General features: G+C 73.0%; 54 protein-coding genes and 9 tRNA genes (2 of these 63 only partly in view). 23 read left to right on the top strand and 40 right to left on the bottom strand.

Translation table 11 applies throughout. The features are described 5' to 3' along the window. The 5 genes from egtD to J2S44_RS37050 all read right to left on the bottom strand — a co-directional run. A protein-coding gene (egtD, locus tag J2S44_RS37070) for an L-histidine N(alpha)-methyltransferase (protein ID WP_310424165.1) crosses the window boundary here: on the bottom strand, window positions 1–938 show its 5' portion. Its footprint begins 25 nt before the window's first position; only the first 938 of its 963 coding nucleotides appear in the window; its start codon is at window positions 936–938; its stop codon lies beyond the left edge, outside the window. Beyond that, window positions 935–1,684: an ergothioneine biosynthesis protein EgtC gene (gene egtC, locus J2S44_RS37065; protein ID WP_310424162.1), complete on the bottom strand. Its 750-nt coding sequence runs from the start codon at window positions 1,682–1,684 to the stop codon at window positions 935–937. The genes egtD and egtC overlap by 4 nt, the downstream gene beginning before the upstream one ends. Then, entirely contained in the window at window positions 1,684–2,982 is a 1,299-nt protein-coding gene (gene egtB / locus J2S44_RS37060) for an ergothioneine biosynthesis protein EgtB (protein WP_310424157.1), read from the bottom strand. The genes egtC and egtB overlap by 1 nt, the downstream gene beginning before the upstream one ends. Then, window positions 2,979–4,175 carry an ergothioneine biosynthesis glutamate--cysteine ligase EgtA gene (gene egtA / locus J2S44_RS37055; protein WP_310424153.1) on the bottom strand — a complete coding sequence of 399 codons (1,197 nt, stop codon included), beginning with the start codon at window positions 4,173–4,175 and terminating at the stop codon, window positions 2,979–2,981. Before egtA ends, egtB begins: the two co-directional genes overlap by 4 nt. Window positions 4,176–4,243: 68 nt before the next feature. After that, entirely contained in the window at window positions 4,244–4,918 is a 675-nt protein-coding gene (locus J2S44_RS37050; RefSeq protein ID WP_310424150.1) for a GbsR/MarR family transcriptional regulator, read from the bottom strand. A 183-nt stretch (window positions 4,919–5,101) separates the two neighbouring features. Between J2S44_RS37050 and J2S44_RS37045 the strand changes: the two genes are divergently transcribed. Both J2S44_RS37045 and J2S44_RS37040 read left to right on the top strand, forming a co-directional pair. Continuing rightward, window positions 5,102–6,289 carry a cytochrome P450 gene (locus J2S44_RS37045; RefSeq protein WP_310424146.1) on the top strand — a complete coding sequence of 396 codons (1,188 nt, stop codon included), beginning with the start codon at window positions 5,102–5,104 and terminating at the stop codon, window positions 6,287–6,289. A gap of 89 nt (window positions 6,290–6,378) precedes the next feature. Beyond that, window positions 6,379–7,791: a nitronate monooxygenase gene (locus J2S44_RS37040; RefSeq protein WP_310430103.1), complete on the top strand. Its 1,413-nt coding sequence runs from the start codon at window positions 6,379–6,381 to the stop codon at window positions 7,789–7,791. A gap of 39 nt (window positions 7,792–7,830) precedes the next feature. Here the strand turns inward: J2S44_RS37040 and J2S44_RS37035 are convergent, their stop codons facing one another. Next, window positions 7,831–10,467, bottom strand: coding sequence for a putative bifunctional diguanylate cyclase/phosphodiesterase (locus J2S44_RS37035; RefSeq protein ID WP_310424144.1), 2,637 nt, complete (start codon window positions 10,465–10,467; stop codon window positions 7,831–7,833). Window positions 10,468–10,805: 338 nt separating this feature from the next. Between J2S44_RS37035 and J2S44_RS37030 the strand changes: the two genes are divergently transcribed. Further along, a complete protein-coding gene (locus J2S44_RS37030; RefSeq protein ID WP_310424140.1) occupies window positions 10,806–11,918 on the top strand; it encodes a DUF3500 domain-containing protein in 1,113 nt (370 codons plus the stop codon). Beyond that, window positions 11,918–13,384, top strand: a complete 1,467-nt coding sequence (locus J2S44_RS37025; protein WP_310424138.1) for a nickel/cobalt transporter — start codon at window positions 11,918–11,920, stop codon at window positions 13,382–13,384. Before J2S44_RS37030 ends, J2S44_RS37025 begins: the two co-directional genes overlap by 1 nt. 36 nt (window positions 13,385–13,420) lie before the next feature. Here J2S44_RS37025 and J2S44_RS37020 read toward each other — a convergent pair whose 3' ends face one another. After that, window positions 13,421–14,131, bottom strand: a complete 711-nt coding sequence (locus tag J2S44_RS37020; RefSeq protein ID WP_310424135.1) for a trimeric intracellular cation channel family protein — start codon at window positions 14,129–14,131, stop codon at window positions 13,421–13,423. A 251-nt stretch (window positions 14,132–14,382) separates the two neighbouring features. Here J2S44_RS37020 and J2S44_RS37015 point away from each other — a divergent pair, with 251 nt between their 5' ends. From J2S44_RS37015 to J2S44_RS37005, 3 genes are all read left to right on the top strand, one after another. Next, window positions 14,383–14,880 carry an SRPBCC family protein gene (locus J2S44_RS37015; RefSeq protein WP_310424132.1) on the top strand — a complete coding sequence of 166 codons (498 nt, stop codon included), beginning with the start codon at window positions 14,383–14,385 and terminating at the stop codon, window positions 14,878–14,880. After that, a complete protein-coding gene (locus J2S44_RS37010; RefSeq protein ID WP_310424129.1) occupies window positions 14,877–15,725 on the top strand; it encodes an MmyB family transcriptional regulator in 849 nt (282 codons plus the stop codon). The genes J2S44_RS37015 and J2S44_RS37010 overlap by 4 nt, the downstream gene beginning before the upstream one ends. Window positions 15,726–15,787: 62 nt before the next feature. Beyond that, window positions 15,788–16,699, top strand: coding sequence for an AraC family transcriptional regulator (locus tag J2S44_RS37005; RefSeq protein WP_310424126.1), 912 nt, complete (start codon window positions 15,788–15,790; stop codon window positions 16,697–16,699). Here J2S44_RS37005 and J2S44_RS37000 read toward each other — a convergent pair. From J2S44_RS37000 to J2S44_RS36985, 4 genes are all read right to left on the bottom strand, one after another. After that, window positions 16,696–17,661 carry a phosphotriesterase family protein gene (locus tag J2S44_RS37000; protein ID WP_310424123.1) on the bottom strand — a complete coding sequence of 322 codons (966 nt, stop codon included), beginning with the start codon at window positions 17,659–17,661 and terminating at the stop codon, window positions 16,696–16,698. The two genes, J2S44_RS37005 and J2S44_RS37000, sit on opposite strands and share 4 nt — an antisense overlap. Next, window positions 17,658–19,397, bottom strand: a complete 1,740-nt coding sequence (locus J2S44_RS36995; RefSeq protein WP_310424120.1) for a LuxR C-terminal-related transcriptional regulator — start codon at window positions 19,395–19,397, stop codon at window positions 17,658–17,660. The genes J2S44_RS37000 and J2S44_RS36995 overlap by 4 nt, the downstream gene beginning before the upstream one ends. Before the next feature lie 173 nt (window positions 19,398–19,570). Beyond that, window positions 19,571–20,395, bottom strand: a complete 825-nt coding sequence (locus J2S44_RS36990; protein ID WP_310424117.1) for a helix-turn-helix transcriptional regulator — start codon at window positions 20,393–20,395, stop codon at window positions 19,571–19,573. Between the two features lie 279 nt (window positions 20,396–20,674). After that, complete coding sequence (locus tag J2S44_RS36985; RefSeq protein WP_310424115.1) at window positions 20,675–21,193, bottom strand: SRPBCC family protein; 519 nt, start codon at window positions 21,191–21,193, stop codon at window positions 20,675–20,677. Between the two features lie 180 nt (window positions 21,194–21,373). On the opposite strand from J2S44_RS36985, the gene J2S44_RS36980 reads away from it, so the two are divergent. Then, on the top strand, window positions 21,374–21,802 hold the full coding sequence (locus tag J2S44_RS36980; RefSeq protein ID WP_310424112.1) for a nuclear transport factor 2 family protein: 429 nt from the start codon (window positions 21,374–21,376) through the stop codon (window positions 21,800–21,802). 196 nt (window positions 21,803–21,998) lie between these two features. After that, complete coding sequence (locus J2S44_RS36975; protein WP_310424109.1) at window positions 21,999–23,120, top strand: FAD-dependent oxidoreductase; 1,122 nt, start codon at window positions 21,999–22,001, stop codon at window positions 23,118–23,120. Window positions 23,121–23,164: 44 nt separating this feature from the next. On the opposite strand, the gene J2S44_RS36970 is transcribed toward J2S44_RS36975, so the two are convergent. The 7 genes from J2S44_RS36970 to J2S44_RS36940 form a co-directional block, all read right to left on the bottom strand. Continuing rightward, window positions 23,165–23,686, bottom strand: a complete 522-nt coding sequence (locus J2S44_RS36970) for a (R)-mandelonitrile lyase (RefSeq protein ID WP_310424105.1) — start codon at window positions 23,684–23,686, stop codon at window positions 23,165–23,167. A gap of 26 nt (window positions 23,687–23,712) precedes the next feature. Further along, window positions 23,713–24,831 carry an alpha/beta hydrolase gene (locus J2S44_RS36965; RefSeq protein WP_310424102.1) on the bottom strand — a complete coding sequence of 373 codons (1,119 nt, stop codon included), beginning with the start codon at window positions 24,829–24,831 and terminating at the stop codon, window positions 23,713–23,715. Window positions 24,832–24,999: 168 nt separating this feature from the next. After that, window positions 25,000–26,022 (bottom strand): zinc-dependent alcohol dehydrogenase family protein, encoded by a 1,023-nt coding sequence (locus J2S44_RS36960; protein ID WP_310424100.1) that lies wholly within the window; start codon window positions 26,020–26,022, stop codon window positions 25,000–25,002. A 417-nt stretch (window positions 26,023–26,439) separates the two neighbouring features. Beyond that, on the bottom strand, window positions 26,440–26,922 hold the full coding sequence (locus J2S44_RS36955) for a DUF6644 family protein (protein ID WP_310424098.1): 483 nt from the start codon (window positions 26,920–26,922) through the stop codon (window positions 26,440–26,442). Next, window positions 26,919–27,641 (bottom strand): DUF6152 family protein, encoded by a 723-nt coding sequence (locus tag J2S44_RS36950; protein WP_310424095.1) that lies wholly within the window; start codon window positions 27,639–27,641, stop codon window positions 26,919–26,921. The genes J2S44_RS36955 and J2S44_RS36950 overlap by 4 nt, the downstream gene beginning before the upstream one ends. A gap of 360 nt (window positions 27,642–28,001) precedes the next feature. After that, window positions 28,002–28,211, bottom strand: a complete 210-nt coding sequence (locus J2S44_RS36945; protein WP_310424091.1) for a hypothetical protein — start codon at window positions 28,209–28,211, stop codon at window positions 28,002–28,004. Between the two features lie 768 nt (window positions 28,212–28,979). Continuing rightward, window positions 28,980–29,657, bottom strand: a complete 678-nt coding sequence (locus tag J2S44_RS36940) for an alpha/beta fold hydrolase (protein WP_310430101.1) — start codon at window positions 29,655–29,657, stop codon at window positions 28,980–28,982. Between J2S44_RS36940 and J2S44_RS36935 the strand changes: the two genes are divergently transcribed. Next, window positions 29,564–29,875, top strand: coding sequence for a winged helix-turn-helix transcriptional regulator (locus J2S44_RS36935; protein WP_310424088.1), 312 nt, complete (start codon window positions 29,564–29,566; stop codon window positions 29,873–29,875). The genes J2S44_RS36940 and J2S44_RS36935 overlap by 94 nt on opposite strands. 40 nt (window positions 29,876–29,915) lie before the next feature. On the opposite strand, the gene J2S44_RS36930 is transcribed toward J2S44_RS36935, so the two are convergent. After that, window positions 29,916–30,188: a TM2 domain-containing protein gene (locus J2S44_RS36930; RefSeq protein ID WP_310424085.1), complete on the bottom strand. Its 273-nt coding sequence runs from the start codon at window positions 30,186–30,188 to the stop codon at window positions 29,916–29,918. 235 nt (window positions 30,189–30,423) lie between these two features. Continuing rightward, on the bottom strand, window positions 30,424–31,248 hold the full coding sequence (locus J2S44_RS36925) for a helix-turn-helix domain-containing protein (RefSeq protein ID WP_310424082.1): 825 nt from the start codon (window positions 31,246–31,248) through the stop codon (window positions 30,424–30,426). Between the two features lie 137 nt (window positions 31,249–31,385). Here J2S44_RS36925 and J2S44_RS36920 point away from each other — a divergent pair, with 137 nt between their 5' ends. After that, complete coding sequence (locus J2S44_RS36920; RefSeq protein WP_310424079.1) at window positions 31,386–32,270, top strand: helix-turn-helix domain-containing protein; 885 nt, start codon at window positions 31,386–31,388, stop codon at window positions 32,268–32,270. A gap of 179 nt (window positions 32,271–32,449) precedes the next feature. Further along, on the top strand, window positions 32,450–34,015 hold the full coding sequence (locus J2S44_RS36915; protein WP_310424076.1) for a GMC family oxidoreductase: 1,566 nt from the start codon (window positions 32,450–32,452) through the stop codon (window positions 34,013–34,015). Between the two features lie 302 nt (window positions 34,016–34,317). Here J2S44_RS36915 and J2S44_RS36910 read toward each other — a convergent pair. The 10 genes from J2S44_RS36910 to J2S44_RS36865 form a co-directional block, all read right to left on the bottom strand. After that, window positions 34,318–34,419: transfer RNA gene (locus tag J2S44_RS36910), tRNA-OTHER, on the bottom strand. Between the two features lies 1 nt (window position 34,420). Then, window positions 34,421–34,492, bottom strand: a tRNA-Val gene (locus J2S44_RS36905). A 13-nt stretch (window positions 34,493–34,505) separates the two neighbouring features. Next, window positions 34,506–34,578: transfer RNA gene (locus J2S44_RS36900), tRNA-Val, on the bottom strand. Window positions 34,579–34,692: 114 nt separating this feature from the next. Continuing rightward, window positions 34,693–34,766: transfer RNA gene (locus tag J2S44_RS36895), tRNA-Pro, on the bottom strand. 10 nt (window positions 34,767–34,776) lie between these two features. Then, window positions 34,777–34,848: transfer RNA gene (locus J2S44_RS36890), tRNA-Arg, on the bottom strand. A 1-nt stretch (window position 34,849) separates the two neighbouring features. After that, window positions 34,850–34,944 (bottom strand) — tRNA-Ser (locus tag J2S44_RS36885). Window positions 34,945–35,035: 91 nt separating this feature from the next. Continuing rightward, a tRNA-Gln gene (locus J2S44_RS36880) sits at window positions 35,036–35,107 on the bottom strand. A gap of 44 nt (window positions 35,108–35,151) precedes the next feature. Then, on the bottom strand, window positions 35,152–35,589 hold the full coding sequence (locus tag J2S44_RS36875) for an HNH endonuclease (RefSeq protein ID WP_310424073.1): 438 nt from the start codon (window positions 35,587–35,589) through the stop codon (window positions 35,152–35,154). A gap of 51 nt (window positions 35,590–35,640) precedes the next feature. Then, window positions 35,641–35,711: transfer RNA gene (locus J2S44_RS36870), tRNA-Gly, on the bottom strand. 66 nt (window positions 35,712–35,777) lie between these two features. After that, window positions 35,778–35,850 (bottom strand) — tRNA-Trp (locus J2S44_RS36865). A gap of 344 nt (window positions 35,851–36,194) precedes the next feature. On the opposite strand from J2S44_RS36865, the gene J2S44_RS36860 reads away from it, so the two are divergent. After that, window positions 36,195–36,830: a hypothetical protein gene (locus tag J2S44_RS36860; protein WP_310424070.1), complete on the top strand. Its 636-nt coding sequence runs from the start codon at window positions 36,195–36,197 to the stop codon at window positions 36,828–36,830. 111 nt (window positions 36,831–36,941) lie between these two features. Here J2S44_RS36860 and J2S44_RS36855 read toward each other — a convergent pair whose 3' ends face one another. Beyond that, window positions 36,942–37,481, bottom strand: a complete 540-nt coding sequence (locus J2S44_RS36855; protein WP_310424067.1) for a DUF4240 domain-containing protein — start codon at window positions 37,479–37,481, stop codon at window positions 36,942–36,944. A gap of 130 nt (window positions 37,482–37,611) precedes the next feature. Between J2S44_RS36855 and J2S44_RS36850 the strand changes: the two genes are divergently transcribed. After that, complete coding sequence (locus J2S44_RS36850; protein WP_310424065.1) at window positions 37,612–38,541, top strand: ADP-ribosylglycohydrolase family protein; 930 nt, start codon at window positions 37,612–37,614, stop codon at window positions 38,539–38,541. A 360-nt stretch (window positions 38,542–38,901) separates the two neighbouring features. Here J2S44_RS36850 and J2S44_RS36845 read toward each other — a convergent pair whose 3' ends face one another. From J2S44_RS36845 to J2S44_RS36825, 5 genes are all read right to left on the bottom strand, one after another. After that, a complete protein-coding gene (locus J2S44_RS36845; RefSeq protein WP_310424062.1) occupies window positions 38,902–39,375 on the bottom strand; it encodes a hypothetical protein in 474 nt (157 codons plus the stop codon). A 162-nt stretch (window positions 39,376–39,537) separates the two neighbouring features. Continuing rightward, on the bottom strand, window positions 39,538–40,860 hold the full coding sequence (locus J2S44_RS36840) for a serine hydrolase domain-containing protein (RefSeq protein ID WP_310424059.1): 1,323 nt from the start codon (window positions 40,858–40,860) through the stop codon (window positions 39,538–39,540). A 402-nt stretch (window positions 40,861–41,262) separates the two neighbouring features. Further along, entirely contained in the window at window positions 41,263–41,772 is a 510-nt protein-coding gene (locus tag J2S44_RS36835) for an LURP-one-related/scramblase family protein (RefSeq protein WP_488193089.1), read from the bottom strand. Between the two features lie 162 nt (window positions 41,773–41,934). Next, a complete protein-coding gene (locus tag J2S44_RS36830; protein WP_310424056.1) occupies window positions 41,935–43,140 on the bottom strand; it encodes a pyridoxal phosphate-dependent aminotransferase in 1,206 nt (401 codons plus the stop codon). Window positions 43,141–43,187: 47 nt separating this feature from the next. Then, the gene (locus tag J2S44_RS36825) at window positions 43,188–43,487 is read right to left on the bottom strand and encodes an MTH1187 family thiamine-binding protein (RefSeq protein ID WP_310424054.1); all 300 of its coding nucleotides are present in this window, start codon (window positions 43,485–43,487) and stop codon (window positions 43,188–43,190) included. Between the two features lie 56 nt (window positions 43,488–43,543). Between J2S44_RS36825 and J2S44_RS36820 the strand changes: the two genes are divergently transcribed. Further along, the gene (locus J2S44_RS36820; protein WP_310424051.1) at window positions 43,544–43,897 is read left to right on the top strand and encodes a DUF6204 family protein; all 354 of its coding nucleotides are present in this window, start codon (window positions 43,544–43,546) and stop codon (window positions 43,895–43,897) included. Window positions 43,898–44,007: 110 nt separating this feature from the next. Further along, entirely contained in the window at window positions 44,008–44,841 is an 834-nt protein-coding gene (locus tag J2S44_RS36815) for an SCO6745 family protein (protein ID WP_445343963.1), read from the top strand. Between the two features lie 47 nt (window positions 44,842–44,888). Here the strand turns inward: J2S44_RS36815 and J2S44_RS36810 are convergent, their stop codons facing one another. Then, window positions 44,889–45,989: a MerR family transcriptional regulator gene (locus J2S44_RS36810; protein ID WP_310424048.1), complete on the bottom strand. Its 1,101-nt coding sequence runs from the start codon at window positions 45,987–45,989 to the stop codon at window positions 44,889–44,891. Between the two features lie 102 nt (window positions 45,990–46,091). On the opposite strand from J2S44_RS36810, the gene J2S44_RS36805 reads away from it, so the two are divergent. From J2S44_RS36805 to J2S44_RS36785, 5 genes are all read left to right on the top strand, one after another. Beyond that, entirely contained in the window at window positions 46,092–46,556 is a 465-nt protein-coding gene (locus J2S44_RS36805) for a DUF427 domain-containing protein (RefSeq protein WP_310424045.1), read from the top strand. Window positions 46,557–46,645: 89 nt separating this feature from the next. Beyond that, window positions 46,646–47,035 carry a hypothetical protein gene (locus J2S44_RS36800; protein ID WP_310424043.1) on the top strand — a complete coding sequence of 130 codons (390 nt, stop codon included), beginning with the start codon at window positions 46,646–46,648 and terminating at the stop codon, window positions 47,033–47,035. Then, on the top strand, window positions 47,035–48,159 hold the full coding sequence (locus J2S44_RS36795) for a caspase family protein (protein WP_310424040.1): 1,125 nt from the start codon (window positions 47,035–47,037) through the stop codon (window positions 48,157–48,159). Before J2S44_RS36800 ends, J2S44_RS36795 begins: the two co-directional genes overlap by 1 nt. A gap of 164 nt (window positions 48,160–48,323) precedes the next feature. Continuing rightward, window positions 48,324–48,923, top strand: a complete 600-nt coding sequence (locus tag J2S44_RS36790) for an HD domain-containing protein (protein ID WP_310424037.1) — start codon at window positions 48,324–48,326, stop codon at window positions 48,921–48,923. 59 nt (window positions 48,924–48,982) lie between these two features. After that, on the top strand, window positions 48,983–49,426 hold the full coding sequence (locus tag J2S44_RS36785) for a DUF4383 domain-containing protein (RefSeq protein ID WP_310424034.1): 444 nt from the start codon (window positions 48,983–48,985) through the stop codon (window positions 49,424–49,426). 128 nt (window positions 49,427–49,554) lie between these two features. Here J2S44_RS36785 and J2S44_RS36780 read toward each other — a convergent pair whose 3' ends face one another. Together J2S44_RS36780 and J2S44_RS36775 are read right to left on the bottom strand one after the other, a co-directional pair. Further along, window positions 49,555–51,387 (bottom strand): right-handed parallel beta-helix repeat-containing protein, encoded by a 1,833-nt coding sequence (locus J2S44_RS36780; RefSeq protein WP_310424030.1) that lies wholly within the window; start codon window positions 51,385–51,387, stop codon window positions 49,555–49,557. Window positions 51,388–51,997: 610 nt separating this feature from the next. Beyond that, on the bottom strand, window positions 51,998–53,005 hold the full coding sequence (locus J2S44_RS36775; RefSeq protein ID WP_310424027.1) for an SMP-30/gluconolactonase/LRE family protein: 1,008 nt from the start codon (window positions 53,003–53,005) through the stop codon (window positions 51,998–52,000). 419 nt (window positions 53,006–53,424) lie between these two features. Here J2S44_RS36775 and J2S44_RS36770 point away from each other — a divergent pair, with 419 nt between their 5' ends. Further along, window positions 53,425–54,489 carry an SGNH/GDSL hydrolase family protein gene (locus tag J2S44_RS36770; protein ID WP_310424024.1) on the top strand — a complete coding sequence of 355 codons (1,065 nt, stop codon included), beginning with the start codon at window positions 53,425–53,427 and terminating at the stop codon, window positions 54,487–54,489. A gap of 220 nt (window positions 54,490–54,709) precedes the next feature. Next, a complete protein-coding gene (locus J2S44_RS36765; RefSeq protein ID WP_310424021.1) occupies window positions 54,710–55,165 on the top strand; it encodes a cupin domain-containing protein in 456 nt (151 codons plus the stop codon). Window position 55,166: 1 nt separating this feature from the next. Here J2S44_RS36765 and J2S44_RS36760 read toward each other — a convergent pair whose 3' ends face one another. After that, a protein-coding gene (locus J2S44_RS36760) for a GNAT family N-acetyltransferase (RefSeq protein ID WP_310424018.1) crosses the window boundary here: on the bottom strand, window positions 55,167–55,340 show its 3' end. Its footprint extends 591 nt past the window's final position; 174 of the gene's 765 nt are visible here — the last part of the coding sequence; its start codon lies off the right edge, out of view; the stop codon is at window positions 55,167–55,169.

Raw genomic sequence — 55,340 nt, 5'->3', positions numbered from 1 at the left:
GTGAACAGCCCGTCGTCGTCGGTCCAGCGGTGGCGCAGCCGGAACCCGGCCGTCTCGAGCTCGGCGCGCAGCCGCTCCGGCCGGAACTTCGCGGAGATCTCGGTGCGCAGCAGCTCACCGCGCGCGAAGTCGACGACCAGACCGAGATCCCGCACCGGTACGCGCATGGGCTCCCGCGCCCGCAGCCGCATCTCGATCCATTCGTTGTCGGCGTCCCAGACCGCGACGTGGTCGAAGAGTTCCGGCGCGAACCCGGCGTCGAGGTGATGGTTGATCACGCGGAGCACGTTGCGGTTGAAGTCCGCGGTGACGCCGGCCGTGTCGTCGTAGGCCGGCAGCAGCGTCCGCACGTCCTTGACCAGGTCCGCGCCGAGCAGCAGCCACTCCCCCGCGTCCAGCACGCCGCGGACGTCACCGAGGAAGCCGGCGCGGTCCGCGGGCGGCAGGTTGCCGATCGTCCCGCCGAGGAAGGCGATCATCCGGCTCCCGCCGTCCGGCAGGTGGTGCAGGTGCCGGGTGTAGTCGCCGACGATGCCCCGCACGGACAGCGCCGGGTAGGCCGCGTCCAGCCGGCCGACCGCGTCGGCGAGCGCGGCCGCGGACACGTCCAGCGGCACGAACGCGCCGAGGGTGCCGTGCGCGAGCAGCGCGTCGAGCAGCAGCCGGGTCTTCTCCGACGATCCGGAGCCGAGCTCGACCAGCGTCTTCGCCTCGGTGATCCGGGCGATCTCGGCGGCCCGCGCGGCGAGGATCGCGCGTTCGGCGCGGGTCGGGTAGTACTCCGGCAGCCGGGTGATCTCGTCGAACAGTTCGCTGCCGCGCGCGTCGTAGAACCACTTCGGCGGCAGCCACTTCGGGCTGGCGGTCAGGCCGGTGCGCACGTCGGCGCGTAACGCCTCGGCGATGTCCCGTTCGTCGAGATGGGTCTCCAGGTTCACGCTGCCTCCAGCGGCGTCAGGTCCAGTGTGGATCGGGTGGCGACGAGCAGATGCCGGGGCGGCATCTCCGTCCAGGCGGGGTCGTCGGTGAGCGGTTCCGAGCTGACGGTCAGCGAGCCGGGTCCGTCGAGAAGGGACAGTGCGTGGCCCCACGTCGTCGCGGCGACGCGCTCGCCGTCCGTCAGCAGCAGGTTGAGCCGGGACTCAGGGGCGGTGGCGTGCACGGCGCGGACCGTCCCGGCGAGCGCGTCGCCCGGGTCCGCGCCGGTCCGCAGCCGGTCGCGGACCAGCGCCCAGAGCAGCGCGGAGTCGGTCGGCGCGTCCAGCGTGAGCAGGTCGCGCACCGGCAGCCGTTCCGCGAGCTTCGCCACCGAGTCCGGCCAGCCGGTCACCTTCCCGTTGTGGCTGAACAGCCAGCGGCCCGCCGCGAACGGCGCGGCCGCCCCCTCGGTCACCGGCATGCCGACGGTCGCGGACCGCACGGCCGCGAGGATCGCGCCGGACGCCGTCGCCGCGGCCAGCGCCAGAAGCGACGGGTCCGACCAGATCGGCGTGGCGCGCCGGTACCGCACCGGCTCACCGCCGGCGCCGGGGTACCAGCCGACGCCGAAACCGTCCACGTTGACCGTTCCGCCGCCGCGCATGTCGCGGGGCGCCCACGCCTGACGGCACAACGCGTGCGGCGGATCGAAGAGCAGACCGCTCAGCGGTACGGGTGGCCCGAGGTACGCCAGGTGGCGGCACATCAGGCGAGTTCCTCCGGGCGGGCGTCCCGCGCGCACCGGAAGCCGCTGAAGATCTGCCGCCGGATCGGGTAGTCCCAGTTGCGGAACGTGCCCCGGCAGGCGGCCGCGTCCGTGCCGAACGACCCGCCGCGCAGCACTCGGTGGTCCGGCCCGAAGAAGACCTCCGAGTACTCGCGGTACGGGAACGCGCGGAACCCGGGGTAGCCGCGGAAGTCCGAGGACGTCCACTCCCACACGTCACCGATCAGCTGGTGCACGCCGAGCGGCGAGGCGCCGTCCGGGTACGCGCCGACCGGGGCCGGGTGCAGGTGCCGCTGGCCGAGGTTCGCGTGCCGGGCCTCCGGCGGGTCGTCGCCCCACGGGAAGCGGCGCGAGCGGCCGGTCGCCGGGTCGAACCGGGCCGCCTTCTCCCACTCCGCCTCGGTCGGCAGTCGCCGGCCGGCCCACCGGGCGTAGGCGCGCGCCTCGTACCAGCAGACGTGCACGACCGGCTCGTCCGGCACGATCCGCTCGGTGCGGCCGAACCGGGTGTACGTCTCGCCGTCCGGGTTCCAGTGCGCGGGCCCGGTCAGGCCGGCCGAGGTGCGGTGCGCCCAGCCGTCCGTGTCCCACCAGCGCGGGTCGTCGTACCCACCGGCCTGGATGAATTCGCGGTAGCGGGCGTTGGTGACCGGCGCGGCGTCGATGACGAACGCCGGCACGTCCACGGCGTGCGCCGGGCGCTCGTTGTCCAGCGCCCAGGGCTCCACGTCCGTACCCATGGTGAACGGCCCGCCGGGGATCAGCACCTCGTCCGCCACCGGGACGGTGGCGGCCGGGGGCGGGTCCGCGGCCAGGACCGGCGCACCGGCCCGCAGCTGGTGGGTGGCGAGCATGGTCTCGTCGTGCTGCTGCTCGTGCTGGACGATCATCCCGAACGCGAAGCCGTCCGCCACCAGCGGGCGGCCGTCCATCCGTACCGTGTCCAGGATGTCCATGGCCTTGGTGCGGACCTGCCGGACGTAGGCGCGGGCCTCGGCCGGGTTGAGCAGCGGCAGTGCCGGACGGTCCCGGCGCGGGTGCTTGAACGCGTCGTAGAGCTCGTCGATGTCGCGGCGGACCGGCTCGCGGCCGCCGACGTCCCGGACCAGCCACAGCTCCTCCTGGTTGCCGACGTGCGCCAGGTCCCAGACCAGCGGCGACATCAGCGGGGAGTGCTGGCGGATCAGGTCGGCGTCGTCGACGGCCTCGGTCAGCGTCTCGGTGCGGGCGCGGGCCCGTTCCAGCTCCGCGGCGACGGAGAGACGAAGGTCGGTCATGTCTGCGGCTCCTTGCGGGATCGAGCGGCCAGCCGCCGCCCGGCGATGTCGGCGACCCGGTCGCGCAGGTGCGCGGGGAGGCCGGTGCGGTCGAGGTTGCGGCAGGCCAGGTCCAGCAGGCCGGTCGCGGCGGCGCCGATCGCGGGGCAGGCCAGGCCCTCGCGGGCCGCCTCCTGCCAGCGGTCGCGGGCCGGGGCGGCCAGGTCGCGGGCCCGGTCGAGGACGGCGTCGTCGAGCAGCACGGTCAGGATCGCGGCCGGTGCGATCCACTCGTCGCCGGGCTGCGCGTCCAGGTAACGGATCTCGAGGTAGCCGCGCGGGCGTACCGGTGGGAACAGCGTGCCGAGGTGGTACTCCAGGTCCTCGACCGTGGGCGGGCGGGGCAGCCGGCCGCGGATCCAGCCGGCGAAGGTGAGGCCGGGCGGTGCGGTCCAGTCGCCGTCGTCGCGGCGCAGGCACAGCAGTGGCGCGTCGAGTGCGTACCGGGCCCAGGTCTGTGCCGGGTCGGCGCCGGTGCCGACCGGGCGGGTGAGGCCGGGCTCCATGCCGTACCAGACCGCCATCCGCCCGCATGCCCAGCCGGTGTCCCGGCCGGCCCGGAAGCGGGAGGTGGCGAACGCGGCCAGCAGCGGCGGGCCGATCTCGTGCACCGCGGCCCATCGCCGGGCCACGTCCCGCGGCCGGCCCGCGTCCAGGCAGACCTGCAGTCCGGCGGTGCTGCACATCATGATCCGCCCGTGGTCGCCGCGCCGGTCGAACAGGCGCTGCATCGCGCCGTACCGGGGCGTGTGCAGCAGCCGGCGCGGTGGACGGTGGGGATCGAGGCCGGTGCCGCCGAGGGCGAGTCCGGCGCGGGCGAGGCGTTCGCCGAGGGCGGCACGGCCCGCTTCGACCGCGGCGTGCAGCGCGGTGAGCGAGTCGGCCGGGGCGGAGGAGAGCTCGATCTGGCCGCCCGGTTCGACCGTGACGGTGCCGCCGCCCGGGAGCGTCTCCGGTGCGGGGTTGCCGAGCGTGCCGGGCGCGTACGGCCCGAGTGCGTGCCGCAGGTCCGCGGTGGTGAGCGGCGACGACGGTGCCGCCGCGTGGTGCACTGTCCATTCCAGTTCGACGCCGATCCGGCGTGGTGGCCCGGTCTTGAAGCAGATGCCGCTCACGTGCTCCGCGGCATCGGAGATCGCGGATAGTTCCAGCATGATCCCGACGATACCCATGACCTTCCGTGGGCACACCACTACGCGGCGAGGTTGGTCGATGTTGAGTGTCACATCAGGAGCGGGCGCCAGCGCGCGGCCGACTCCAGGCCGTCCTCCATCACCCGCTCCAGGAACATGCCCACCTTGGACAGCCGCTCCCCCACCGGACTGCCGGGGCCGAGCGCGTCCGCCGCGGCCAGGGCGGCCCGGGCGGCGCCGAGCGTCTGCGTCGAGCTGATCACGAGGGAGTGGTACCAGGCGTCGTCGTCGACCACGTAGACGTCGCGGCGCAACTCGGGGTCGCGCTCACGCCGGACGTACCCGTTGTCGATCAGGAAGTTGACCGCGCCGGAGACGGACGCGGCGCTGACGCCGAGCCGCCGGGTCAGCTCGGCCGCGGTGCGCCGGCCGTCCTCGGCCATCAGCAGGTCGACGTGCACGCGCGCGGTGATCCTGGGCAGGCCGGACCGCACCGCCATCTCGACGATCCCGTCCGCCGCCGCGTCGCCGGCGACCGTGGCCGCGGACGGGGGCACCGGGACGCCACGCCGCGCGCGCCGGGCCGTCGCCCGCTGCGCCCACTGCGGCCGGTAGCCGCCGGGGCCGCCGTTGCGGGCGACCTCGCGGCTGATCGTCGAGGTCGGCCGGCCGAGCCGGCGGGCGATCTCCGCGTAGCTGAGCCGGTCCGCGAGGCCGGACGCGATACGCCGGCGTTCCTGCTGGGTCAACCGTCCTCCTGGCATGTCCACAGTGTTGCCTTCGACGTCAACCATTGCAACGAGACATTGCGTTCGACACCTGCGTCATTGCACCGATTTACGGCCTACCAGCTGGTGTTACGCGCGGGGTGGCATTGACGGTGTGTCCGGGCGCGCCATAGCGTTTTGTGATACGCGAACGCGTACTATCGCGACAGGGGGATCGTCATGGGGGAAATCGTCATGGGGGAATCCGTGCACACGGTTGCCGGGACGCCGAAGGCCCGCCGGCCCGGTTGTCCGTTCGACCCGCCGGCCGAGCTGGCCGAGGCACGCCGGCACGGGCCGATCAGCCGGTTCACGCACGACTACGGCCGGCCCGGCTGGCTGGTCACCGGCTTCGACCTGGTCCGGTCGGTGCTGGCCGACCCACGGTTCAGTGCGCGGAAGGACCTGCTCGCCATCGGCGACTTCACCGTGCCGGCCGCGCCACCCGGCGAGTTCCTGCTGACCGACGAGCCGGAGCACGGGCGCTATCGCAAGCGGCTGCAGGGCCGGTTCACGGTCCGGCGCATGCGGCTGCTGACCGCGCGGATCGAGGAGATCACCACCGGCTGCCTGGACGAGATGGAGCGGACCGGGCCGCCGGCGGACCTGGTGACCGCGTTCGCGAAGCCGATCCCGACGATCGTGATCTGCGAGCTGCTCGGCGTGCCGTACGCCGACCGGGGCCGCTTCCAGGAACAGGTGGACGCGTTCATGGGCGGTGCGGCCACCGACGAGGAGGTGTTCGCGGCCTACACCGCGACCCAGCACTACCTGGACGAGCTGGTGGCCGCGAAGCGCGCGCACCCGACCGACGACATCCTCAGCGAGCTCACCACCGGCGACCTGACCGACGAGGAACTGCGCGGCATGAGCCTGCTGCTGCTCGCGGCCGGGCTGGACACCACCGCGAACATGCTGTCGCTGGGCACGTACGCGTTGCTGGAGCACCCGGCGCAGCTGGCCGCGCTGCGCGCCGACCCGGAGCGGGGCGTCGAGGAGCTGCTGCGGTACCTGACCGTGGCGAAGACGTTCATGCGGACCGCGCTGGAGGACGTCGAGCTCGGCGGGCAGATGATCGAGGCCGGCACCACGGTCGCGCTGTCGTACCACATGGCCGACCACGACCCGGAGCGCTTTCACGCGCCGGGCACACTGGACGTGGCCCGGCGGGACGGCGGGCACCTCGCGTTCGGCCACGGCGTCCACCAGTGCCTTGGTCAGCAGCTGGCCCGGGTCGAGATGCGGGTCGCGTTCACCGCGCTGTTCGACCGCTTCCCCACGCTGCGCGTGGCCGGCCCGGCCGGGCTGCGGCCGGAGACCGCCGACGTCTACGGCATGACGAGCCTGCCGGTGGCCTGGACGCCCTGATCTCCACGGGAGCGGGCCCGTCGGAGCCACGGACCGGGACCTCCGGCCCTGGCCGCACCGGCCCGCGGCCCGGCACGCTACCGGGCGTGATGACGACAGAGGTCCCGTCGGTGATCCAGGGTGGAATGGGTGTCGGCGTCTCCGGCTGGCGGCTGGCCCGGGCCGTGGCGCGCGCCGGGCAGCTCGGCGTGGTCTCCGGCGTCGCGCTCGACGCCCAGCTCGCGCGGCGGCTGCAGCGCGGCGACGAGGGCGGGCACCTGCGGCGCGCGCTGGCGCGGTTCCCGGTGCCGGCACTGGCCGCGACCGTGCTCGACCGCTACTTCGTGCCGGGCGGGGTGCCGGACGGCCGGCCGATGCGCCCGGTGCCGAAACTCGGGTTGCGGCCCCGGATCCAGGCGCAGCTGCTGACCGTGGTCGCGAACTTCGCCGAGGTTCTCCTGGCCAAGGAGGGGCACGACGGCCCGGTCGGCGTGAACTACCTGGAGAAGATCCAGACCGCCACCCCGGCCGCGGTGTACGGCGCGATGCTGGCCGGCGTCGACTACGTGCTGATGGGCGCGGGCCTGCCCACCGAGATCCCGCGGCTGCTGGACACGCTCGCGGCCGGGCGGCCCGCGACGCTGCCGGTCACCGTGCACGGCGCGCTGCCGGGCGAGAGCCACCACGTCACGCTCGACCCGGCCGAGGTGCTCGGCGCGGCCGCCGGGCCGCTGCGCCGGCCGCGGTTCCTCGCGATCGTCTCGTCCGCCACGCTCGCCGGCTACCTCGCCCGGGACGCGGCGACCCGGCCGGACGGCTTCGTGCTGGAGGGACCGGTGGCCGGCGGGCACAGCGCGCGGCCACGGGGCCGGCTGGTGCTCGACGCCGGCGGCGAGCCGGTGTACGGCGCCCGGGACCACATCGACGTACCCTCGATCGCCGCTCTCGGTCTGCCGTTCTGGCTGGCCGGAGGCCAGTGCGGGCCGGAGCACCTGGCCGCGGCCCGGCGGGCGGGGGCGGCCGGGATCCAGGTCGGCACCGCGTTCGCGCTGTGCCGGGAGTCCGCGCTCGACGACGGACTGAAGCGGCGGCTGCGCGGCGACGCGGCCGCCGGCACGCTGACCGTGCGCAACGACGTGCGGGCGTCCCCGACCGGGTTCCCGTTCAAGACCGCGTCGATGGCCGGGACCGCGTCCGACGAGCGGGTCTACGCGGCCCGGCCCCGGCTGTGCGACCTCGGCTACCTGCGCACGCCGTACCGGCGGGAGAACGGCGCGGTCGGCTACCGCTGCCCCGCGGAGCCGGTCGACGAGTACGTGCGCAAGGGCGGCCCCGCCGTGGACACCGAGGGCAGCCGCTGTCTGTGCAACGGCCTGATGTCCACGGCCGGCCTCGGTCAGGCCCGGCCCGGCGGATATCTCGAACCGCCGCTGGTGACGCTCGGCCAGGACCTCGCGTTCCTGTCCCGGCTGACCGGCGACTACGCCGCGGCCGACGTCATCCGGTTCCTGCTGCGGACCTGACGGCCGGGCGCCGCGAGCGGTCACCGACGCACCGGTCCGTCACGGCGCGGTCAGCTCCGCGGCCGTGATCGTGCCCGGGACCGCCTCCGGTGGGACCGGCTTCGAGAACAGGTAGCCCTGACCGTACGGGCAGCCCATGCCGTTGAGCGTGGCGCGCTGGCCGGCGTCCTCGATGCCCTCGGCGACCACGGTCAGGCCGAGGTCGCGGGCCAGCGTGACGATCGCGGTGACCAGCGCGGCCTGCCGGTCGCTGGTCACGATGTCGTCGATGAACGATTTGTCGATCTTGAGGACGTCCACCGGGAGGTGCCGCAGATAGCTCAGCGACGAGTAGCCGGTGCCGAAGTCGTCGATCGCGATCCGCACGCCGAGCGCCCGCAGCGCGCGCAGGTCCGCGAGCACCTGCTCGGTGTCGTGCAGCACCAGGCTCTCGGTGATCTCCAGCAGCAGCGCGCCCGGCGCGGCCCCGGTGCCGTCCAGCGCGGCGCGGACCTGACCGACGAAGTCCGGGCGGCGGAACTGCCGGGCGGACACGTTCACGCTCACGTACGCCGGCGCGGCTGCCGGGTGGTCCCGCTGCCAGCGGACGAACCGGTGCAGCGCCTCGCGCAGCGCCCAGCCGCCGATGCCGACGATCGCGCCGCTCTCCTCCGCGAGCTCGATGAAGTGGTACGGCCCGAGCAGCCCCCGCTCCGGGTGCTGCCAGCGCACCAGCGCCTCCAGCCCGACCACCGCGCCGGTCGGCATGTCCACGATCGGCTGGTAGTGCAGCACGAACTGCTCGCGCTCGACCGCCTCGTGCAGCGCCTGCCGCAGCGCGGACCGTTCGATCATCGCGGTCTGCAGGTCCGGCCGGTACCGCTTCCAGTCGCCCTTCCCGGCGCCCTTGGCCAGGTAGAGCGCCAGATCCGCGTGCCGCAGCAACTCGGTCGGCGTGCTCGCGTCCGCGCTGGTGGCCAGGCCGATGCTGGCCGCGCCGCTGGCCGCGAACCGGCCGCCGAGACCGTCGCTGACCTCGACCGGCGCCCGCAGCGCGGCGATCACCCGCGCGGCCACGTCCTCCGCGCCGCCGGGCCCGTCCGCGTGGGCGACCAGGATCGCGAACTCGTCGCCGCCCATCCGCGCCGCGGTGTCGTCCGGCCCGACCGAGCGGGAGATCCGCTCGGCCACGCTGACCAGCACCTGGTCGCCGACCGCGTGCCCGAGCGTGTCGTTGACCTCCTTGAAGTCGTCCAGGTCGACGAAGAGCACGCCGATGCCGGCCCCGGCCAGCTCGGCCCGCGCGTAGGACTGGTCGAGCCGGTCCCGGAACAGCACCCGGTTCGCCAGCCCGGTCAGGCTGTCGTGGAACGCCTGGTGCGCCAGGTCGTTCTCCAGCCGGCGCCGCTCCGTCACGTCGCGCAGCGTGAGGACCAGCCCGCGGACGGTCGGATCGCCCCGCAGGTCCCGGACCGCGCACTCGACCTGCAGCAGGCACCGGTCGGCGCGGACCGCGGTCAGGTCGGCGCTCTCCACCCGGCCGCGCTCGGCCAGCAGCAGCGTGTCGTGATGGGTGTCCGCGACGATGGTGTGCAGCGGCGTCCCGGTCAGGTCCGGGTAGCCGAGCAGCACGGTCGCGGACGGGCTGGCGTAGCGGATCCGCGCGTCGTCGCCGACGATCAGGATCACGTCCGACGCGCTCTGGATGAGCGTGCGGAAGTACGCCTCCCCCTCGCGCCGGCTCACCTCCGCGGCCAGCGCCGTGCGTTCCGTCATCAGCCCGTACACGCGCGCCATCACCAGCACGAACATCAGCGCGGCCGCGGCGGCGATGATCGGCGCGTCGACCACCTCGCCGTGCGCGTACTGCAGCAGCAGCACCGCCGGCGCGATCAGCGAGGCGCCGGTGAGCAGCACCAGCCGGCGCATCGCGGCCCGCGGGCCGAGGTCCGGCTCACCGGCCGGCTCCCCCGCGACCGCGGCCATCGACGGGTGCAGCGCGGCGAGTCCCGCACAGCCGTACATCGCGACCCAGCCCAGGTCGACCGGGCCGCCGATCTGCCAGGTCGCGTCGAGCCGGCCGAGGCTGTACACGATGTCCGAGACCAGCAGCCCGGTGACGGCCACGGTCAGCAGGCGCACCGTGGCCGGCTTGCGCCCCGGCGCCACGAGCAGGCGGAGCAGAAAACCCAGGGACAACACGTCACCCACCGGGTACGCCACGGACAGCGACTTCTCCACCGCGCTCAGATCGGTGGCCCGCGCGTACGGTGCGACCAGGAACACCCAGGTGAGTAGCCCGAAACTGACGGTCGGCACCAGCGCGTCGAGCAGCGCCGCCCGGTTGCGGTCACCCGCGCGGGACCGGACGAGCAGCAGCAGCCCGCCGCCGAGCAGCGGATAGACCAGCAGGTAGAGCACGTCCGCGACACCCGGGTAGGGCGGCTGCAGCTGCAGCGTGAGATACGTGTTGTTGATCGTGTCGCCGGTGACGAACACCAGCAGCGCCGCCGCGATCAGCAGCCACGCCGACCACCGCGCCGGCCGGTGCAGCCACACGCCGGTCACGATCGCGGCCACGCCGCCGAGCCCGATCAGCGCCCACAGCTCCAGCCGCCACGCCGGCCAGGCGTAGTACATCGCGCTCAGCACCGCCAGCCCCACCAGGTACCCGACGCGGCCGCCCCTGCCTCTCATGCCCTCCCCATCGGCGCGCCCACGCGGCTCCTGACGCGTTTTACCATCCGATTACGCCCGTTAAATCCGTTTCCGCGCGCGTCGAGCCGGCGGCGCGTCGAGCCGGCGCATCGTGCCGAACGGGATCCACCGGACGTCATCCCAGCCCCCGGGCCGGCTCGACGCGGGGGTATTCGATCGTCGTCACCGGGAATCATGTCCGGCAACACCTACTCCGTACGTCGGCCGCACGCGCGTCCATCCCTTCGGCGGCACCGGGGGTCACTATGCGGCATCCGGATAGTTTCCATGCGTCATTCGCGTTGGTGAGCCACCGATCGCACCGGCAGATTGTGGGCATGGCTCGACCACGTGACTCGACGTCCCTCGGTGTGGCAGCCCTGGCGGTCTCCGCCGGGCTGCTGGTGCTCGCGCTCACCGCGTGCAGCGGCGACAGCGGTTCCCTCGATCCGGCGCCACGCGCCTCGATCCCGTCGAGCCCGGCGGGCTCGAGCGCGGCACCGCCGAACGCACCGGGCGCGTCCTCGTCCGCCACCACGGCGATCGTGACGGCGGCGAACGCCTTCCTCGCCACCCTGACCGACAGCGAGCGTGACAGCGTGCTGTTCGACCGGGGCGACCGGGAGCAGAAGCAGCGCTGGTCCAACCTGCCGCACGGCGTTTTCGACCGCGAGGGCCTGATGGTCGGCGACCTGGCGCAGAGCAAGGTCGACGCGTTCCTCACGATGATGCGGGCCACGCTCAGCCCGGAGGGCTACCACCGGGTGATCGACGAGTGGGCGGCCGACGACGCCCTCGCCTCCCGTCGCGGCGGGAGCATCGGCCGGCAGTACTACTGGTTCGCGATCATCGGTGAGCCGTCACCGACCGAGCCGTGGCAGTGGCAGTTCGGCGGCCACCACCTCTCGGTCAACGCCACCGTCGAGGGCGACGCCCTCTCGATGACCCCCAGCTTCCTCGGCGCCGAACCGGCCACCTACGACGCCGACGGAAACTCCGTCCGCCCGCTCGGCGACATCACCGACCAGGCGTTCAGTCTGGTCGACTCGCTCAGTGACGCCCAGCGGCAGCGAGCGGTACTCGGCAGCCAGCCGATCGACCTCGTGCTCGGAGCGGGACAGGACTGCCGGTCCATCCCGTCCGAAGGGCTGCCCGGATCGGAGATGACCGGCGCCCAGCAGGCCGCGTTCCGTACGCTGCTCAGCAAGTACGGCGGGCTCGGCAACGGCCCGCACGCCGCCGCCCGGCAGGCGCAGCTGGAAGCCGACCTCACCACCACCCACTTCGCCTGGTACGGCCCGACCACGCCCGGCAGCGCCGCATACTTCCGGATCACCGGTCCGCGCGTCGTCGTCGAGTACTCCCCGCAAGCCATGGGCGGCGATCCCGAGAACCACATCCACGGCATCTATCGTGACCCCACCAACGACTACGGCGGCACGGTCTGCTGATGAACCGTCGTGCCCTGATCAGCCGCCGTGCGGCCGCGGCGGTCGTGCTGGCCCCGCTCAGTCTGTTGATCGGCGTGCTGCTGCCGGCCGGTCCGGCAGCGGCGCACCCGCTCGACGCCCTCCTCCACGCGGCCTATCTGACTCCGGCCCCGGGCTCGATCGGCGTCGACCTCGACATCTCACCCGGCGTACTCGTCGCACCCGACGCCCTCGCCGATCTCGATCCCGACCGCGACCGGCAGATCACCGGCGCCGAGGCCCGCGCGTACGCCGAGCGCGTCCTCGGCCGCCTTCAGATCCGCGCGGACGGCGTACCCCTGCGCGTCGCCCCGGTGGACGTGGACATGCCGCCCTACCTGACCATCCAGGCCGGCTACGGCGTCATCCGTCTCCATGGCCGGGCCGACGGAGCACCGGTGGGCGGCGGCGAGCACGAGATCTTCTTTCGCAACGACAACACCACCCGAGGCGCGACCTATCAGGTCAACGCCGTCAGCCACGCCGGCGCACCGGTCGTTCTGGGCACCCAGCAACGCGACGCGGCTCAGCAGCAGAGCCGCGTCGCCTATCGCATCGGCACCGGCGCCGCGGCCGCGCCAGCGGCGTCGGAGACCGCGGCACCGCCCGGGTCCGGCCGGCTGGCCGGGCTTCTCGAGTCCCGGACGCTGTCGGTGACCGTCGTGCTCCTGGCGATCGGCTTCGCCGCCCTGCTCGGAGCCCTCCACGCGCTCACGCCCGGCCACGCGAAGACGCTCATGGCCGCGTACCTCGTCGGGAGCGGCGGCACGACCCGCAACGCCGTCACACTGGGTGCGGTCATCACCTTCACCCACACCGCATCGGTCATCGCCATCGGCATGGTCGCCCTGTTCGCCAGCCGGTTCCTCGTCCCCGGCGTCCTGGTGCCCGCCCTGGAGATCATCTCCGGCGCGCTGGTCCTCGTGATCGGCCTGCAACTGATCAGGCGACGCCGGCCCGCCGCCTTCACCGGCCGGCGGGAACACACCCGCCCAGTCGAACGCGTGCCGGTGCACGCCGGGGTCACCCACCCACATCACCACGACCATCATCATCACGAAGCCGGCGCCACGCACAGCCACGGCGGACGCTCGCACACACACGCGCTTCCGGTCAGCGGCCTCACGCCACGCAACCTCATCGCGATGGGAGTCTCCGGCGGGCTCGTGCCCTGTCCCGAAGCGCTCGGCGTCATGGTCCTCGCGGTGGGCGTCAACCGCACCGTTCTCGGCCTCGGCCTCATCCTCTCCTTCAGTCTGGGCCTGGCCGCGGTCCTCATGGGGCTGGGCATCGTTCTCGTCCGGTTCCGCCACCTCGTCGGCCGTTTCGCCCGCCTCGGCACCCGATGGACGACGGCGCTTCCCCTGGTCAGCGCCGTGGTCGTCAGCGCACTCGGCGCAGGGCTGGTCCTGAAAGGACTGGGCACCGGCTTCCCGATGCTGTGCTGACCCGCGCGACACCGGCCGTGAGCCGCTTCGGCCGCGTCAGCGCGGTGTCCGGTCGCGGGCCACCGGCAGCGGTACGGTCACGTCGTTCCAGGGTGAGCCGTTCGTGCGGTGCACGGACGTCTCGTCCACGCTGTCGGTGCGGCGATGCCAGCGGGCCGCGGCCGGCCGCAGTTGCAGGTTCCAGCGTACGGTCGCGATGCGCACGACGGCCGCGAGCACGACCAGCGACGCCACCAGCGGGGGACTGGACAGGTGGGCCCGCAGGAGCCAGGCGAGCACGGTCGTCAGCAGCACGGGCACCATGACCGAGTCGTTCCAGAAGAGCCGGGAACGGTGGCCGGCCAGCAGATCGCAGATGACTCCGCCGCCGACCGCGGTGAGCGTGCCGCACAGCATCATTCCGCCGAGCCCGAGGCCTGACTCCGCGGCACGGATGGCACCGAACAACGCGAACGCACCGGTGCCCACGGCGTCCAGCACGGCCAGGCCCGGCTCGACGCGGTGGAAGTGCGGGAACACCACCACCACGGTGGCCGCCGCGACGGTGACGACCGCGACGTACCGGTAGTCGGCGATGTAGGCGGGTGTGCCGTGCAGGATGACCTCGCGCACGGTGCCGCCACCCATGGCGACCAGCCCCGCGCAGACGAAGACGCCGAAGTAGTTCATCCGCACCCGCAGTGCCTGGTAGGCGCCGTAACTGCCGAAGGCGAAGACCCCGGTCAGGTCCAGGACGTAGGACAGCATCGCGACTCGAGGTCACCTCTTCAGAAGATCGTCGGCTGACACCACCGGGGAGGACCGCGTCGCGGGCCGACGACCGGGCGGTTCGTACCCGACGGACCGTACGTCCGCGAAACGCTCAGCCGACAGGTCACCACCTACTCATCGAGTACCTGTTTCCCGGGAGCGCCCGCCCGGTGCGGCGTTCGAGGACCGTGAGGGTATGTACTGACAGGTGTCTGCCCCGGCCGCGCGCCGGCCGGGATGCTCGTGGCATGACCACAACGAGTGTTCCGATCACCGTCTTCGCCCGCACGACGACCAGCCCCGCGCACACCTACCGGGTCATCGTGCCGATCGACCTCGCCCGGGTGTTCAAGCCGTGGGGACCGTTCCCCGGCGTCGCGGAGGTGCGCGACCAGACCGGTACCTGGGACCGGCCGGGGACGTCGCGCCAAACCTGGTTCACGGACGGTTCCAAGGCCGACGAGCGGCTCACCGAGACCGCGGAGGGGCACGGGTTCGCCTACGAGCTGAGCGGCTTCACCAACGTGCTGGCCGGTCTGGTCTCCGGGGTACGCGGCGAGTGGTCGTTCCTGCCCGACGGCACCGGCACGTCGATCCGGTGGACCTACGACTTCAAGCCGTTGCCGGGCCGCCGCTGGATCGTCGCGGGGCCGTTCAAGCCGCTCTGGACCCGCTACATGCGCGCCGCACTCGCCCGGATGGTGACCGTGGTGCAGGAGACGCCCGGTGGCATCATGCAGGAGTGAGCGACCCGAGCTTCGGCGCCTTGCTGCGCGGCTGGCGTGACCGCCTCGACCCGGCCGATGCCGGCTACGCCCGGTCGGCCCGCAGTCGCGCCCCCGGCCTGCGCCGGGAGGAACTCGCCGAGCTCGCCGGCCTGTCCGTCGAGTACGTGCTGCGCCTGGAGCAGGGCCGGGCCACGAATCCGTCCGGACAGGTGGTCTCGGCCGTCGCCCGGGCGCTGCGGCTCACCACGGCCGAGCGCGATCAGCTGTTCCGCGCCGCCGGCCTGCTCCCCCCGCGCGACCGCACCGTCGGCACGCACGTGCCGCCGAGCGTCCGCCGCCTCGTCGGCCGCCTCGGTGACCTCCCGATCGGCGTGTTCGCCGCCGACTGGAGCCTGCTGTGGTGGAACGACATGTGGACGGCCCTGCACGGCGACCCGTCCGGCCTGCCGCCCGCCGAACGCAACCTCGCCCGCGCGCTCTTCGGCACCGGAGCGGGTCGTTGGCACCTGCGTCCCGTCTCGTCGGCGGCCGGACCGTACGCGTTCGAGACCGCGATCGTCGCGGACCTGCGCGAAGCGGTCGCCCGCTACCCGGCCGACCCGGGACTGGCCGCGCTCGTGGACGGGTTGCGGACGGTGTCGCCGTTCTTCGGTGAGCTGTGGGCCGCGGCGGACATGGCGCAGCTGACCGGGGACCTGAAGACGATCAGCCATCCCGAGCTCGGCGACGTCACCCTGGACTGCGACGTGCTGACCGTGCCGGGAGCCGACCTGCGCATCGTCACCTACACGGCGGCCCCGGCGACCAGCGGCGCCGACCAGCTGGAGCGCATGCGTACGTCCCGGTTCAGCGAGGCCCGCTGAGCCGGCCCCACGCCGCCGGCCGCGATCGGCACGGCAGGTCCGGGGCGTCGTTACGATGACTTGTGACATCCACTGCGACGACCTCGGTCAGTGATTGGCAGCAGGCGTTCGCGGACCTGCACGGCGCGATGCGGATCACCGTGCCGGACCGGGACGCACCATGGTCCAGCCGCCTCGAGGTTCGCCGGACCTCCTCGTACGGTGTGGCGTTCTGTGGTGGTGGCCGGCAGTTCGTGAGCCGCCAGTCCCGCCACATCCGCGCCGACCCGCGCGGCCGTTTCGAACTGCTGGTCCCGCTCACCGGCAGCGCCGGGATGGAACAGGACCGGACCGCGGCGCAGATCGGCCCCGAGGCGATGGTGCTGTGCGACCTGGACCGTCCGCTGACCTTCACACACCAGGACGACTTCCGGTCCATCGCCCTGATCGTGCCCGAGGACGCCGTCGCGGGACGCAGCCGCGCCCTGACCGCCGGGTCCCGGCGGATCGACGCCCGCACCGGCCTGGGCCGCGTCGTCCGGCAGTTGGTCACCAGCATCCACCAGGAGCGTCAGCTGCTCTCCGGCGCGGCGTTCGACCTGACCTGCGACCGCCTCCTCGACCTGGTCTGCCTGGCCGCCGAGGGTGGTGGCGCCGCCGCACCGGCCGATCGGCGCGCACTCGTCGAGACCGAGATCCGGCGGTACGTCCGGCAGCACGCCGCCGAGCCCGGCCTCGACGTCACCGTGGTCGCCCGCGCGCTGGGCTGGTCGCCCCGCTACCTCCAGCAGGTGCTGCGGGACGCCGGCACCACACCCCGCGACCTGATCCGCCGGGAGCGGCTGTTGCTCGCCCGCTCCCGGCTGGCCAGCCCCGCGTGGTCCCGGACGTCGATCGGCGGCATCGCCCGCTCCTGCGGTTTCGGCAGCCACGCGTCCTTCACGACCGCGTTCCGCGCCGAGTTCGGCGTCCCGCCCCGCGACGCGCGGTCCTAGACCGCCCGGGTGAAGTACCTGCGGGGGTTGTCCACCAGCATCGTGGTGAGCTGCTGCTCGGTCACGCCGGACGCGCGCAGCGCCGGCAGCACGACCTCGTGCAGGTGGCCGTAGTGCCAGTTGGGCAGCGCCTGCTCGCGTACGCCCGGCGGGAACCAGTCGATGTGGCAGGACGCGTCGTGCGACAGCACCATCCGGTCGGCGTAACCGTCCCGAGCCAGCGCCGCAACGGTCTCCACCCGCTTGTCGCCGGGCAGCAGCACGTCCAGCCCGAACCGGTCCATGCCCAGGTACGAGCCGTTGTCGGCGACCCGGCGCAGGTGGTCCAGGTCGGTGCTGTCCCCGCTGTGCCCGATCACCACCGTGGTCAGGTCCACGCCCTCGCCGCGCAGCACCTCCTGCGCGACCAGCCCGGTGCCCGCGCCCGGGTTGGTGTGCACGGTGATCGGCGCGCCCGTGCGTACGGCGGCCTGGGCCGTGGCCCGGAGCACCCGCTCCACCCCCGGGGTCAGCCGGTCCTCGATCGCGCACTTCAGGAACGCCGCCCGGATGCCCGTGTCCGCGATCCCCTCGGTGAGCTCCCGGACGAACAGCGCGACCATCGGCTCCGGCCCGCCCAGCAGCGTGCCCGGGCCGTGGTACCGCAGGTGATCCGGGATGTCGGACAGCGTGTAGACGCCGGCCGCCACCACGATGTTCAGGTCCACCCGCGCGTTCACCCGGGCGATGCGGGCCACGTCGCGGCCGAGACCGATCACGGTCGGGTCGGCGATCGTCGTCACGCCGGTCGCGGCGAGCGCCGTCAGCCGTCGTACCGCGTCCGCGACCCGCTCGTCCTCGTCCCAGGTCTCCGGTTCGGCGCGCCGGAACTCGTCGCTGATCACGAAGACGTGCTCGTGCATGAGCACGGTCCCGAGTTCCCCGACCGGAACCGGCCCACGAACGGTGTCGACTGATGTCACTTTCCGGTCCTTCCAACGGTGTGTCTGTCCTCCTCACCTTCGCCGGACGCGGCGGAACCCGCTTTCGCCCCGGCGCACACCGCTTTCGCCGGAGCGAACGGCAGAGGCCGCGGGCCGCGCTCGGCCCGGGCGACCCACAGGGCCACGTCGACCCGGCTGCGGACGCCGAGCTTCGTGCGGATGTTCGCCAGGTGGCTGGCCACCGTACGCACGCTGATGTGCAGTTCGTTGGCGATCTGGCCGTTGGTGAGGCCGCCGGCCACCCGCCGGGCCACGGCGAGCTCCCGGCGCGTGAGGACACCGGCCGGGTCGTCACCGAGCAGCGTGTCGCCGCGGAGCGCCAGTGCGATGAGCTGTTCGACGGTCAGCGACGCGCCCTCCGCCGCCGCGGCTCGCGCCGCCGTGGGACCGATGGCCCGCCGTGCGGCCGTGGTCGCCGCGTCCAGCTCCCGGGTCCAGAGCGAGTGCACCGGGTGGCCCACCGCGGTCGTCCCGGCTATCAGGGTGACGGCGAGTGCGTACCGTCCGCGACGGGCCGCGATGAGTGCCGCGCACTCGACGGCGCCGAGGACGTAGTCGCGGTCGGGCACCGGCATGGTGAGCACGGCCCTGACGTACTCGGCGGCGGTGGTGTCGTCCCGTTGCAGGACGGCGGTCATGGCGGCGTTGTGCAACACCGTCATCCCGTGGTGGTTGGCGAAGCGGTCGGCGAGCGGCAGCGACCGGTCGGTCTGCGATTCGTACAGCTGGATGGATTCGGTGATTGCCTCGCGTGCCGCCGGCAGGTCTCCGCTTCCGATGAGCAGCCATGCCTGCTTGCTGAGGATCGGGCCCGTCATGTCCGGTCGGGCCGTCCGGCGCAGGAGCGCGATGAGCTCCTCGCCGGCCCGGATTCCGCCGGCCAGGTCACCGGTCGAGCCGCGCGTCATCATGACGCTGGTGAGCGCGAGCGCCAGCGTGTAGTTGTCGCCGATCCCGTGAGCGAGTTCGAGCGCGCGGTCGGAGTGACGCACCGCGGCCTCGCGGTCGCCTCGGCGCGCGTCGTTCTGGGCGAGCAGCACCAACGCGTGCGCGCGGTCCGGCGGCGACGCGGCCGGTGTGCTCAGTACGTCGGGGAGCAGGTGTCCGACCTCGGCCAGGTCGAACGTGTTGGCCAGGAAACGGGCGAGCAGGACGGCCAGGGTCGGATGCAGCGGGTGGTGGCGGGCCGCGGCCACGGTCACCGCGTACCGCAGGTTGTCCATCTCCGCGACGATCTGCCGCTCGATCGCCGTGAGCTCGTCGCCCCGCGGGCATTCCCGGAGTCGTAGCTCGACGTCGGCCAGCCAGCGCAGCAGCAGGTTCTGCACGGACGCCAGCCGGCCGGCGGCCATGACGCGCTCGCCGTACGCCCGCAGTGACCGCAGCATCCGGAACCGGCCCGGACGGTGCGGATCGGCCGCGATCATCGACTTGCGGGCCAGGCCGGTCAGCAACGCCCAGCCGAGATACTGACGGTGCAGGGTCGAGGCGGGGATGTCGAGCAGCTCAGCGAGTTGCCGCCAGCTGAGTCCCCGCGCGCGTCCGAGGCGCACGGCCGATCGCAGCGCCCAGGCGGCGACGCGCTGGGCATCGGCCAGGGCCGACGCGATGCCGGCCGGTCCCGGCGCGGCGTTCGCGGACTCGACCACGACGGCCAGCCGCCGCAGGTACGACTCGACGTCCCCGGCCGGATCGTCTTCTTCGTCGTGGGACAACGCGCCTCCAGTGCCGTGCTCACCACCGGGAGGCCGGACGCGGTCCGGCCCGTCGGGACGGCACAGCATCCGCCGGCCGCCCGACCCGGTGCTGCCGGAGCCACCCGGGCGAGACAGCGTAATAGCACGATCCCCGGACGATTCGTCCGGGGATCACCACGCGGCCGGCGGGATCAGCTCCGGACCGCCGACAGGAGCTGGAGTTTCTCGTCGCTCGGCGTGCCGGGCACCGCGGTGAACAGCAGCAGCCACTGCGCCTGGTCGGGGTCGATCACGATCTGGCAGTAGAGTTCGAGCTCGCCCAGCTCGGCGTGGCGGTATCGCTTGAGGTCGAGGTGGTGCACCACCCCCACCTCGTGCAGCTTCCAGACCTCGGCGAACTCGGGGCTCTCCGCGAGCAGCGCCGCGACGATCTCGCCCGCCCTGCCGTGCGGATCGGCGGTGTACGCGGCCCGGATCTCCGCGGTGAAGACGCGGCCACGTTCGGGGTGGTCCTCCGGCGGATAGAGGTCGCGGGTCGCCGGATCGGTGAACCAGCGATAGACCAGGTAGCGCGACAGGCCGCTGAACCGGGTGAAGTCGCCGAGCAGGGACGTCGCCGGCCGCGTCTGCAGCAGCGTCTCGCCCAGGTGCGACATCACCATCGCGGGCACGTCCGGGAGTCGCTCGATGATGCGCTTCATGGTGGGACTGGCGCGATCCTCGATCAGCGGGCGGCGCGGCACGGAGTGCCCGCCGAGCGCGAAGAGGTGGTCCCGTTCGCTCGCGTTGAGATGCAGTGCGCGGGCCAGCGCGGCGAGGATGGGCACGGACGGCATGGGGCCGCGCTGCTGCTCGATGCGGCCGTAGTAGTCGGCCGACATGCCGGCCAGCGCCGCCACCTCCTCACGCCGCAGCCCGCCCGTGCGCCGGCGCGGACCGCGTGGCAACCCGACGTCCTCCGGCTGCAGCGCCTCGCGTCGTGCCCGCAGGAAATCCGCCAGCAGCGCCCGGTCCACCTCAATCCTCCGTCGTTGTGCGACAACCGTAGGGTTGACCGATCGGCAATCCCACCGTAGAGGAGGGGTTCAGCGGAGTGGATCATCATTTCATGCAGATGTGGAGGCGGGGCGGACGAGCGTCGCACCCGGTCCTCCGAGGTCAGCGGCGTGCCTGCCGTCCCACGGTGGGACGCGCCCGCACCCGAGCCGACCCGGGAAGGACCAGCGGGTCAGGAACCGACAGCGGACGGTAGCCTCGCCCCGGCGATCGGGCCGATCGCCGGGCGTCGTGAGCGCTCAGGCCACCGGGGTCTTCACGGCCGCTTCGCTCCACCGCACCATCCGGTCGAGCGCGACCACCATGTACCGGCGCCAGAGCGGTGCGAACGGGCCGGCGACGATCCACCGCCGCCCCGGCAGCGGCTTGAACTCGTAGGTCCACCGGATCAGCGTGCCGTCGCCGTCCGGATTGAAATTCCACTCCCCGCGTACGCCGGCGGCCAGCCGCGAGAGCACATTGGTGAACCCGGTCAGCTGGTAGGCGAAACTCACCCCGTCGACGCACTCGGTCAGCTGCTCGTCGGCCTGCGACCCGTCCTCGAACTGCGGGTTGCGGGTGGGGCCGGCATGATCCCACGGCTCGGTCTGATTGATCACCGACCGGACCCCGGGGAAGGGCCCGACGCGGTGGAACACGGTCGGCAGGTCGATGGGCATGATCAACCGGAAGGCGTCGGCGGGCGCGAGCGAGCTCCGCTGCTGGACCGTGATCGGGACGGTGTGGTCGGCTGCGCCGATCAGAAGCTCAATCGTCATGCCCACCACCCTGTGGTACGACCGGAGCCGGGTGGCAGGCACAAAAGATCCCCGGACAACGGGGTCCCGGTCCCGCGGCACACCCAACCGGGGATGTTTTGTGCCTGGCTCCCGTCGGCGAGCCCCACCCAGACTTGGCGCACCAACCGATCAAGGGCACACCGCCCGACTGGAGCCGTCATGAGCAACGATCGCCTTGCGCCGCTCGACCTGGCCAAGACCTTCTTCGAGGCACTCGAGAAGCACGACATCTCGCTGATCGAACGCCACCTGGCGGACGACGTGGTGGAGCTGATCCCCTTCTCGAACACCGGGAAGCCGGACCCGTTCTACGCGTTCAACGGCAAGCCCGAGGTCCTCGCGTACCTCACCACCATCGTGACCAGATTCTCGCGCGTGGTCCTGCTCAACAAGCGGTACTCGGTCGACGCCGACGGCGGCACGGTGTTCGTCCAGGCCGAGGGAGACCTCGTGCAGGCCGGCACCGGCACCGCGTACCGGAACGTCTACGTCTTCAAGTTCGAGATCCGCGACGAGCAGATCACCCACATCGACGAGTACGCCAACCCCGTCACCTACTCGCTCCTCGCCGGCCTCCCCCTCGGCTGACACCGGCACCGGCCGGCAACCCCGCCACGGCGGCGGGTTGCCGGCGTCCGCGGCCGCACGGCGTGGTCGTGCGGTGACCGAAGGGTTTCTTCTCGGTTGTACTGAACCTCCGCTTCGTCCCGTTCGTTCTTCAGCGGGATCGGCACACCGGTTCCGGAGGCGTGCGCCGGCGCACCGTGCGGATTGAGGGTCGACCGTGTCAGGAACAGCCGATCGGGTCAGGGTCGTCGTCGCGGGGCTCGGTGACACCGGGCTCATCGCCGCGGTCAGACTGGCCCGGTATCACCGCGACCTCGACCTGGTGGGGATCTCCGCCAAGTCCGCGTGGCTCAGCGGCCGGGACGTCGGCCTGCGGCTGGCCCGGCCCGAGCGGTGGGCGGCCCAGTACAACATCGCGTTCTCCCGGTTCCCGGCCCTGGACGGCGTCCGGGTGGTGCACGGCGCGCTCACCGGGCTCGACGAGGACGCCCGGGCCGTCACCGTGCGGTCGGCCGACGGCACCACCACCCGCGAGCCGTACGACGTGCTGCTGATCGCCACCGGCGTCCGCAACGACGTCTGGCGGCACCCGGACGTGCAGGACCAGGCCGGCATCGACGAGAGCCTGCGGGCGATGCACGCCCGGGTCGCGGCGGCCGAGTCGGTCGCCGTCGTCGGCGGCGGGCCGTCCGCGATGGGCACCGCCGCTCAGCTCGCCGAGGCGTTCCCGGGGACGCGGGTGTCGGTCTACTTCCCGGGCGACCGCGGCCTGACGAGTCATCACCCCCGGGTCTGGGACGTGGTGCGGTCCCGGCTCGAGCGGCTCGGCGTGCAGCTGCATCCCCGCCACCGGGCGGAGACGCCGGCCGACATGTCACCGGCCCCGGGACCGGTTCGCTTCACCACCGGCCAGCCGCCGGCGGACGCCGCGCTCGTGCTGTGGGCGACCGGGCGGGTCCGCCCCAACACGGAGTGGCTGCCGTCCGGCATGCTGGACGCGAACGGTTTCGTCCGGGTGCGGTCCGACCTGAGCGTGCCCGGCCACGACGGCATCTGGGCCGTCGGTGACGTGGCGGCCAGCGACCCGCTGCGCGCCACCGCCCGCACCCTCGGCTCCGATCTGGTCGCCCGCAACATCGTGCGGTCGGTACGCGGCAGGAGCACCCGCGCCTGGCGGCCGCCGGCGCACGCGCAGGGATCGGTGCTGGGCCCGCTGCGCGAGGGCCTGCTGGTCTTCCTGACCTCCGGCGGCCACGTACGCTATTCCGTGCGGTTCAACGACGCCCTCGACCGGCACGTCGTCAGCCGGCTGTACTACGGCGGCATCCGTCCGAGGTAGACCGGCACCGGTGCCGGCCACGGCGACCGTGGCACACCGGCCGCTCAGCGGCCCGGCGGGCTCGTGTCATCGGCCGGGTGCCCGTGGTACTGCGCGTCGGACACGTGCTCCATCCAGGTCACGGCCCGCTCGTCGCGTACGCCGGTCAGGGCCATGTGGGTCATGACGCTGTCCGGTGCCGCGCCGTGCCAGTGCTTGACGCCGGGTGGGCACCACACGACGTCACCGGCGCGGATCTCCCGCAGCGGTCCGCCCCACTGCTGGGTGCGGCCCACGCCCTCGGTCACCACCAGCCGTTGCCCGGCCGGATGCGTGTGCCAGGCGGAACGGGCCCCGGGCTGGAACGTCACGTACGCGCCCGAGTACGGAGCCGCCGCACCGGCGGGGAACAGCGTGTCGACGCGTACCTCGCCGGTGAAGGTGTCCAGCGGGCCCACGGTGGACGTCTGGTCCTCGCTACGGGTGATCGTCTGCTTCTTGCTCCGGTCGTCCCGGTCCGCGCCGGCCGCGGGAGCTCCGGCCAGGGCGAGGAGCGGCAGGGCGAGTGCGGCGAGTGCTCTTCTCATCGTTGCCTCCACATCGGTGCGTCACGTCACTCGGCGAGGTTCGCGGTGAAGAACTCGTCGAGCCGGTCGAAGGGGATCCGGTCCGTGCGGTCGTACAGGTCGACGTGGTCCGCGCCCGGGACGACGACGAGCTCGACGGTGTCGGGGGCCTGGGCGCGCACGTCCTCGGAGTAGTGGCGCGAGTGCGCGTTCGCGCCGGCGACCAGCAGGGCCTTGCGGGGCGCGAGCAGGTCGAGGTTCGTCATCAGCGGGAAGGCGAAGAACGACATCGGCGTGGTCGCGGTCCACGCGGTGGTGGAGTTGATCGAGCGCGGGTGGTAGCCGCGTTCGGTGCGGTAGTAGTCGAAGAAACTCGCCGTGACCGGGTCGGCGTCCGCCGGCAGGGTCACGGGCAGCACGCGGTCGGTCGGGGCGACGTTGCCGTCGGCGTCGAACGGGACCTCGTGGGAGAGCCGGGCGGAGGTGCCGTTCTCGGCGTCGATCCAGCGCTGCCGGCTGAGGTGCTCCACGACCTTGCGGCGTTGCTCGGGCGTGTAGTAGTCCTCGTGGCCGCGGGACATGCTGCGCGACATGTCGTACATCGAGGCCGTGGCGACCGCCTTGATCCGGCTGTCCGCGGCCGCGGCGGTGAGCGCCATCCCGCTCAGGCCGCAGACGGCCAGCGCGCCGATGCGCTCGCGGTCGACGATCCGCTGCAGGCCGAGGAAGTCGACGGCGGCGCTGAAGTCCTCGGTGTAGACGTCGGGCGACGCCACGTCGCGCACCGTGCCCCCGCTCTCGCCGGTGAAGGACGGGTCGAAGGCGAGGGTGGCGTAGCCGCGGCGGGCGAACTCGTTGGCGTAGAGCCCCGAGGACTGTTCCTTGACCGCGCCGAACGGGCCGCTGACCGCCAGGGCGGGCAGCCTGCCGCGGGCGTTCCTCGGCAGGTAGAGGTCGCCGGCGACGGTGATGCCGTAGCGGTTCCGGAACCGCACCGAGGTCCGGGTGACGTTCCTGTCCACCGCGAACGTGTAGCCGCCCCTGGCCCTGCCCGGCCCGGCGGGAGCCGCGGGACGGGCGGTCTCCGCGCCGAGGGCGGGCAGCGCGGGGAGGGCGGTGGCCGCGCCGGTGGCGGCGATGAGTCCGAGTGCTGTGCGACGTTCCATGGACGTGGACCTCACATGTCGATTGACGAGCCGGCGCGGACATCCGCACCGGGTCGATCCGTTGAGTCTCGGGAGACGCTGTCCCGCGGGTGCGTCACCTCGCGAGACGCTTGGCGAAGAACGCCTCGAGCGTGTCGGCTGCCGCGCGATCCGGCGTCGTCGGACGCGTTACGGGCGCAGCAGTGTCTTGACGGCGCGGCGCTCGTCCATGGCCTGATAGCCCTCGGCGGCCCGGTCGAGGGGCAGGTCGAGGTCGAAGACCCGGCCCGGGTCGATGGTGCGGTCCCCGATCAGCTCCATCAGACCGGGCAGGAACCGGCGTACGGGTGCCGGGCCGCCGTGCAGGTGCACCAGCGCGCCGAACAGGTCCATGCCGGGCAGGGCCACGTCGTGGGTGACGCCGACGAATCCGACGTGCCCGCCGTGCCGCGCCGAGTTGATGGCCTGCATCATCGACTCCTGGGTGCCGACGGCCTCGACGACCGAGTGCGCGCCGAGCCCACCGGTCAGCTGCTTGATCCGTTCGATGCCCTCGTCGCCGCGTTCGGTGACGATGTCGGTGGCGCCGAACTCGAGGGCCAGCTTCTGCCGGGACCCGTGGCGGCTCATCGCGATGATCCGCTCGGCGCCGAGCTGCTTGGCGGCCAGGACCGCGAGCAGGCCGACGGCACCGTCGCCGACGACCGCGACGGTCCGGCCCGGGCCGGCCTCGGCGGCGACCGCGGCGAACCAGCCGGTGCCCAGCACGTCGGAGGCGGCCAGGTAGCTCGGGATCAGGTCGGCGGCCGGCACCTCGGGGGTGGCGACCAGGGTGCCGTCGGCGAGGGGGATCCGCGCGTACTGCGCCTGGGTGCCGACGGTGCCCATCAGAACCCGGTGGACACAGCCGGACTGGTAGCCGGACCGGCAGATCTCGCACGTGTTGTCGGAGGCCCAGAACGAGCCGACGACGAACTGGCCCGGCCGGAGAGTGGTGACCTCGCTGCCGACCTCCTCGACGACGCCGACGTACTCGTGGCCCATCGGCGTCGGGCCGTCGAGCTTCTCGATGCCCCGGTACGGCCACAGGTCGGAGCCGCACACGCAGGCCGCCGACACCTTGATGATCGCGTCGGTGGGCTGCTCGATCCGCGGATCCGGGCGCTCCTCGACGCGGACATCGCCCGGGGCGTGCATGACAACACCACGCATGATGGTCTTCCTCCTCGGAGTCGTTCTCTCCGGTCCAGCACACCGCGCCGGTATCGAACGAGGAAGTTCCTGGTGATAGGTGTACCGACAGGGCACGGCAACCGGGTGTGGCGCCGGGCGGACCCGGCGCGCGCCGACTTCGACCGGCGTGGCGTGATCGCCGGGCGGAAGTCACCGGCCACGGGTGTACCGGCAGGGCATCCCGGCGCCCGCGGCCGTCGTACCGTCTGATGGCATGGACAACCGAGCCGAGGCCCGCGAGTTCCTCACCACGCGCCGCGCGAGGACGCCCTGCGCCTGCTCGCCTCCCGGGCCGCGACCGGCCACCGCCCGGCCCCCGACGACCGGCTCACCGACCGTTGACCGGACACGGCCGTACGCTGGACTGCTCGGTTGTGCCGTTCGGGTGTGTGCCGTTCAGGTGTAGGCCAGGAGGCTGCCGGCGACCGTGACACCCGCCCACGACGTCACGGAGACGACAGCCGCGGCCCGGGCCGGCGCGGGTGGGGACTCGCCGAGGTCCCAGTCGGACACGGTGCGGTAGGTGCGCCGGTGGAAGACCAGGACGTTCGCACCGGCGATCAAAAGAAGGCCGAGCTTCCACGGAGCGCTGCCGCGTTCCACGACGACGCTCGCCCCCGGCAGGAACATCAGGACGCCGGTGCACACCGCGATCACCAGTCCGAGTCGGGACAACGGGAGCAGAAACCCGGCCACGGTGGTCACCGGCAGGTTCCGCTTCCCGAGCCCGAGCAGCCGAAGATCGAAGGCCGCAGTCGGGCCGACGAGCAGCGCGATGCCGAGGATGTGGAGGCTGCCGAGCACCGGGTACAGGTAGGGCGTGCCACGGATGGCCTCGGTGACCGGGCCGCCTTCGAGCCACGAGAGGAAGGAGTTCATGACGCGCTCCCGCCGGACCGCCGCGAGCGGGCCCGCAGGTAGAGCGCCGCGCCCAGCACGCCGGCCACCAGGACACCACCGGCGGTGCCCCACACCGCAAGGGCGGACGGACGGTCGGGCGCCCGCGCGGCGGCCGCCGTGTCACGCTCCCGGTTGTCGTCGTCGGGGTACGGGACCGGCAGTGGCCTGGCCGGCAGTTGGCTGCCGAGCACCTGGTTGACCGGCGTCCCGTTCTCGAACCAGAAGACGACGGGACGGAACTCGTCGTCGTGGCTCCGGCCGACGTAGCCGACGGCCTCGACCCGCTCACCGTCGGCGAGCGGCCGGTCCAGACCCCACCGTCCCGTGTAGCTCGGCGGCGCGATGACGACCTCCAGCTCGTCATGGGAGCCGCCGTAGGACGGGGCGGCGTTGATCGGGCCGCTGTCCTCCGGAGCCTGCAGCTGCTCGGGCAGGGCCAGATCGGGCGTGTCCGCGGGGCGATCGCGGTCCAGCGTGAGTCTGAAGTAGGAGTGCGGATCACCCCAGCGGACGTCGGAGACCGTACCCGCGAGGTAGTAGAGACGATCCGTGTCGAAGTCGTCGAACCCGTGGTGCGCCCGCGCGGGCTCGGCGGGGACCACGATCAGCGTCAGCGCGACGGCCAGGAACGCCGATACCGGCTTGCCGAGGCCGGTACGGGATCGATCGTGCGACACGGTGCGTCGGGCGAGGCGCATGGCGGAGTCGCTCCTGTCGGAGGTCGGGGGCGTCCGCATCCGGTGCCCCTGTCTCGTGGGAGCAAGCGCTCCCCCTGCCGGAGGGCGGCGGCCGGGGTTTCCTCGTCGTCGGAGTCGAGCACGCTCGACGAAGCGATGCCTCCGTGACGGCAGTGCCGCCCGCCGGCCACCAGCAAACCGTTTCCGGCGACCGGCAGGGAGTTCCTGGCGATGGGTGTACCGGCAGGGCACCCCTGCCGGCCGCGGACCGTCGCCCGGCGTCGCGGGAGTGTGGGCGCCGGCTCACCTCACGGCGTGGCCGGCAGGCGGACGAGTGCCGCGGTGAGCAGGACGCCGCCCGCGGCCTCGCCGCGGCTCGCCCTACCGGGAGTGAAGTTCGCCCGCGACGGGCCACGCATCCGGTGCCAGGGACGCGAGGTTGATGCCGAGGGTCTGCAGCAGCGAGGCGTTGGTCGCCGTGTCGATGAGCGTGGGCAGCTCCTTGTCGACCCAGTCGGCCCTGCCGTGTAGATCCCGCGCTCGCAGCGTCGCCACCACCACGGCCTTCCTGACGCACGTTCCTGTAGTCATGGCACCTTGTCCTTGCTTCGTGATGAGGGCTTACCGGTCGCCGCGGCCCGGCGGGCCGCCGCGACCTTTCGATCGCCCGGGCCTGCTCCGGTACGCCGAGCGAGTTCCTCGGCGGAGCGGGCGGCACCGGGGGTGCGATCAGCGCGGGCGGTTGAACCGGGAGAGGAGGGAACCGAGCTTCCCCCCACTGCCAGGGTGGTTCGCGCCCGGCCGGCCCTGGCCGCCACGGCGGTTCAGGCCCTCCCGGCCCCGATCGACCAGCTGACGGCCCTGCGGACTGCGGAAGAAGGCCATGACACGGTTGAGCAACGACGAGGACGCCATCGGATTACCTCTCCACGGGGGGTGTGTTCCGCTTGCGGAAATACACCGGTGCGATCAACGCTCATGCCGGAGTGACGCTCGGCCTGACGGCCGGTCCTCGGCGACGCCGCCCCCTGGCGTCCGATCGGTGTGGCGGCGATGCCGGTCCGGCCGAAGGCCGGATCAGAGCCGCAGACCTCACATACCCTGTTGAGCCGGTTTCCATGCGTACGGGACGGGCCGACATGGCCGAGCCGTGGTCGAGCCTCGGCCCGCCCCCGCGGCCGGCAATTCCGGTTGCCCGCGCGCCGGGCTCCGTGGCACGGTGCAGACCTCACGACCAGCGCAGCTGGGCGGGACCGGGCATCGACGGGCTGCCGACCCGCCCGGCGTGACCGGAGCGACCGGTCGGACCGGCGCGCGGTGGAGCGACCGGCCGGCCGGTCGCGCGGTGGAGCGGCCGCCTCACGGATGCCGTACCGACGACGCCCTGGCCGCGACGATCGAGGCGACGGCCTCGGGGGCGTCGATCGGGACGATGTGGCCGCTGTCCGGGAGCAGGTGCTCCTGGAAGTCGTCGGCGACCAGGCAGAGCTGACGTGCGGTGGCGTCCCGGACGGCCGCGGCGCCGACGGCCGTCACCGGCCTGCGCAGCCGGCCGTGCTCGGCCCAGGACCGGTTCCACCGCGCGTTGGCCGGCATCGCGCGGTATTGCTCGAAGGCGGCGCGGAGGCTGGCCGGCCCGGTGTAGGCGCGGACGATGCTGCGGGTCAGATCCTCGGGTACGCCGCGGCGGGACCCGTTGCCGAGGAAGAAGCGGATGTAGCGGTCCTCGGCGCCGGCCATCACGTCCTCGGCGAGGCCGGCCGGTGCCTGGTGGAACCCGAACCACCACGGTCCGCCGCCGCTGAGGAACGACTCCGCGCCGGCCAGCCCGGCGATGACCGCCTCCATGATCGTAAGGCTGAGGACCCGGTCGGGGTGGGCGGCCGCGAGCGCGAAGGCGGGTGCGGCGCCGAAGTCGAAGCCGACGACGTGGGCCGCGCCGAGTGCGAGCTCGTCCAGGAGGCGCACCTGGTCGACGGCGAGGCTCTGCGCGTCGTAGCCGCCCGCCGTCCGGTCGCTGTCGCCGGTGCCACGCAGACCTGCTGCGCCGCATGCCCGGCGTCTCGCAGAAGATGCTCACCCGCACGCTTCGCCAGCTCGAGGTCGACGGCCTCGCCCACCGGCGGGTGGAGCCCACCAGTCCACCGGCCGTGCACTACTCCCTGACGGCACTCGGCGACACGCTCGTGGCACCGCTGCGCGAACTCAAGCGCTGGGCGGAGACGCACATGAGCACGATCGGCACGACGCGCTGACCGGCCGTGGCCGACGGGCGTTTCCCGCGAGCTCGCCGCATCACGTCAGCGGGGCGCCGTCCCGGTCGGCGTACCAGCCGAGAGCGATCAGGAACAGGTCGAGGAGGGCCCAGATGCCGAACCCGCCCAGGGTGAGCAGCATCAGGACGCCCGTGCCGATCTTGCCGGTGTAGAACCGATGGGCGCCGAACATCCCCAGCAGGAGACACAGCAGCAGCGTGACGATCCACGAGCGGCGCCCGGCCGTGACGGAAGCGTGCAACGCCGGTACGGCCGGCGGTCGCGCGAGCGCCGGCCCGGCTCCGGCCTTCACCGGCCCTACGGTCGCCACTGCGGCGGCGACCCGGTCAGCACGGTGCGCGAACGCAAGATCATGGTCTGACTATCAAGCCCCGGCATCCGTACGTCCGTGAATGCCCCCGATATTGCGTGTCCACCGGGCGGACGCTCGGCGACGCGCGCCCGTTGTTGCGCTACGAGCGACTCAGGCCGGCCGCGGCCGGCGCACCCGCCACGTTCGCGGGGCCGCGCTCACCCGAACGGTGCGGTCACGCGCCCGGCCGAGGCCGTGGGTCCGGTGCCTGACCGCGGTGGCGGGTGGGGCTGACGCCGTACTCCCGGCGGAACGCGGCGGCGAACTGGCCGGGGCTGCGGTAACCGCACGCGAGCGCGATCTGGACGATCGGCTGCGTGGTGTGGTGCAGCAGCTCGGCGGCGGCCGCCATCCGCAGTCGGCGCAGATACTGGTAGGGGGTGTGGCCGGTGCTCGCGGAGAAGACCCGGATGAAGTGGAACCTGCTGACCCCGGCGATCGCCGCGAGGTCGTCCACGGTGATGTTCTCCGCCAGCCGGGCCTGCATGTAGTCGGTGAGCCGGTCCACCTGCTGCTTGCTCAGCCGTGGCTCCCGGTGAGGCACCGGCAGCCGGTTTCCCCAGGCCAGGTGGATGGCCAGGGTCTGGGCGACCGAATCCGCGTAGATGGCCGGCCCGCCGGCGCGCAGCGCCCGTGCGAGCGCCTGGACACCGGCGGAGAGGAACGGGTCGCGCACGCCCACCGCCGGCGCCATCGGCCGTTCGCCGGCCGCCGAGGGGTCCAGGTGCACGTGCAGTGACCGCAGCGGTACGTCCGAGGTGCTGCGCCAGCGCATGTGCCCGAACTCGCCGGGCAGGGCGACCGCGATCGAACCGGGTCCGCGGTCGACGACCTGCCACCGCCCCCGGGATCGCACGGCCCAGTCGTACCGCCCGCTGACAGCCACGTGGATCATCGGCTTCGCGAACTCCGGACGGTACTCGACCCGCACCGACGGCGCCGCGTACACGCCCACGTCGGCCGACAGCCAGCCGAGTTCCTGGCTGGTCCTGAGCGGCACCGACGGCAGCGTGCACGCGTGTATGTGATCACCGTTCCGCACGCGCCCCACCCTAGGAGTTCCCCGCACGATCCGCTCAAGTGGCCACCGTGCCCGCTCCCGCCGGGATGCCGGCAGCTTCGTGGATCATGGAAGGCATGGGAATCGGCCGGACGCGGGAGGGCATGCCGTCACGGATGCTCGTCTCGAGCGCGCAGCTGGGGTGGAAGACCGTCGAGGCGGTGACGTACGCCGACCCGCCGCGCGCCGAGGAGTTCACGATCCGGCCCGACCGGTTGCTGCTGGTCCTGATCACCAGCGGTGAGTTCACCCTCGAGCGCCGGCACCGGGGCGCCTGGCACCGTGACCTCCGTGGGCCCGGCTCGCTCTGCGTCGTCGGATCCGGCCAGGATGCCCGCGTGCGCTGGTTCGCCACCTCGGACATGCCGATGCGGTCGCTGCAGTTGCACCTCGAGACGGACGCCGCGGGAGAGGTGCCCGTCCCGGGCGAGACGACGCTGACCGATCCGTTCCTGTCCGCGGGCGCCTGGGCACTCCTGCGCGCGCTGCACGCCGGCGGGCCGACGCTCTATGCCGACTCCGTGGCCCAGGCGCTGGTCGCTCATCTGGACCTGCGGGCCCGGGCAGCGGCCGCGCCCCCGGACGGCACAGCCCGGGCACTGGGCGCCCGGCAGATCGAGCAGCTCACCGATTACATGCGCGCCCACCTGGCCGACGATCTCACCGTCGACGACCTGGCCTCGGTCGTCAACGTGAGCAAGTTCCACTTCATCCGTACGTTCGCCGCGACCACCGGCCTCACCCCGAGCAGATATCTCCGCCGGCTCCGGGCCCGCACCGCCGCCGAGCTGCTCACCGCGACGACGTTGCCGATCGCCACGGTCGCCGCGCGCTGCGGCTATCGCAGCGCCGGTCAGTTCGCGGTGGTCTTCCGCGGCGAGCACGGCGTGAGCCCGAGCGCCTACCGCAGCGGGCACGGCGCAGGCCCGAGCGACTCCGGAAGGTCAGCAATCCGCCGGTAGCGCGGAGCAATTCACCGCGCAGTTCCGGAACTCTCCCGCGCCAGTATTGCCCGCGACGGACCAGCGTCGGCGGGAGCGACAGCGACCTCGAACGGCCGAGGAACACCGCCCGGCCCGGCGTTGCCCGACGAGCGGTCGCGTCGCCGAGCCGACATCGGACTTACCGCAGGAGAATCAGTATGAGAAGCGCCAACTTCACCGACGGTTACGACAACATCATCGTCGGTGGTGGAGCGGCCGGTTCTGTCGTCGCCGCCCGCCTCTCGGAGAACGCGGACCGCCGGGTGCTGCTCCTGGAGGCCGGCCCCGCCGATTCGGATCCGAACATCCCCGCACCGCACGGAGTCTTTCCGCTGCTGCGCGGCCCGCTCGACTGGAGCTACACCACGACACCGCAGCCGCACCTGGACGGCCGGGAGATCCCGATCTCCGGCGGACGGCTGCTCGGCGGTGGCGGCTCCATCAACTACCAGTCCTGGTTCCGCGGCCACCGGCTCGACTACGACACCTGGTCCGCGCACGGCATGAAGGGCTGGAGCTTCGACGAGGTGCTCCCCGCGTTCAAACGCAGCGAGGACCACGAACTCGGTGCGTCGCACTGGCACGGCACCGGCGGACCCATCCCGGTGACCACGCCCCGGGACCTCAGCCCGCTGTCCCTGGCCTTCATCGCAGCCGGCGTCGACCAGGGCATGTCACTCAACCGCGATTTCACCGGTGCCGAACTCGACGGCGTCGGGCTGATGTACGGCAACCTCCGTGACGGCGAGCGGGTCAGCGCCGCCCGCGGCTACCTGCACCCGGCCGCAGACCGGCCCAACCTCGAGGTACGCACGGGCGCACTGGTCCGTCGGGTCCTCACCGAATCGGGGCGGGCGGTAGGCGTCGAATACACCGATGACTCGGGCTCGCCGACGACCGTGCACGCGGACTCCGTCGTCCTGTCGGCCGGTGGCATCCGCTCCGCCCAACTGCTCATGCTCTCCGGCATCGGCCCGGCCGACCACCTGAGCGAACACGGCATCGACGTCGTCGCCGACCTGCCCGGCGTGGGCAGCAACCTGCAGGACCACCTCTCGGCCATGGTCATCTGGCCGGTGACCCACGGCACGACCTGGCTCGACGCGTACACCCAGGAGAACGTCACCCGCTACCAACGGGACCGGCGCGGTCCGCTCGCCTCGGTCGGCCAGGCCGCCGGGTTCCTCCGGGCCGGTCGCGACGCCCCGGCACCGGACATCCAGCTGCTTCCCATGCTGATCGACCTGTCCGGCAGCGGCCGGCCCGGGTTCACCTGCCTGGTCACGCTGCTGACACCGGACAGCCGGGGAACCGTACGGCTCCGGTCGGCCGACGCGGCGTCGAACCCGGCGGTGGACATGCGCTACCTGGAGAGCGCGAAGGACCGCCGGACGCTGATCGACGGCCTGCGCGCGACGATGGCGCTGGGCGAGAGCCCGATCTTCCGCGCGGTCACCGGCGAGCCGTTCCTGCCCGGCGCAACCGACGACACCGCGCTCGAACAGGCGGTACGGGCCTCGGCGATCTCGATCAACCACCCCGCGGGCACCTGCCGGGCCGGCGTGGACGAGGCGTCGGTCGTCGATCCCGACCTGCGCGTACACGGCGTGATCGGCCTGCACGTCGTGGACTCGTCGGTCATGCCGACACTGCCCCGCGGCAACATCCACGCGCCCTCCATCATGATCGGCGAGCGAGGCGCCCAGCTGATCGCCGGAGCGTGACCGACCCGCACCCCCCGAGAGTTCCGCGTCCGCCGGCCGCCACCGCGGCCCGGTACCGCAACGGCAGCCGGCCGGCGTGACCGGTCGCGTGGCCGGCTCGCTCACCGTTCTACGTGGTCCAAGCCTCGGCGGCGGGCCCGGCAGTAGCTGTCCGGGCTGGTCGCGGGCTTGGACCGGAAGAACGGCTGGACCCCCGCCGAGTAGGCCGGCGACATCGGTGGCAGTATGCACAGGCCGCTGCGATGGGCGGACTGGGACGTCCACGCGGCTGGCGACGTGTGTCCACAGCGGATGGTCGTTGAAGGTCTACCGGTCGGAGTCGAACCGACGACCTCCTGATCGGCATGAGCGCTCTCGTCCGCCTCCGGCGGAACAGGCGCCCTGCGACCTGAGCTTCGGTCGCCGTACCCGCACCAGGGATCGAACCTGGGACCTCCGCCGCGTGAGAGCGGCGCTCTTCCGCTGAGCCATACGGGCGTGCTGCGTTGCGTGTCCCGAGCCGGGATCGAACCGGCGGCCTCCGCCGTGTCGGGGCGGCGCTCTTCCCGCTGAGCTATCGGAACGGGTGAAGCGGAGACGGGGCGAGTCGAACGCCCACGGGTGTTACCCCCAACCGTTTTCGGAACGGTGGCCGGCGCCGGTCGGCTGGCGTCTCCAGGACGGGCGATGCCCGCGCGTCGGGATGGCCGGATTCGAACCGGCGGCCCCCGGTCCCCCAGACCGGTGCGCTACCACGCTGCGCCACATCCCGTTTCGTACCGTGCCTCTGGGAAGAATCGAACCTCCGCATCCGGCTTCGTAGGCCGGCGCTCTATCCGCTGAGCTACAGAGGCGTGGAGGAGAGTGAGGGATTCGAACCCTCGGCAGAGGTGTCGCACCCCTGCTGCGGTGTAGCAAGCCGCCGCCTTGGACCGCTCGGCCAACTCTCCGTCGTCGCAGGCCCCGGTGTCGAACCGGGCAATCCGCCCTTATGAGGGGCGGCCGGGCGGCCGGCCCGCCTGCGGTCATTGCCGTGATGCGCTGCGGGCGGAGGATTCGAACCTCCATCGCCCGGGTCAGAGCCGGGTGTGCTGCCGGTTGCACCAGCCCGCATCGCGGACCTCCCGGGCCGCCGCCTGAACCGGCGGCCCGGGAGATCAGCTGGCCAGGACCGCCCAGGTGGGAGCGATCGGCCGGAATCGCAGGGGCATGCGCGCCTCGGTCGGCGTGCGGTCACCCTTGCGCTGGTTGCACGCGCCGCATGCGGCGACGGTGTTGGACCACGAGTTGCGGCCGCCACGGGAGCGGGGCATGACGTGGTCGACGGTCGAGGCGTGGCCGCCGCAGTAGGCGCAGCGCCGGCCGTCCCGGACCAGGACGCCGGCCCGGGACCAGGCCGGGCCGCGCGAGTGGCGCCAGCGGGTCACCACGTAGGAGACCAGCCGCACCACGGTCGGGACCGGCCAGAGGCCGATCTGCGAGTCGGGCCGTGACTCGTGAACCTCTGCCACGCGGCGCACCAGCATCCGCACCGCGTGGCGGAGACTGACCCGGTGCAACGGGCCGAGGTCGGCGTTCAGCACCAGCACGTCCACCGGATCCTCCCTTCATGTCGTTTCCGGACCTGTTGTCGTCCTGCTGTCGAGAGCGGTTACGGGGAGTCGAACCCCGGTCTGCTGCATGGCAAGCAGCCGCACTGCCGTTGTGCTACAACCGCGTGAAACCATCCGCTGTGCAATTTTCAACAACCGTTCCGTACGCGATGAATGCGCACGGAAAAGCGCACGGGTGACAGGACTCGAACCTGCGACTCACGGTTTTGGAGACCGTTGCTCTGCCAATTGAGCTACACCCGTAGGTGGACACGAGAAAGCCGCCCGGTCCGGTTGCGGACGCAGGCGGCGCGAGCTGCCGGGGTATCCCTACCCCAGGCCGCACCAGCGCTGCGAGCCGCGGAAGACGCCGTGACCTCGGAATGACGAGCCGGGTCGCTCGACCATGGCGACGGGACTTTGCAGTGCCTGCCACATCGTGTCGGGACTCATCCGCATCATCACCGGTCACCTCATCTCTCGCTCGTGGTCTCGCTCGGTGCTGGAATACACGTTAGTGACGCCGCAGGACCCGCACAACCTTTTTTACATTCCACCCCGCCGGTACGTCCGGGAGCGGCGAATAACGACTGGTAGGGTCCGTCGTCATGCGGATCAGAAAGCAGGTGCGCGCGAACCGGCACCGCGACCTGCGCGCGGACCTGACGGCACTGCGCACCGGCCTCGCCGCCGCGCACACCGACCTGACCGCGCTGCGCGCCGGCCTCGACGCGGCCCGCACCGAGCTGGCCGTGCTGCGCACCACGCTCGGCGCGCCGGTCTCCGCGGGCCCGGCCGCGGACGACGCCGTCGCGCGCTACCTGGCGTGGCGGTCCGGGCCGCTGGTCCGGACCGGGAAGGCGCTGGCCCGGCGGGCCGGCACCGCGGCGAGCGCGGAGCAGCCGGTCCGGTGGCGCGGCGCCGCGATGCGGGCGCTGTGCGAGGTCCTGCTGGACCCGTCCACCGAGGCCACGGACCGGCACCGCCTCGTCGGCGAGGTGGTCACGGACCTGCTCGGCGACACCGCCTGGCGCAACGACGCGGATCTGATCCGTGCCCTGATCGACGTCCGGGACACCGCGGCCCCGCTGGCCGGCGCGATCCGCGCCGGCGAGTGGGACTGGCCCTCCCCCGGCGCGCCGATCGCCGGCCACGACGTGCTTCCCGGCTCCGACGGCACCCACGTCGCGCTGGTGGTGGCGCCGGGCCTCCGCACGGCACCGCCACTGGTCGTCGCCGGCTGAGCACCGGACCGCCGGGGCGGGCCGTCGCACAGCGGCAGCCGGGCCCGGCTCAGATCGTGCCGGACCCGGCCGCGGTCACCGGCGCGGCACCGGGCGAGCGGGCCGGGGTGGTCATCCGGGCCAGCCGGCGCGGTTGCTGCAGGTCTCGCGGGAGATGCCGGAGTCGGTGTCCGGCCAGGCGTCGAAGCGGTCCTGGAACCGCGCGGCGAAGAAGTAGCACATGCGCTCGAAGGACGCGTCGGGCACCGCGAAGGCCGGGTCAGCCGCCACGGTCTCGTAGTAGTCGCGTCCGATCGCGACGATGAAGCCGCGCGCGTAGAGGAAGCCGTCGTCCGAGCCGTCGGTGACCTCGTGCACGTCGGCGCGGTCGAGCTCGTAGAGCTTGCGCTCCACGACCCGGTCCAGCGCCACCAGCTCCGGCCCGGTCAGCTCGGCCGTCGCCTCCCGGAGCCGCTCCAGGAAACGGTCGAGCCAGCGGTCGATCGCGTACAGCGCCTCGTTCTCCGCGTCGCCGGCCGGGTCGCGGGCCAGCAGCGCCCGCCGCAGCGCGGCCGGCTCGTCGCCCAGGGCCGCCCACGCGGCCTCGACGAGCGCCCAGAACCGGTCCTCTTCCGCAGCGGTCGGCACCCGCCCGTGCACAGTGTCAGTCACGCCGGGCAGGCTAGCGGCGCCCACCGACATTTTCGGCCGCACCCGTGCCGGGCAGCGCCGGGGCCATGGCCGCGGCCGGCCGGTAGGTTGGGCGCGTGGACCTCCCGCGTACGCCCGTGGCCGGCCGGTCATGACCGGGTCGCGGCCCGCCGGTGCGGTCGTCGGGTCCGCGGTCGGCGACGCGCTGGGTGCGCCGTTCGAGTTCGGGCCGGCCGGCGCGTTCTCCGCCCGGTTCCCGTCGTCCGGCGGCGAGGCGAACGAGATGTGCGGCGGCGGGGGCTGGGATCCGGGCGAGGCGACGGACGACACGCAGATGGCGGTCCTCGTCGCACGGTCGCTGCTGGAGCGCGGCCGCCTCGACCTCGCCGACGTCTTCGACCGGTTCCGGGACTGGGCCGCCGGTGAGCCCAAGGACATCGGCCTGCAGACCGAGATCGTGCTGACCGGCGGTCTTCCGTGGGACCGGGCCGCCACCGACCACGCCGCCACGCACCGCCGGGCCGCCGGGAACGGGTCGCTGATGCGCGCCACCACGGCCGCGGTCCACTTCGCCGCGCGGGGCCGCGACGCGACCATGGCCGCGGCCCGCGCGCTCTCCGCCCTGACCCACGGTGATCCGGCGGCCGGGGAGGGCTGCGCCGCCTACCACGAACTGATCCGGGTCGCGCTGAACGGCGGCGACGTGCAGGCGGCCGTGCCGGGCACGCTCGCGGCACTCGACCCCGGGCACCGGGACCGCTGGGCGACGGTCCTGGATCCGGCCTGGCATCCCGGGGAGGCCACCGAGTCGAACGGCGCGGTCTGGCCGACGCTCGGCTCCGCGCTCTGGGCGCTGCGCACCACCGGCGGTTTCGCCGACGCGGTCCGCGCCGCGATCGACCTCGGCGGCGACACCGACACGATCGCCGCGGTCACCGGCGGTCTGGCCGGCGCGGTCCACGGTCTGGACGCCGTCCCGTCCCGCTGGCGTGACCGCCTGTTCGTCCCGCTGCCCGGCGCGGCCCCGCTCACCGCCACCGCCCTGATCCACCTGGCCGAAGCGCTGGTCCGGGCGCGATAAGGGATTCCGGCGTGGTCCGGTCCGCGGGCGCCCACCCGGATCGCCGCGCCGAGCCGGTTCTGCGGCAGCCGAGCCGGTTCCGCGGCGGCCCGGCCGGTTCCGCGGCAGCCGAACCGGTTCCGCGGCGGCCCAGACGATTCCGCGGCGGGTCCGGTTCTGCGGCAGCGAGCCGGTTCCGCGGCAGCCGAACCGGTTCCGCAACGGCCCAGACGATTCTGCGGCGGTCGGGGCGTTCCGGTTGACCGAGATCCGTTTCGTCCGCGTGTCCCGGTCGGCGTGCCGGGTACGGCGAACGGATCTCGGTCTCGGCCCGCGCGGACGGCCGGGACGCTGCCGCACGGGGGTGTCAGTGCGGCGGTGTCACTCCGTGAGGGAGATCAGGAAGAGCAGGCCGACGGCCAGAATGACGAAGGCGAGGAACGCGGCGAGATCGATGGCGGCGACCGCGGCGAGCTTGCGGCCGGGCGAGAGGCTGCTGCGCGACACGTGCATGTTCGCGATGAACGCCGGTGCGCCGAAGATCGCGCCGACGAGCAGGCCGCCGAACGGGATCAGCAGGACCGGCAGCAGCACCAGCGCCTTCAGGCCACCGGGGAGCGGCGGGGCGGTGCGGTAGGTGGCGTACTGGGTGAGGATGTTCGGGAACGGTTCGACCACGCCGCGCTTGAGTTTCACCATGATCGGGGTGCCGGCCTCGCCGGGCAGCAGGAAGTCGTTGCCCTGGAGCCGCTGGGCGGGCATCCCGTTGACGGTGACGGCCGGGCGGCCCAGCGCCGGCTGCGTGACGGAGACCCAGCCGGCGACGCCCGGAATGGCGATCGGTGTCGTTTGCACGAGCAGTGACCCTAGGGTCAGAAACCGTTGCGGTGCAAGATCTTTCACAAACCGCCGAGGGTACGCGGCGGCCCGGGATCGCCGCCCGGACGCGGTGGGCCGGGCGGCGACGGAACGGTGGGCCGGGCGGCGACGGAGCGGCGGGCCGCGGTGCACGGTGTCTCAGGTGCCGGAGGTGACCGCTGTGCGCCGGGTGAGCCGGGCCGCGACGGTGGCCAGGCCGGCGGCCGCCGTGACCGCGAGCGTGATGGTGAGCGGCGCCGGGAAGTAGGTCAGCTGCGCCCAGGTCACCGCGCGGCCGTTCATCAGCAGCGACAGCCACTGCGGACAGGTCGCGAACACGGCCGCAGGTGCGAGTGGCCACAGTAGACCGAGCGGCCGGGACCACCGGCCGGTACGCCGGCGCGCCCAGCGACCGGAGCGGAGCACGCCCAGCGTGCCGAGGCCGGCGGCCGTCGCGGCGACGAGCGCGAGGACCGCCTCGTTCGTCCGGCGTCCGCCGCCGGTCGCGGCCGGTTCGCCGTCGCCGGTGAGGGCGGACAGGCCGAGCAGGATGTCGTACGTGTCGTCGTACAGCGCGGCGCTGTTGGTCAGGACCGCGAAGCCGTGCCCGGTGACCGGGTCCACGGCCTGCACCGCCGTGTACGTGAACAGGTTGCCGGAGTGGACCAGCAGCGTGCGGCCCCGTTCCACCTCCACGCTCCAGCCCATGGCGTAGTCCTCGCCGGGCGGCGGTCCGTGGAGTGCGGCCCGCCCGGCCGCGGTCAGCACCTGCGGGCCGTGCCCGGTCTGACTGATCAGCCAGCGGCCCAGGTCGGCCGCGGTGGTGACGACCCCGCCGGCGCCGCCGCGGAAGCCGGGCAGTTCGGCCCGCGGTACCCAGGCGCCGTAGAGCGACACGTATCCGTCCGCCGGGCCGTCGCCGACGGTGCTGGCCGGCATGCCGAGCGGTCCGAAGACCCGCTCCCGCATCGCGTCGGCGAAGTCGCGGCCGTCGACGGCCTCGACCAGCCGGGCGGCGACGTCGTAGTTGACGTTGCAGTACTCGAACCGGCTGCCGGGCTCGCCGGCCAGCGTGCCGTCGTGCAGCGCGGCCAGGTATTCGCCGGGCGTGGTGGCGCGCTGGGTGGCGCCGATGTCGACGGTCCGGTCGGACAGGCCCGAGGTCTGGTTGAGCAGGTGTCGCACGGTGATCCGGGCGGTGCGCGGGTCGGATGTCCGGAACTCCGGCAGGTAGCTGACGACCGGCGTGTCCAGCGCGATCCGGCCCTCGTCGACGAGCGTCAGGACCGCGGTGGCGGTGAACGACTTGCTGACCGAGGCGACCCGCATCGGCGTGCCGGCGGTGACGGGCCGGCCGGCCGAGTCGTGGCCGAGACCGGCCGCGTGGACGATCCGGTCGCCGTGCGTCACCACCGCGGCCAGTCCGGGCAGCCCGGTCGACTCGAACGCGCCCCGCAGATACGCGTCGATCGACTCGGCCACGGCCGGCGAAGAACCAGCGGCCGGCGAGAAGCCAGCGGCCGGCGAGGAACCAGCGGCCGGCGAGGAACCAGCGGCCGGCGAGCCAGCAGACGACGGTGAGCCGGCAGGCGACGGCAAGACGGCAGGCGACGGCGAGGCGGCCCGCGCGGGACCGGGAACGGCGACGGCCGCGCACAGGATGAATGCTGTCAGGAGTGATTTCCGCACCCGTCGAACCTATGGATCGACGGATGCGGAAACACCTGGCGATCGTCGCGGACGACCCCTGACGAAAGTCGTACCGCCGGGATCACCCGCACCGGTTCGTGGTGATCACCCTCGGATCAGACAGGGAGGCCGGCCACGGCCGACCGGTGCCCGCGGGAGCGTGCGGGGCGCGGCCACGCCGGGAGCGGGTCACGCTCAGTCCTTGTCGTTCTTCTTCTTGTCCTTCTTCTCCTCGCGCTCCAGCGCCAGGTCCAGCGCGAGCACCGCACCGATCACGAGCAGCGGGTTCTCGCCCGGTGCGACCTCGACCGCGTAGGTGTCGCGGATGGTCAGCCAGCGCTTGGAGACCTCGGCGACGCGGCTGCCGCCACGCTCGATGACGTACTCGTGGTCGAGCAGGTCACCCTTCATCTCCAGGTCGTCGGGGCCGGGCACGTCGATGGTGAACTTCTCGCGGAACGGGGTGAACAGCTTCTTCTTCACCTCGGCCGCCTTCTCGCCGCCGATCCGGATCTCGTAGGTGGGCCGCAGCGACACCAGGTGGCGGTGGACGCTGGCGACCTCCTCGCCGGAGAGGTCCTCGATCACCACCTTGTCGCGCAGGCTGAGCACCTTGCCGTCGACGTGCAGGACCTTGGCGCCGTTCGCGTCGAGCACGTCGAAGTCGTCGCCGACGGAGAAGAACTTCTCACGAATCACATACATGCCCCATTTCTTACCCCTCGTGGCCGGTTCCAGCCAGAAATGTCGGTGCGGCGGGCTGGATTCCCGGCCGTGGACATCTCCGCGGACGAGCCGCGGCGGACGGTCGACGAGGCGATCGAGGACGACGGCCGGGAGCTGCCGGCCACCAGCGGAGCTGAACCCCTACTGGTGGTACGTGGAGAGGAACGCGCCGAGCCGGCCGACCGCGTCGTCGAGCACGTCGGTCGGGGCGAGGAAGACCATCCGGATGTGGTCCGGCGTGTCCAGGTTGAAGCCGGTGCCGTGGGAGAGCAGCAGGTGCTGCTGTTCGAGCAGGTCGATTATCAGCTGCTCGTCGTCGCGGATCTTGTGCACGGCCGGGTCGAGCCGGGCGAAGAGGTAGAGCGCGCCGTCCGGCCGCACGCAGTCGACGCCGGGGATCGCGGTGATCTTCCGCCACGCGTGCGTGCGCTGCTCGTAGAGGCGGCCGCCGGGCTCGATCAGCCGCTCGATGCTCTGGTAGCCGCCGAGCGCGGTCTGCACCGCGTGCTGGGCCGGCACGTTCGGGCAGAGCCGCATGTTGGCCAGCAGTTGCAGCCCGTCGACGTACTCGGTGTCCCGCGCGGTGAAGCCGCTCATCGCGAGCCAGCCGGACCGGAAACCCGCGGCGCGATAGGTCTTCGACAGACCACCCATGCTGATCACGGGTACGTCCGGGGCGAGCGCGGCCGCGGTGTGGTGCACCGCGCCGTCGAAAATGATCTTGTCGTAGATCTCGTCCGCGAGCACCATCAGCCCGTGTCGGCGGGCCAGCTCCAGCATGCCGAGCAGCACCTCGCGCGAGTAGACCGCACCGGTCGGGTTGTTCGGGTTGATGATCACCATGGCGCGCGTGTTCGGCGTGATCTGCGCGGCCATGTGCTCCAGGTCCGGCAGCCACCCCTGGCTCTCGTCGCACCGGTAGTGCACCGGCCGCCCACCGCAGAGCGTCACCGCGCCGGTCCACAGCGGGTAGTCCGGGCTCGGCACCAGCACCTCGTCGCCGGTGTCCAGCAGCGCCTGCATGGTCATCACGATCAGCTCGGAGACGCCGTTGCCGAGCATCACGTCGTCCGGCTGCACCTCGGTCACGCCGCGCGACTGGTAGTACTGCGCGACCGCGACCCGCGCGGAGTAGATGCCACGGGCGTCGCTGTAACCCTGCGCCGCGCCGAGGTTCTGCACCACGTCCGCCATGATCGGATCGGGCGTGTTCATGCCCCACGGCGCCGGGTTGCCGAGGTTCAGCTTCAGGATCCGGTGGCCGGCGGCCTCCAGCTCCTGGGCGCGGCGCAGCACCGGCCCGCGGATGTCGTACCGGACGCTCTTGAGCCGCTGCGCCTGCTTCACCGCTGTTCTCCTCCCGACAACCCGGCCAGCCTACGCCCTCCCCGTCGTCAGGAGAGCGCCTGTTCGATCGTGGTCACCTTGCTGTCCATCGCACCGGTGACACCGTCCCGCCAGTCGACCTTGATCACGGTCGAGGTCCGCGGCGCGCGGGCCTGCACCGCCTCGACGGCCGCCTTGACCACCGCCATCACCTCGTCCCACGACTCGCCCTCGACCGTGGTGAACATGGCGTCGGTCCGGTTCGGCAGGCCGGACGCGCGCACCACGCGCACCGCCTCCGCCACGATCTCCCCGACCGCCTCACCCACGCCGAGCGGTGTCACGCTGAAAGCCACGAGAACAGACATGCCGACCACGATAATTCGGGTGCGGTGGCGGCGCGGGGATGGATAACGTCGCGGCCATGAGCCGTGGGATCAGGGTCACCGTGCGTGGCGCCTTCGACAACCTGAGCGCCGCCCAGCGGGCGGAGCTGCGCGCGTCCGCCGCCGAGCACGACTTCCTGAACACGACCTACACGCCGGAGGGCTACCTCGCGTACGACGTGGCCCGGCCGTTCTTCACGTTCCGCTACCTGGTCGAGGCCGCGGACGACGAGGACCCGGACGTCACCGCCACCCGCGGTGAGCTGCTCGCCGTCGAGTGGCTGGACGCGCACGGCTACGCCTACAAGAACCTGACGGCCGCGGCGGTCGACCCGGCCGAGATCCCGCTCGGCGCCCGCGGCCGCCGCGCCGCGTCGAAGAACCACGCCTGACCCCGCACCGGCCGGCCCGCCGCGCTCCCGAGCTGATCGCGGCGCCGCCGGACGGTCACTCCCCGTATCTCGTTGTTGACTTTCGGCGTCCGTACCGGCCAAATGCAGGGATGGATATCGCTCGCCGGATGTGGACGCTGCTGGAACCGGTGCACGCCGTCACGTACTTCGCGCCGGCCGCGCGCGCCGCCTTCGAGGCGGCCGGGCTGCGCGGGTTCTGGCGCGGTTACTTCGCGGGCCGCGCCGCGCCGCTGGGTGCGGTCGGCGCCGGGCCGGTGGAGGCGACCTTCTTCGGTTTCGCGCCGGCCATGGTACGGCGCGCGCTGCCCGACGTGTGGGGCCGCGCGACCCCGGCCGCCGCGCTGGCCGCACGCCTCGACGGCGCCCGCGCCACGCTGTCCGGCCTCGCGCCGGACACCGGTCTCGCCGAGGCCGCGGAGCTGCTGCGCCGGGCCGCCTCGGAGCTCACGTCGGCCGGTCGCCCGCTCGCCGCCGCGAACGCCGACCTGCCCTGGCCGGCGGACCCGCTCGGCGCGGTGTGGCACGGCGCGACGCTGCTGCGCGAACACCGCGGCGACGGTCACGTGGCCGCGCTGCTGGTCGCCGGCCTGGACGGCGCGGAGTCGCTGGCCTGGCGGGCGTCCGTGGACAGTTCCCGCGAGGTGCTGCAACCGGCCCGCGGCTGGACCGACGAGCAGTGGGATGCCGCGGCCGCCCGCCTCACCGCCCGCGGCTGGCTCGCGTCGGGCGCGGCCACCGAGACCGCGTACGCCGCCCGGGACACCGTCGAACGCCAGACGGACGCGCTGGCCGCCGGGCCGTGGCAGACCCTCGGCGCGGCCGGCAGCAACCGCCTGGAGCAGCTGCTGACCCCGCTCTCCGAGGCCGCGCTGCGCCTGCTGCCGCACCCGAACCCGATCGTGCTGCCCCGCCCCGCCGGCTGACCACCCGGCCGGCTGACCGGCTTCGGCCGGCTGACCGGCCGCCGGGGTCAGGCGACGAGCAGGCGCAGGCCGAGCTCTGCCGCGTCGAGCGCGGCCAGGTCGTGGTGGCGGGCGGCCCACCGGCCCGAGGCGAGGTCCGCCCGGAGCGCGGCGACCGCGCGCCGCTCGGCCTCCGGTCCGACCCGGGTCCACACCGAGACCGCGCGGCGCGCCGCGGGGTCCAGGTAGGCCTCCGGGCGGCGCCAGTAGGCCTCGAAGAAGCCGTCGGCGCAGTCCCACGGGACGAGGACCGGTGAGACGCGCGCGCCGATCGCGTCGGCCAGCCGGTGCACCGAGGGACGGCCGGCGACCAGCCGGGCGACCTCGGGCAGGTAGTCGCGGGTGAGCCAGAACCGCTGCCGCCACGCGGACTCGCCGGCGTCGTGGGTGAACACCACCACGCGGCGGGCCACCCGGCGCATCTCGCGCAGGCCGGCGATCGGGTCGTCCCAGTGGTGGATCGTGCTGAACGCCATCGCGGCGTCGAACGACCGGTCGTCGAACGGGAGGTGCTCCGCGACCGCGGCCACGCACGGCGCCGCGTCCGGGCGGCGCTGGGCCCGCATGACCGACGACGGCTCCACCGCGGTGACGTCGCGGTCGGTGGGTTCGTAGTTGCCGGTGCCGGCGCCGACGTTCAGCACCGTCCGCGCGTCGCCGAGCGCCTCCCAGACCCGCGCGGCGATCCGCGGCTCGGTGCGCCGCGTCGCCGGGTAGGCGGATCCGATGCTCTCGTACAGGTGCGCGCCGGTCGCGTGCGGCGGTGTCGTGTCCATGACTCGCGTCTCCAGTTCCCGGTCGATGGCGGTGACCATGGCGGCCGCGCGGTCGCGCTGTTCCAGCAGCAGGCCGCGCAGCCGGTGCAGGCGCGCGATCGCGTCGGCGGACGGCGCGTCGACCAGGTCCGCGATCTCCCGGAGCCCGAAGCCGAGCCGCCGGTACGCGAGCACCTCGCGCAGCCGCGCCAGGTCCGCGGCCGCGTACGCCCGGTGCCCGGCCGCGGTGCGCGCGGACGGCCGCACGAGGCCGATGTCGTCGTAGTGATGCAGCGTCCGGACGGTCACGCCGGTCAGCCCGGCCACCCGTCCCACGGTCAGATGCGCCTCCACCCCTCCGACTATGTGCCCTGACGCCACGTGAGGAACAAGCCCGTACCCCGGCCGGCGCGTGAAGATCCGGCCGGTCCGGCCGCCGGCGGGGACAATGGGCAAATGGAATCTGTGTGGGACTACCCGCGGCCGCCGCGCCTGGAGCGCACCACCCGACGGGTCGTGGTGCGGCACGGCGGGGTGCTGGTGGCGGACGGTGTGAACTGCTGGCGGGTGCTGGAGACGTCGCATCCGCCGGTCTACTACGTGCCGCGCGCCGACGTCACCGACGGGCTGCTGCACGAGGATCCGGGCCACCGGACGTTCTGCGAGTTCAAGGGGGTGGCGACCTACTGGGATCTGGTGACGCCGGGTAACCGGGTGGCGCGGGCCGCGTGGTCGTACGAGGAGCCGTCGCCGGCCTACGCGGAGCTGGCCGGCGCGCTCGCGTTCTACCCGAGCCGGGTGGACGAGTGCCGGGTCGACGACGAGCCGGTGCGGGCCCAGGAGGGCGACTTCTACGGCGGCTGGATCACCGCGGAGATCGCCGGGCCGTTCAAGGGCGGCCCGGGGACGACCGGCTGGTGAGCGACGGCCGTACCGTCCTCAGTGATCGTTCGTCATGCCGGAGGCGTTAGGCTGCGCCGTTTCTTATCGCCGCAGACAGGATCATCAGCATGCCGACATGGCACGAGCTCCAGGAGCACGCGCGCACCGCGTACCAGCTGGTCAACGACGAGGAGAACGGGTTCGCCCTGGTCTGGGAGTACGAGTCGGGGCGTTCGCAGCAGGTGTCGGTCACCCGGTTCGCGTACTGCGAGCAGGACTGGGCCGAGTTCCGCAGCTTCGTCTGCCGGGCGGACGAGATGTCGCCGCTGGCCGCGCTGCGCAAGAACGCGGAGTTCGCGATCGGCGCGCTCGCCGTCGACGCGGACGGTGACTACTTCCTGATCCATCAGGCGCCGCTGGCCACGCTGGACCCGGACGAGTTCGCGCTGCCGCTGCGCGCGCTGGCCGCGACCGCGGACGGGCTGGAGAAGCAGCACGCCGAGCGGGACGACTTCTGATGGGCGAGGTCTTCCTCCCGGCGGCGTGGGCGGACCGGGAACCGGGCCCGAAGCACTGGACCGCGGGCGCCCGGAGCGACGACCCGGCCGCGCGCGAGGTGCACCCGCCGACCGCCGCCGGCATCGGCGACGGCAAGGCCTTCCTGTTCCTGTTCGGCTACCGGACGGCCGGCACCCAGGACCCGGGCATGTTGGCGGCGGAGCTGGCCGAGATCGACGACGACGTGGCGGTGCTGCGCGGCGCCGGGTACACCGTGGTCGTGGACCGGCAGGCGACCCGCGAGGACCTCCTGGACGCGGTCACCGGGCGCGGGCTCGACGGACTCGTACCGGCCGGCGTCTACTGGAGCTCGCACGGCGGCACCGACGGGAGTCTCGAGGCCTGCGACGGCGTGCGGATCTCCCCGTCGGACGTGGACACCGCCGCGGTCCCGGCCGGCCTCCGCCTGGTGATCTTCGGGGCCTGCTACGTCGGCGCGTACGCCCCGGCGTGGCGGGCCGCGCTCGGCGGGCACCCGCTGGTGGCCGGCTGGGGCCGCCCGGTCACGCTGCAGCGCGCGGTCGACTTCCTGGAGGAGGGCCGCGAGTCCGACATCGGCCTGGACGACCTGATCAAGGCGTGGCTGCTCACCGACTCCGCGCTGCCCGCTCCCCCGGCCGACGCCGGTGGGCTGCCGCCCGCCGCCGTCCTGGGCGGCCGGATCGGCCGGCTCCGGCAGCGGTTCCCCGCGGTCGCGGAGCGGCTCGGCGCCGGCTGGGCCGAGCACGGCAACCACCTCGACGTGACGGTTCCGCTGCCCGGTGGCCGCAGCCACGTGGTGCAGGTGTTCCTGGTCGACAGCACCGACCCGTTCAGCGAGGGCGTCACGCTCTGCGGCATGGAGGCCGACGTCGGCCCGGTCTCACCGCTGGTCACGCCGGAGACGCTGCTCGGCACGGCCGGCGGTCCCGGATACGGCCGGGTCGCGCTGGTGGCCGGGCGGACCGGCGTGCCGCAGGTGGTCACCCAGTCGTTCACGCCACTGATCGGCACGTCCGGCCAGCAGCTGGCCGCCCGCTGCTACCAGGTCGCGCGGCACGCGGACGCGCTCGAGTACACGATCTTCGGCATCGACGGCGAATAGCACGAGCAGCACACCGTTCTCCCGCTTCCGGCGGGGTCACCGTCCGGTGCTCCCGCGGGCACCGGTCGGCCGCGGGCGGCCTCCCTGCCGGTTCCGCGGTGGTCCCGGCACCCCCCGCCCGCTCCCGACGATCGAGGGGCGGGCGGGCCCGGGGACAATGAGGTGTGATCATTCCGAGTGACCGGCAGATCCGGGACCTGCACGAACGGTATGCGCCGAGCCCGGAGGCGTTCACGCTGGTGTGGACGCACTGCGAGATAGTCTGCGCGATCGCGGAGCAGCTGCTGGACGGCCCCGGTGGCGCCGGACTGGATCGTGACCTGGTGCGGGCCGGTGCGCTGCTGCACGACATCGGCGTCTACCGGCTCTACGACGCGGACGGGCGGATCGACGGTCGCGAGTACGTCCGGCACGGCCTGCTCGGCCGGGACCTGCTGGCCGCCGAGGGGCTGCCGGACGCGCTGTGCCGGATCTGCGCGCACCACACCGGCGTCGGGATCACCCGCGCGGACGTCCTCGCCCAGCGGCTGCCGCTGCCGCCGGCCGACTACCTGGCGGAGAGCGCGGAGGAGCGGCTGGTCATGTACGCGGACAAGTTCCACAGCAAGAAGACCCCGCCGGTCTTCAACTCCGCCGAGTCCTTCGCCGCGTCGATCGGCCGGTTCGGCGCGGACAAGCCGGCCCGGTTCGCGCGACTCCGCGACGAGTTCGGCACGCCCGAACTCGCCGGCCTCGCCGCACGCCACGGCCACACGCTCGGCTAGGCACGTTTACCTCCGCATCGGACGGGCACACGACCCACCTATCGATGGAGGTAAACGCGATGGCTAACCATTCGACGTCCGTGGCCAACCGATCGCCGGTCCGGCTCGCCGCGCTCGTCTACGCGGTCGTCTTCCTGCTCGTCGGCGTGGCCGGCTTCATCCCGGGCCTCACCACGAACTACGACACGATGCAGTTCGCCGGGCACGAGTCCGAGGCGCTGCTGCTCGGCGTGTTCCAGGTGTCCATCCTGCACAACGTCGTGCACCTGCTCTACGGCGTCGCCGGGCTCGCCCTGGCCCGCACGGTCAACGGCGCCCGCCTGTTCCTGGTCGTCGGCGGCGCCACCTACCTGGTGCTGTGGCTCTACGGCCTGGTCATCGGCCACGACAGCGCGGCGAACTTCGTGCCGCTCAACACCGCCGACAACTGGCTGCACCTGTTCCTGGCGGTCACCATGATCGGCCTGGGTCTGCTGCTGACCCGGCGCCCGGCCCGCACCTGAGCCGGTCCACCGCACCGATCGCCGCCGGCGGCCGATGACCGAGTCCCCGGGTCGTGGCCGCCGGCGCGGACCGGCCGCCACCACGGTGCGTGGCGGCGGCCGGTGCGCGTGGTGGCCGGTTGCGCGGGTCAGAGCGCGACCGGGCGCCCGCCGAGCGTCATCACGAGCCGGCCGTCCGCGGCGAACGACCAGGCCAGCGCGCCCGCGTAGGCCGCGCAGCGGGAGCCGTTCGACCCGGACCAGAACTGGTTCGAGCCGTCCGCGTTGCCGATGATCCGGTCGTTGGTGCCGCTGCCACCGCGGCAGGACGTGTTGTTGCGGAACACCGACGTACCCGCGTCGAAGTTGAAGTTACGTTCGGTGTTGTCGATGCTGAGGTTGTTCGAGATCGTCATGCTGCCCGGGTTGCTGTTGTAGGTGAACCCGTGCTTGCCGTTCCGGTAGGCGACGCTGCGCAGCACCGTGTGGTTGACGCCGATGTCCTCGCCGCCCAGCTTGTAGCCGTTCCGGTCGCCGTTGCCGTGCGTGGTGCCGTTGCTCAGCGTGCCGTTGCTGTAGGCGAGCGAGTCCTCGATCCGCACCGCGCCGATCGGCCCGGTGTCCGACTTGGTGTAGAGGTCCCAGCCGTCGTCGATGTTGTGGTGCGACACCGTGTAGCGGAACACGTTGCCCGGCCCGGACGTCAGCTTCGCCGCGAAACCGTCCGCGTCCTCGCCGTCCGAGTCCGCGTTGTCGTGCGACTCCGAGCTGAGGATCAGGTTGTTCGCCGGCCACGCGCTGTTCGGCGTGTCCGCGGCGATCCGGGAGATCTGCAGCCCGGAGTCCCGGTTGTGGCGGGTCACCACGCGCTCGATCACGTTGTTGCTGCCGCCGACGAAGATGCCGTTGTCGCCGGCGCGCTCCACGACGATCCCGTACACCCGCCAGAAGTTGCCGTTGACCGCGAGCCCGCGGGCCGCCGGGTCCTCCGCCTGCGCCGAGAAGTTCAACACCGGAATCTCACCGGGGTACGCCTGGAGCGCCTTCATCGCGCCGCTCGTGCCGTTGTTGCCGGGCGCGATCGTGATCGTCGACGACGAGCTGTAGGTGCCGCCGCGCAGGTAGACGGTGCCACCCGCGCCGATCCGGGTGATCGCGGACGCGACCGTGGTCGGCGCGGCGATCGTCCCGGCCGCGGACGCGCTGCCGTTCGGCGCCGCGTAGAGCGCGTTCCCGGCCGGCGGCGGCGTGGTCGCGGGCGGTGGCGTGGTGGCCGGCGGCGGGGTCGTGGCCGGCGGCGGCGTGGTCGGGCCGGGCGTCGGGCCGCCGGTGGTCGGCCCGGGCGTCGGCGTGCCGCCGGTGTGCACCGCCACGTCGTCGAAGCCGGCGGACGCGAACAGCGTCTGCAACCCGATCCGGCCGGTCGCGGCGACCGCGCTGCTGCCCGAGCCGATGACCGCGCCGTCCACGCTGCCGGTGATCGTGCCGCCGGACACGGTGAGGCCCACCGTGTACCAGCTGCCGGTCGCGACCGGGCGCGCGGACGTGCCCAGCACGGTGACCGTGCCACCGTTCACGACCTGCAGCTGCGCCTGATTGCCGGGCAGCAGCGCCAGCCGGTAGAACGAGGTCGAGCTCTTCGCGCGGGCCAGCAGCCCGACGACGCCGCCGGAGCCGAACGACAGCGGCTTCACCCGCGCGGTCACGGAGTAGTCGGTCCACGAGGTGTCGCCGGCGAACTGCCGCGCGTTCTCGCTGCCCGCGTTCGTCTGGCGCAGCGTCTGCGAGCCGTCCGCGACGACCGACCAGGTGCCGCCGGACTTCGACCAGCCGCTGACACCGCCGCTCTCGAAGTCGGCGCTGAACACGGTTGCCGCGTGCGCACCGGTCACGGTCGTGATCAGTGCCGCGGTGACCAGTGCGGCCAGTCCGCCGGCGACGACCAGCCGGCGTGCGCGGGCACGGTGGGGCCATGGAGCCATGGGTGGAGTTCTCCTCTGTCGCAACGCCGAGGACCACCGGACGGGACGGCCGGGCAGCGAGCCGGCGGGCGCGTCCACGGGGCGTTTCCGGCGGTCTCCGGGACGGATCTTCTGCCTCGGATACTTCACCCGCCGATACACATCAGTCAATAAATGGCAATGTGCAGGTTTGTTGCAGACACGCCGCCCCGCCACGCCGCCGGCAGCGCCGTTCCCGGCGCTGGTCGGCACCACGGCTCACCGCGCCACCGGGAGCAGCGCCGCCGGAAGCAGCGCCGCCGCGGCCATGGGGAACGGCGCAGTTGGGACGACCCGGGCCAGCACAGGCAACGCCGCCGGAAGCGGCGCACGAGGCCGCCCGGAAGCAGCGTCGTCAGCACCGCCGGAAACGGCGTCGTCAACGCCGCCGAAAGCGGCGGGCCAGGCCGCCCGGAAGCGGCATCGTCAGCACCGCCGGAAACGGCGTCGTCAACACCGCCGAAAGCGGCGGGCCAGGCCGCCCGGAAGCGGCATCGTCAGCACCGCCGGAAACGGCGTCGTCAACACCGCCGGAAACGGCGGGCCAGGCCGCCCGGAAGCGGCATCGTCAGCACCGCCGGAAACGGCGTCGTCAACACCGCCGGAAACGGCGGGCGAGGCCGGCGGTGAGCGCGGCGAGCACCAGCACTCCGGCGCCGGCGACCACCGCGATCCCGGCGGTGCTGAGCCCGCCGGACCGCTCCCCCGCCGCGGACGGCGACGCGTCGTCCCGCGCGTCCTGGTTCGCCACCGGTTCCGGTTCCGGCTCCGGTGCCGGGACCACCGAGGCGTAGCGGACGATCTCCGGGCGGGAGCCCTCGGAGACGGTGAGCAGCGACCTTCCGTCCGGGCTGTAGGTGATCGCCTCGCCCTGCTGCTCGTCCGGCAGCGGGATCGCCTCCGCCGTACCGTCGGTGATGCTCGTGATGACGTCACCATCGGTGACCAGGAACTCGAACGCGTCCGCGTACGTGCGCAGCACCACCCGGGTGCCGTCCGGCGAGACCGCGCCGCCGGTCACCACGTAGCGCCCGGCGAACCCGAACGGGTTGCCGGTCTGCGAGTCCGGGATCCGGACCGAACCGGCCTTGCGCAGCACGCCGCCGTCGTCGCCCGGCACCGCGTACAGCCCGGGTGAGAACGGGTCCTTGGTCACGATGATCGGCGTGCCGTCCCCGTCCAGCAGCAGCGCCTCCGCGTCCCGCGCCCCGTCCGGATAGGTGTACCGGACCGGCACCGGCTCGTCCGCGCCCGGGGCGAGCCGCCACAACCCGACCGTCTCCCGCACGCCGCCGTTGTCACCGATGTCCGCGACCCACACCGTCCCGTCCGGCGCGACGGCCACGTCCTCGGTGTCCCGCGGCTCCGACGGATACCGCACCTCGCGGACGACCTCGCACTCCGCGTCGAGGAAGAAGATCCGTCGCGCCGCCGGGTCGTCGGCGCCGTCGTTCACGGTCACGAACCCGCCGTCCGGCGTAGCCGCGAGGCCGGACAGCTCCGCGAGCCGGTCGTCGGTCACCGTGCACACGGCCTCCGGCGCGGGCGCCGCGAAACCGCCGCTGAGCAGCACCACCAGAACCCCGACCGCCGTCTTCACCCGATCATCCTGCCATGCGACCGCCGGCCGAAAATCCCACCGCGCCATCACCGGTACGCGCGGCGGCCGCCCGATTCGCTCACGCACCACCGACGCGCCGCACCGGACGGCGTTCGCGGTCCACGGCAGACCCACCACCTCCGCCCGCCACCGAAGCGCACCCCCAGCCGCGCGCGGCCCTCGACGCGCGCGGCCCTCGACGCGCGCGGCCCTCGACGCGCGCGGCCCTCGACGTCTGCGGACACCGGACACATGCGGGCGCCGGACACGTGCGGGCGCCGGACACGTGCGGGCGCCGGACACGTGCGGGCGCCGGACACGTGCGGGGAGGTCCGGCGTGGTCGGGACCGGCACGGTGGGACCGGGGGCGCGGTGGAGGGAGGCGTCGGCGGCGCCGGCACGGCGTACGCTGTCGATTTATGATTGTCGATTTGATGGTGCGGCCGTTGCTGGCCGCCGCGCTGCTGGTCGCGCCCGCCACGCCCGCGCCGCCCACGCACGCCGTGCACACCGCCGGGCGGGTCGTCGCCGACGGCGCCGTGCTGCGGTACAGCTGGCCGGGCGTCTACCTGGAGGGCCGGTTCCGCGGGACCGGTGTCGGGATCGTGCTGGACGACGCGGACAACGACTACGACGTCGCGGTCGACGGGGTGACGGTGGCGACGCTGGTGAAGCCGGGCGCGATCACCCACCGGGTGACCGGACTGACGCCCGGCACGCACACGGTACGGGTGGTCAAGCGCACCGAGAGCCCGTGGACGTCCGGCGCGTTCGGTGGTTTCGTGCCGGTGGCCGGCGGCACGCTGCTGTCGGCGCCGCGCCCACGCCCGCGGCAGATCGAGTTCATCGGCGACTCGTACACGGCCGGGTACGGCAACGAGTCGGCGACCCGGGACTGCGCCGGCGACGAGGTGCACCGGACCACGAACGCGGACCGCAGCTTCGGCGCGCTCGCCGCCCGGGAGCTGGGGGCCGACTACCAGCTCAACGCGTTCTCCGGGCGGGGCATGGTGCGCAACTACAACGGCGGCGAGCCGGGCACCAGCTATCGCACCTACTACGAGCGGGCGCTGCTCGCGGTGGACGGTGACGTGTGGCAGCGGCCCCGGACGTGGCGGCCGCAGCTGGTCGTCGTGGGGCTGGGCATCAACGACTTCTCCACCGCGATCAACCCGGGTGAGCCGTGGACGCCGGAGTCGCGCGCCGAGGCGTACCGGGTCGCCTACCACGGTTTCCTGGACACGCTCCGGGCCCGCTACGGCGAGCGGACGATCATCGTGGTGAGCAGCACCGACGGTGCGCCCGGCTTCCCGGAGGCGGCCGCGCGGGTGGTCGCCGAGCGCACCGACCGGGTGCGGCTGTGGCACTACCCGGGCACCGGCCTGGATTACGGCGGTTGTCACTGGCATCCGTCGCTGGCCGACCACGCGCTGATCGCCACGCGCCTCGAGTCCTTCGTGGACACGCTGCCGCTGCGCTGGTGACGTAGCTCGGCGGAGCTACGGCGCAGTGACCGCGCGACCGTGACGACGCCGGGCGTCCCGCGTTCCTGTGGCCGGCGCGCCGCCGCGGCCGCCTCGTCCCGATGCGGTCCCGCGCCACCGAGCCCACCGCGACCTGATCGCCCGGCGATCCGGGTGAACAATCGTCGATCGCGTCCGTCTGTAACAAGTGTTCTGTCCGATTTCCCGATGAGGAGCATTCATGCAGCGACAGGTACGGCGGACTGCGACGGTCGCGGCTGCGGTGGTCGCGACGGCCGTGGCCGCGACCACGCTCGGCGTGGCCGGTGCGGCGCAGGCGACGCCGCCGGGGCCGGGCGTGTCCGGCACGATCATCGCGCAGCACACGGTCGGTGGCACCGACTACGTACTGCGGAAGATCACCATCCCGCCGGGGCAGGCGACCGGCTGGCACTACCACGATGGCACGCTCTACGCGACGGTCAAGCAGGGCGCGCTGAGCCACTTCGACGCGACGTGCGCGCAGGACGGCTTCTACCCGCGGGGCAGCTTCATCTACGAACCCGCCGGCGCGGACGAGGTCCACATCGGCATCAACCGCGGCCCGGCCCCGGTGGTCCTGGAGGTGTTGTACGTGCTGCCCACGGGCTCGCCGCTGTCGCAGGACGCGCCGAACCCGGGGTGCCCGTTCGAGTAGGTCACGGCAACCGGAAGAACCGCCAGGAGTCCACGACCCGGAACCCGGCGCTCCGGTAGACCGGCTCGCCCATGCTGCTGGCCTGCAGCGTCATCACGCGATGACCGGCGGCCTGGGCGAGCCGCAGCGCCGCCACGGTCAGCGCGGTCGAGATGCCGCGCCGGCGGAACCCGTC

Source organism: Catenuloplanes niger (assembly GCF_031458255.1).
GTDB lineage: Bacteria > Actinomycetota > Actinomycetes > Mycobacteriales > Micromonosporaceae > Catenuloplanes > Catenuloplanes niger.
This window is presented reverse-complemented; position numbering and strand designations above follow the sequence as displayed.

Coding starts and splice junctions, on each gene's coding strand:
- egtC (WP_310424162.1), bottom strand. CDS start 1,684: ATGTGCCGCCACCTGGCGTACCTCGGGCCACCCGTACCGCTGAGCGGT.
- egtB (WP_310424157.1), bottom strand. CDS start 2,982: ATGACCGACCTTCGTCTCTCCGTCGCCGCGGAGCTGGAACGGGCCCGC.
- egtA (WP_310424153.1), bottom strand. CDS start 4,175: ATGCTGGAACTATCCGCGATCTCCGATGCCGCGGAGCACGTGAGCGGC.
- J2S44_RS37050 (WP_310424150.1), bottom strand. CDS start 4,918: ATGCCAGGAGGACGGTTGACCCAGCAGGAACGCCGGCGTATCGCGTCC.
- J2S44_RS37045 (WP_310424146.1), top strand. CDS start 5,102: ATGGGGGAAATCGTCATGGGGGAATCCGTGCACACGGTTGCCGGGACG.
- J2S44_RS37040 (WP_310430103.1), top strand. CDS start 6,379: ATGACGACAGAGGTCCCGTCGGTGATCCAGGGTGGAATGGGTGTCGGC.
- J2S44_RS37035 (WP_310424144.1), bottom strand. CDS start 10,467: ATGAGAGGCAGGGGCGGCCGCGTCGGGTACCTGGTGGGGCTGGCGGTG.
- J2S44_RS37030 (WP_310424140.1), top strand. CDS start 10,806: ATGGCTCGACCACGTGACTCGACGTCCCTCGGTGTGGCAGCCCTGGCG.
- J2S44_RS37025 (WP_310424138.1), top strand. CDS start 11,918: ATGAACCGTCGTGCCCTGATCAGCCGCCGTGCGGCCGCGGCGGTCGTG.
- J2S44_RS37020 (WP_310424135.1), bottom strand. CDS start 14,131: ATGCTGTCCTACGTCCTGGACCTGACCGGGGTCTTCGCCTTCGGCAGT.
- J2S44_RS37015 (WP_310424132.1), top strand. CDS start 14,383: ATGACCACAACGAGTGTTCCGATCACCGTCTTCGCCCGCACGACGACC.
- J2S44_RS36985 (WP_310424115.1), bottom strand. CDS start 21,193: ATGACGATTGAGCTTCTGATCGGCGCAGCCGACCACACCGTCCCGATC.
- J2S44_RS36980 (WP_310424112.1), top strand. CDS start 21,374: ATGAGCAACGATCGCCTTGCGCCGCTCGACCTGGCCAAGACCTTCTTC.
- J2S44_RS36970 (WP_310424105.1), bottom strand. CDS start 23,686: ATGAGAAGAGCACTCGCCGCACTCGCCCTGCCGCTCCTCGCCCTGGCC.
- J2S44_RS36965 (WP_310424102.1), bottom strand. CDS start 24,831: ATGGAACGTCGCACAGCACTCGGACTCATCGCCGCCACCGGCGCGGCC.
- J2S44_RS36960 (WP_310424100.1), bottom strand. CDS start 26,022: ATGCGTGGTGTTGTCATGCACGCCCCGGGCGATGTCCGCGTCGAGGAG.
- J2S44_RS36955 (WP_310424098.1), bottom strand. CDS start 26,922: ATGAACTCCTTCCTCTCGTGGCTCGAAGGCGGCCCGGTCACCGAGGCC.
- J2S44_RS36950 (WP_310424095.1), bottom strand. CDS start 27,641: ATGCGCCTCGCCCGACGCACCGTGTCGCACGATCGATCCCGTACCGGC.
- J2S44_RS36945 (WP_310424091.1), bottom strand. CDS start 28,211: ATGACTACAGGAACGTGCGTCAGGAAGGCCGTGGTGGTGGCGACGCTG.
- J2S44_RS36920 (WP_310424079.1), top strand. CDS start 31,386: ATGGGAATCGGCCGGACGCGGGAGGGCATGCCGTCACGGATGCTCGTC.
- J2S44_RS36915 (WP_310424076.1), top strand. CDS start 32,450: ATGAGAAGCGCCAACTTCACCGACGGTTACGACAACATCATCGTCGGT.
- J2S44_RS36860 (WP_310424070.1), top strand. CDS start 36,195: ATGCGGATCAGAAAGCAGGTGCGCGCGAACCGGCACCGCGACCTGCGC.
- J2S44_RS36850 (WP_310424065.1), top strand. CDS start 37,612: ATGACCGGGTCGCGGCCCGCCGGTGCGGTCGTCGGGTCCGCGGTCGGC.
- J2S44_RS36835 (WP_488193089.1), bottom strand. CDS start 41,772: ATGTATGTGATTCGTGAGAAGTTCTTCTCCGTCGGCGACGACTTCGAC.
- J2S44_RS36825 (WP_310424054.1), bottom strand. CDS start 43,487: ATGTCTGTTCTCGTGGCTTTCAGCGTGACACCGCTCGGCGTGGGTGAG.
- J2S44_RS36820 (WP_310424051.1), top strand. CDS start 43,544: ATGAGCCGTGGGATCAGGGTCACCGTGCGTGGCGCCTTCGACAACCTG.
- J2S44_RS36815 (WP_445343963.1), top strand. CDS start 44,008: ATGGATATCGCTCGCCGGATGTGGACGCTGCTGGAACCGGTGCACGCC.
- J2S44_RS36805 (WP_310424045.1), top strand. CDS start 46,092: ATGGAATCTGTGTGGGACTACCCGCGGCCGCCGCGCCTGGAGCGCACC.
- J2S44_RS36800 (WP_310424043.1), top strand. CDS start 46,646: ATGCCGACATGGCACGAGCTCCAGGAGCACGCGCGCACCGCGTACCAG.
- J2S44_RS36795 (WP_310424040.1), top strand. CDS start 47,035: ATGGGCGAGGTCTTCCTCCCGGCGGCGTGGGCGGACCGGGAACCGGGC.
- J2S44_RS36785 (WP_310424034.1), top strand. CDS start 48,983: ATGGCTAACCATTCGACGTCCGTGGCCAACCGATCGCCGGTCCGGCTC.
- J2S44_RS36780 (WP_310424030.1), bottom strand. CDS start 51,387: ATGGCTCCATGGCCCCACCGTGCCCGCGCACGCCGGCTGGTCGTCGCC.
- J2S44_RS36770 (WP_310424024.1), top strand. CDS start 53,425: ATGATTGTCGATTTGATGGTGCGGCCGTTGCTGGCCGCCGCGCTGCTG.
- J2S44_RS36765 (WP_310424021.1), top strand. CDS start 54,710: ATGCAGCGACAGGTACGGCGGACTGCGACGGTCGCGGCTGCGGTGGTC.